The 44,686-nt window shown below is 69.5% G+C and carries 41 protein-coding genes, 3 tRNA genes and 1 pseudogene; 29 read left to right on the forward strand and 16 right to left on the reverse strand.

The features are described 5' to 3' along the window. The first annotated feature begins 51 nt into the window (after positions 1 to 51). Together A5713_RS23230 and A5713_RS23235 are read left to right on the forward strand one after the other, a co-directional pair. Entirely contained in the window at positions 52 to 1,218 is a 1,167-nt protein-coding gene (locus A5713_RS23230; protein WP_255398448.1) for a cation-translocating P-type ATPase, read from the forward strand. Between the two features lie 137 nt (positions 1,219 to 1,355). Beyond that, entirely contained in the window at positions 1,356 to 2,264 is a 909-nt protein-coding gene (locus A5713_RS23235; RefSeq protein ID WP_068098534.1) for an alpha/beta hydrolase, read from the forward strand. Between the two features lie 6 nt (positions 2,265 to 2,270). Here the strand turns inward: A5713_RS23235 and A5713_RS23240 are convergent, their stop codons facing one another. From A5713_RS23240 to A5713_RS23255, 4 genes are all read right to left on the reverse strand, one after another. Further along, the gene (locus tag A5713_RS23240) at positions 2,271 to 3,620 is read right to left on the reverse strand and encodes a hypothetical protein (protein WP_068098535.1); all 1,350 of its coding nucleotides are present in this window, start codon (positions 3,618 to 3,620) and stop codon (positions 2,271 to 2,273) included. A 92-nt stretch (positions 3,621 to 3,712) separates the two neighbouring features. Further along, entirely contained in the window at positions 3,713 to 4,951 is a 1,239-nt protein-coding gene (locus A5713_RS23245; protein WP_068098557.1) for a cytochrome P450, read from the reverse strand. A gap of 157 nt (positions 4,952 to 5,108) precedes the next feature. Beyond that, entirely contained in the window at positions 5,109 to 6,302 is a 1,194-nt protein-coding gene (locus tag A5713_RS23250) for an MFS transporter (RefSeq protein ID WP_068098536.1), read from the reverse strand. Then, complete coding sequence (locus A5713_RS23255; protein ID WP_068098537.1) at positions 6,289 to 7,194, reverse strand: NYN domain-containing protein; 906 nt, start codon at positions 7,192 to 7,194, stop codon at positions 6,289 to 6,291. Before A5713_RS23255 ends, A5713_RS23250 begins: the two co-directional genes overlap by 14 nt. 110 nt (positions 7,195 to 7,304) lie before the next feature. On the opposite strand from A5713_RS23255, the gene A5713_RS23260 reads away from it, so the two are divergent. Both A5713_RS23260 and A5713_RS23265 read left to right on the forward strand, forming a co-directional pair. Then, positions 7,305 to 8,177, forward strand: a complete 873-nt coding sequence (locus tag A5713_RS23260) for an alpha/beta fold hydrolase (RefSeq protein WP_067917652.1) — start codon at positions 7,305 to 7,307, stop codon at positions 8,175 to 8,177. 59 nt (positions 8,178 to 8,236) lie between these two features. Further along, complete coding sequence (locus A5713_RS23265) at positions 8,237 to 9,628, forward strand: cytochrome P450 (protein ID WP_068098538.1); 1,392 nt, start codon at positions 8,237 to 8,239, stop codon at positions 9,626 to 9,628. A gap of 79 nt (positions 9,629 to 9,707) precedes the next feature. Here the strand turns inward: A5713_RS23265 and A5713_RS23270 are convergent, their stop codons facing one another. Next, entirely contained in the window at positions 9,708 to 11,957 is a 2,250-nt protein-coding gene (locus A5713_RS23270) for an FUSC family protein (RefSeq protein ID WP_082973120.1), read from the reverse strand. Between the two features lie 112 nt (positions 11,958 to 12,069). Here A5713_RS23270 and A5713_RS29355 point away from each other — a divergent pair. The 6 genes and pseudogenes from A5713_RS29355 to A5713_RS23295 form a co-directional block, all read left to right on the forward strand. Further along, a pseudogene (locus A5713_RS29355) lies at positions 12,070 to 12,141 on the forward strand (hypothetical protein); the annotation flags it as partial. Beyond that, positions 12,115 to 13,149 carry a galactose-1-phosphate uridylyltransferase gene (gene galT, locus A5713_RS23275; RefSeq protein ID WP_369804515.1) on the forward strand — a complete coding sequence of 345 codons (1,035 nt, stop codon included), beginning with the start codon at positions 12,115 to 12,117 and terminating at the stop codon, positions 13,147 to 13,149. The pseudogene A5713_RS29355 and the gene galT, both read left to right, overlap by 27 nt. After that, complete coding sequence (locus tag A5713_RS23280; protein ID WP_068098540.1) at positions 13,146 to 14,237, forward strand: galactokinase; 1,092 nt, start codon at positions 13,146 to 13,148, stop codon at positions 14,235 to 14,237. Before galT ends, A5713_RS23280 begins: the two co-directional genes overlap by 4 nt. Next, positions 14,234 to 15,028 (forward strand): Mut7-C RNAse domain-containing protein, encoded by a 795-nt coding sequence (locus A5713_RS23285; RefSeq protein ID WP_082973124.1) that lies wholly within the window; start codon positions 14,234 to 14,236, stop codon positions 15,026 to 15,028. The genes A5713_RS23280 and A5713_RS23285 overlap by 4 nt, the downstream gene beginning before the upstream one ends. Before the next feature lie 30 nt (positions 15,029 to 15,058). Next, complete coding sequence (locus A5713_RS23290) at positions 15,059 to 15,424, forward strand: hypothetical protein (RefSeq protein ID WP_156752004.1); 366 nt, start codon at positions 15,059 to 15,061, stop codon at positions 15,422 to 15,424. Next, complete coding sequence (locus A5713_RS23295) at positions 15,409 to 16,089, forward strand: PAS and ANTAR domain-containing protein (protein ID WP_068098543.1); 681 nt, start codon at positions 15,409 to 15,411, stop codon at positions 16,087 to 16,089. The genes A5713_RS23290 and A5713_RS23295 overlap by 16 nt, the downstream gene beginning before the upstream one ends. 6 nt (positions 16,090 to 16,095) lie before the next feature. Here A5713_RS23295 and A5713_RS23300 read toward each other — a convergent pair whose 3' ends face one another. Next, complete coding sequence (locus A5713_RS23300; protein ID WP_068098544.1) at positions 16,096 to 16,581, reverse strand: hypothetical protein; 486 nt, start codon at positions 16,579 to 16,581, stop codon at positions 16,096 to 16,098. Between the two features lie 232 nt (positions 16,582 to 16,813). Between A5713_RS23300 and A5713_RS23305 the strand changes: the two genes are divergently transcribed. Continuing rightward, positions 16,814 to 19,447, forward strand: a complete 2,634-nt coding sequence (locus A5713_RS23305; RefSeq protein ID WP_068098545.1) for a GH92 family glycosyl hydrolase — start codon at positions 16,814 to 16,816, stop codon at positions 19,445 to 19,447. A gap of 14 nt (positions 19,448 to 19,461) precedes the next feature. Here the strand turns inward: A5713_RS23305 and A5713_RS23310 are convergent, their stop codons facing one another. Then, entirely contained in the window at positions 19,462 to 21,840 is a 2,379-nt protein-coding gene (locus A5713_RS23310) for a lysylphosphatidylglycerol synthase transmembrane domain-containing protein (RefSeq protein WP_068098546.1), read from the reverse strand. A gap of 158 nt (positions 21,841 to 21,998) precedes the next feature. Here A5713_RS23310 and A5713_RS23315 point away from each other — a divergent pair, with 158 nt between their 5' ends. Continuing rightward, a complete protein-coding gene (locus tag A5713_RS23315; protein WP_068098558.1) occupies positions 21,999 to 22,946 on the forward strand; it encodes a class I SAM-dependent methyltransferase in 948 nt (315 codons plus the stop codon). Here the strand turns inward: A5713_RS23315 and A5713_RS23320 are convergent. From A5713_RS23320 to recC, 4 genes are read right to left on the reverse strand one after another with little or no spacing between them, the layout of a single operon-like run. Further along, complete coding sequence (locus tag A5713_RS23320; protein ID WP_068098559.1) at positions 22,943 to 23,656, reverse strand: TVP38/TMEM64 family protein; 714 nt, start codon at positions 23,654 to 23,656, stop codon at positions 22,943 to 22,945. The two genes, A5713_RS23315 and A5713_RS23320, sit on opposite strands and share 4 nt — an antisense overlap. Positions 23,657 to 23,694: 38 nt before the next feature. Next, the gene (recD, locus tag A5713_RS23325; protein WP_068098547.1) at positions 23,695 to 25,455 is read right to left on the reverse strand and encodes an exodeoxyribonuclease V subunit alpha; all 1,761 of its coding nucleotides are present in this window, start codon (positions 25,453 to 25,455) and stop codon (positions 23,695 to 23,697) included. Then, positions 25,452 to 28,733, reverse strand: coding sequence for a UvrD-helicase domain-containing protein (locus A5713_RS23330; RefSeq protein ID WP_068098548.1), 3,282 nt, complete (start codon positions 28,731 to 28,733; stop codon positions 25,452 to 25,454). The genes recD and A5713_RS23330 overlap by 4 nt, the downstream gene beginning before the upstream one ends. Continuing rightward, complete coding sequence (gene recC, locus A5713_RS23335) at positions 28,733 to 32,023, reverse strand: exodeoxyribonuclease V subunit gamma (protein WP_068098549.1); 3,291 nt, start codon at positions 32,021 to 32,023, stop codon at positions 28,733 to 28,735. Before recC ends, A5713_RS23330 begins: the two co-directional genes overlap by 1 nt. An 84-nt stretch (positions 32,024 to 32,107) precedes the next feature. Between recC and A5713_RS23340 the strand changes: the two genes are divergently transcribed. Further along, the gene (locus A5713_RS23340; RefSeq protein WP_067919536.1) at positions 32,108 to 32,941 is read left to right on the forward strand and encodes a lysophospholipid acyltransferase family protein; all 834 of its coding nucleotides are present in this window, start codon (positions 32,108 to 32,110) and stop codon (positions 32,939 to 32,941) included. After that, positions 32,941 to 33,384, forward strand: a complete 444-nt coding sequence (locus A5713_RS23345) for an SRPBCC family protein (RefSeq protein ID WP_067919535.1) — start codon at positions 32,941 to 32,943, stop codon at positions 33,382 to 33,384. The genes A5713_RS23340 and A5713_RS23345 overlap by 1 nt, the downstream gene beginning before the upstream one ends. A 9-nt stretch (positions 33,385 to 33,393) precedes the next feature. Here the strand turns inward: A5713_RS23345 and A5713_RS23350 are convergent, their stop codons facing one another. Next, positions 33,394 to 34,260 carry a cyclopropane mycolic acid synthase family methyltransferase gene (locus A5713_RS23350; RefSeq protein WP_067919533.1) on the reverse strand — a complete coding sequence of 289 codons (867 nt, stop codon included), beginning with the start codon at positions 34,258 to 34,260 and terminating at the stop codon, positions 33,394 to 33,396. A gap of 178 nt (positions 34,261 to 34,438) precedes the next feature. On the opposite strand from A5713_RS23350, the gene A5713_RS23355 reads away from it, so the two are divergent. From A5713_RS23355 to A5713_RS23365, 3 genes are read left to right on the forward strand one after another with little or no spacing between them, the layout of a single operon-like run. Next, a complete protein-coding gene (locus A5713_RS23355; RefSeq protein WP_067919531.1) occupies positions 34,439 to 34,954 on the forward strand; it encodes a nitroreductase family protein in 516 nt (171 codons plus the stop codon). A gap of 48 nt (positions 34,955 to 35,002) precedes the next feature. Then, entirely contained in the window at positions 35,003 to 35,458 is a 456-nt protein-coding gene (gene cynS / locus A5713_RS23360; RefSeq protein WP_068098550.1) for a cyanase, read from the forward strand. Between the two features lies 1 nt (position 35,459). After that, positions 35,460 to 36,470: a patatin-like phospholipase family protein gene (locus A5713_RS23365; RefSeq protein ID WP_068098551.1), complete on the forward strand. Its 1,011-nt coding sequence runs from the start codon at positions 35,460 to 35,462 to the stop codon at positions 36,468 to 36,470. A gap of 277 nt (positions 36,471 to 36,747) precedes the next feature. Here A5713_RS23365 and A5713_RS23370 read toward each other — a convergent pair whose 3' ends face one another. The 3 genes from A5713_RS23370 to A5713_RS23380 form a co-directional block, all read right to left on the reverse strand. Further along, the gene (locus A5713_RS23370) at positions 36,748 to 37,443 is read right to left on the reverse strand and encodes a crotonase/enoyl-CoA hydratase family protein (protein ID WP_067919516.1); all 696 of its coding nucleotides are present in this window, start codon (positions 37,441 to 37,443) and stop codon (positions 36,748 to 36,750) included. Further along, entirely contained in the window at positions 37,440 to 38,297 is an 858-nt protein-coding gene (locus A5713_RS23375; RefSeq protein ID WP_068098552.1) for a hypothetical protein, read from the reverse strand. The genes A5713_RS23370 and A5713_RS23375 overlap by 4 nt, the downstream gene beginning before the upstream one ends. A 62-nt stretch (positions 38,298 to 38,359) precedes the next feature. Further along, entirely contained in the window at positions 38,360 to 39,073 is a 714-nt protein-coding gene (locus tag A5713_RS23380; protein WP_068098553.1) for an MBL fold metallo-hydrolase, read from the reverse strand. 111 nt (positions 39,074 to 39,184) lie between these two features. Here A5713_RS23380 and A5713_RS23385 point away from each other — a divergent pair, with 111 nt between their 5' ends. The 12 genes from A5713_RS23385 (at position 39,185) to rplA (ending at position 44,108) form a co-directional block, all read left to right on the forward strand. Continuing rightward, positions 39,185 to 39,397, forward strand: a complete 213-nt coding sequence (locus A5713_RS23385) for a type II toxin-antitoxin system VapB family antitoxin (protein WP_067919510.1) — start codon at positions 39,185 to 39,187, stop codon at positions 39,395 to 39,397. A 77-nt stretch (positions 39,398 to 39,474) separates the two neighbouring features. Then, a tRNA-Thr gene (locus A5713_RS23390) sits at positions 39,475 to 39,547 on the forward strand. 52 nt (positions 39,548 to 39,599) lie between these two features. Next, positions 39,600 to 39,673, forward strand: a tRNA-Met gene (locus A5713_RS23395). 46 nt (positions 39,674 to 39,719) lie between these two features. Further along, complete coding sequence (gene rpmG / locus A5713_RS23400) at positions 39,720 to 39,887, forward strand: 50S ribosomal protein L33 (RefSeq protein WP_007167776.1); 168 nt, start codon at positions 39,720 to 39,722, stop codon at positions 39,885 to 39,887. A gap of 34 nt (positions 39,888 to 39,921) precedes the next feature. Then, on the forward strand, positions 39,922 to 40,401 hold the full coding sequence (gene hadA, locus A5713_RS23405; protein WP_067918516.1) for a (3R)-hydroxyacyl-ACP dehydratase subunit HadA: 480 nt from the start codon (positions 39,922 to 39,924) through the stop codon (positions 40,399 to 40,401). Then, positions 40,388 to 40,816 (forward strand): (3R)-hydroxyacyl-ACP dehydratase subunit HadB, encoded by a 429-nt coding sequence (gene hadB / locus A5713_RS23410; protein WP_067918518.1) that lies wholly within the window; start codon positions 40,388 to 40,390, stop codon positions 40,814 to 40,816. Before hadA ends, hadB begins: the two co-directional genes overlap by 14 nt. Before the next feature lie 3 nt (positions 40,817 to 40,819). Then, complete coding sequence (gene hadC, locus A5713_RS23415) at positions 40,820 to 41,320, forward strand: (3R)-hydroxyacyl-ACP dehydratase subunit HadC (RefSeq protein ID WP_067918520.1); 501 nt, start codon at positions 40,820 to 40,822, stop codon at positions 41,318 to 41,320. A gap of 149 nt (positions 41,321 to 41,469) precedes the next feature. Beyond that, positions 41,470 to 41,542: transfer RNA gene (locus tag A5713_RS23420), tRNA-Trp, on the forward strand. Positions 41,543 to 41,636: 94 nt separating this feature from the next. Beyond that, positions 41,637 to 42,083 carry a preprotein translocase subunit SecE gene (gene secE / locus A5713_RS23425; protein WP_068098554.1) on the forward strand — a complete coding sequence of 149 codons (447 nt, stop codon included), beginning with the start codon at positions 41,637 to 41,639 and terminating at the stop codon, positions 42,081 to 42,083. A 26-nt stretch (positions 42,084 to 42,109) separates the two neighbouring features. After that, positions 42,110 to 42,853 carry a transcription termination/antitermination protein NusG gene (gene nusG, locus A5713_RS23430; protein WP_068098555.1) on the forward strand — a complete coding sequence of 248 codons (744 nt, stop codon included), beginning with the start codon at positions 42,110 to 42,112 and terminating at the stop codon, positions 42,851 to 42,853. 42 nt (positions 42,854 to 42,895) lie between these two features. Next, positions 42,896 to 43,324, forward strand: coding sequence for a 50S ribosomal protein L11 (gene rplK, locus A5713_RS23435; protein ID WP_067211717.1), 429 nt, complete (start codon positions 42,896 to 42,898; stop codon positions 43,322 to 43,324). Positions 43,325 to 43,400: 76 nt separating this feature from the next. After that, entirely contained in the window at positions 43,401 to 44,108 is a 708-nt protein-coding gene (rplA, locus tag A5713_RS23440) for a 50S ribosomal protein L1 (protein WP_068098556.1), read from the forward strand. Positions 44,109 to 44,194: 86 nt separating this feature from the next. On the opposite strand, the gene A5713_RS23445 is transcribed toward rplA, so the two are convergent. Beyond that, positions 44,195 to 44,686: DUF6596 domain-containing protein (locus tag A5713_RS23445; RefSeq protein ID WP_369804514.1), on the reverse strand; the 492-nt coding region annotated here is incomplete at its 5' end.

Consider the following 44,686-nt stretch of genomic DNA (forward strand, 5'->3'; position numbering starts at 1 on the left):
CTCACCGCCGACGTCGAACAGGCCACGGCCGGCGGCCAGCGGGTCCTGGCGGTGGCTTGCGCCCACTTCGATGCCGACACAGCGTTACCGTCCGAACAGCACGACTTCGAGTTCGAATTCCTTGGGCTGGCCGGCCTCAACGACCCTGTGCGGCCCGGCGTGGCAGCTGCGGTCGCCGAATGCCGGCATGCGGGCGTCCGCACCATCATGATCACCGGCGACTACCCCGGCACCGCTCTGGCGATCGCCCGCGACATCGGCTTGGACCATGAAGCCGGCTGCATCACCGGCCGCGACCTCGAGGCGATGCCGGGCGATGAGTTGGCTCGCCACATCCGGTCGGTCAGTGTCTTCGCGCGAATGGTGCCGGAGCAGAAGCTTCAACTCGTCCGCGCCCTGCAGGCCAACGGTGAAGTGGTCGGGATGACGGGTGACGGCGTCAATGACGCCCCGGCCTTGCGCGCGGCCAACATCGGCATCGCAATGGGGGGACGCGGCACCGACGTCGCCCGCGAGTCCGCCGGGCTTGTCATCACCGATGACGACTTCACGTCGATCGTCGGCGGAGTGCGGCAGGGCCGCGGCGTCTTCGACAACTTACGAAAAGCGATGTCCTATGTGATCGCCGTGCACCTGCCGATCGTGGGGATGTCCCTGGTCCCGGTTTTCGTGGTCGGCTGGCCTCTTGTGCTGCTGCCCGTGCAGATCGCCTTCCTCGAACTCATCATTGATCCCGCCTGCTCGGTGGTGTTCGAAGCCGAGGAGATCGACCCGGAGATCATGGATTCGCCGCCGCGCGGGCTGAACGAGCCGATGTTCGGTGCAGGCAAACTGGCGATCGCTGTGCTGCAAGGGGTTTCGATGCTGGTCGTCAGCCTCGGCGTTTACTTGTGGGCAGTGCTTGACCATCGCCCTGACAATGTGGTCCGCTCGGTGACGTTCGCCACGCTCGTCGTCGGCAATCTTGCGTTGATTCTGGTGAATCGGTCATGGCGGCTGCCGATCTGGCGAACGTTCCGGGAGCGGCGCAACCGCGCCCTGAAGTGGATACTGGGCGCGGCGGCTGCGCTGCTCATCGTGGTGCTGACAGTGCCCGGACTGCGCCGGGCCTTCAACTTCGGTCCGATCGCGCCGCGCGACTGGGTCGTCGCCGTGTCAGCCGGGTTCATCGGCGTCGCATGGTTCGAGGTCTATAAAGCGACCACAGCGCGGCGCTGACGGCTTCGAGTTGTACGCGCCCCGTTCAGTAGGGGCCTAGGTCACCGGGAACTGTTGCTCTTGGTCCTGGTCACTGCTCCTCGGGAGGTGCAGATTGAAAGCACGGTGTACCGACTCAGAGCGGAACGAACGTGTCAATGCTGAAGGAAGTGTCCTTCGACTCCGGCGGGGTGCGGTGCGTGGCCGATCTCTACCGGCCCGCGACCGCCGGCGGCGGGCTGGCCTGCGTGGTGATGGGGCACGGCGGCAGCGCCACCAAGCGCCTGGGCCTGCCGGCCTACGCGGAGAAGTTCACCGCGGCGGGCCTGGCGGTGCTGGCGTTCGACTACCGGAATTTCGGCGCCAGCGGCGGCGAGCCCAGGCAAGTCATCGACGTCGCGGCGCAACAAGACGACTACCGGGCGGCGGTGCGATACGCGCGCGCGTGCGACGACATCGATCCGCGTCGGGTCGCGTTGTGGGGAACCTCGCTCAGCGGCGGCCACGTGCTGGCGGTGGCCGCCACCGACCCGGACATCGCCGCGGTCGTGGCGCAGGTACCGCTGATCGACGGCTGGCACCGCGGCCGCAGGCTCGGCGAGCGCCTCAATTGGGATGTCACTTGGCGGACGGTGCAGTTCACCGCCGCCGCGTTGCGCGACGTGGTGGGCGCGACGTTGGGGCAGCAGCCGTATCTGGTCCCCGTGGTCGCCGATCCCGGCGAGGTCGCGGTGTTCACCGAGCCCGAAGCGAAGGCCGCGTTCGAGGCGCTGGGCGGTGAAGCCGTCGGCTGGCGCAACGCGCTGGCTCCCCGCATGCTCTTCGCCCTGCCGCGCTACCGGAAGGGCACGGCGGAAAGGCTGGGGATGCCGGTGCTGATGTGCGTGGGGGATCACGACCTGCAGGCGTCGCCCAGGTTCGCCGTGCGTATCGCGTCGAAGATGAAACACGTTGAACTGCAACGCTATCCGGTTGGGCACTTCGACGTGTACACGGGAACCCTCTTCGAGGAGATCAGCTCGGTGCAGGCGCAGTTTCTGCGCCGCCAACTGATCCCGCAGTCCTGACGAGGCTCACGTCCACGGGCCGGGGAAGTGGCCGTCCTGGTCTTGCACCATCACGATGTCCTTGCAGTCGCCGTTGAGGGCAGCGGCATTCTCGCCGCGGCACACCAGGGTCCAGCCCGATATCCGCGCGAAGGGCCGGACGGACCAGGTGGTCGCGACCGGATCGGTGGCGGGCAACGCGAGGACGGCGAACGTGTTGCCGACGTTGGTGATGTAGAGGTGGTCTTCGAAGAACGCCAATTTGGCGATCGGCATCTTCTTCGCGTCGTCGCGCGTCTTCAGCAAGTCCCACTGCTGGGTCCGCAGGTTCCACACGCCGAAGCCGAATTGCGAATTGTCGGAGTTACGGCCGTCGACGAACAACTTCCCGTCCGACAACGTGGCCGACAAGCCGCCGCCCGAAATCTTCTCGGAATCGCCGACTTTGATGACGGATTTGCCGTTGAGGTCATAGAACATCGTCGAGACCACCGGCGGGTTGTAGGAATCCCAATGCGTCATCTTCACCAATTTGTCCGGGCCGTCGGACAACTCACTGTCGACCGTCCAGATGTCGTTGTCCTGGTAGAGCGCTTCACCGCTCGGACGGCGCAGCTCGGCCCCCGACGCCTTGGTGGCGTCGGTGTTTCGCTGGAAGGAGAGCACGTCCTGCCATGCGTGGCCCGGCTGCGGGTCGTCCCACATCGGCGCGAGATCGGCGCCGGACAGCAGCACGGTCCGCGGCGGCGAGGGGGCGCCGTGCCCGTCGGTGAACGCGTTCACCCACGCCACGCCCGACGCGGTCGCGGCCAGGGTCCAGTCGTTCGATGGGGTGAGCTTCAGGCCGGGGTTCGGCGGCTGCAGCTCTTTGGTCACCAACGGTTGGCTGGTCTTGAGGTCGAACGCGTACGCGGTGGCCTTGGCGACCTCGGGGTTCGGCCCGTGCGCCGGTTTGACGGTCGTCACCAGATAGACGACCTTCATGTCGTCGGCCGTGCCGGTCAACGCGCAGACGGCACCGGTCAAACTCTCTCCGGCGGGCACCGTCGGGGCCCCGGGCGCCACATACTGCCCGGTTTTCGTATCGAATACCTTGGGCCGAATCGCCTCGAGCGCCGACGTCCCCGGGGAGAACTTCTCGGGGCAACCGAAGTACGCCGTCGCGCCGTAGGTTTTCCAGTCCTTCTCCAGCGGACCCGTCACCGGGGGCGGCGCGGGAGCCGGGCGGGTGGCCGCCTTACCGGTCGACGTCGAGGTCCTCGGCGCCGCCGCGGGCGGTGACGCGGTCGCCGAGCAGGACGCCACCGCCAGGCAGGTGACCGACGCGAAGAGGGCACGCCCGAATCTGGGCGCGCTTTGCCCCGCAACTGCCCGCATCGAAAACCCCCGTTAAGTTCGTGTAACCAACGAGCGTAAAGCGGGCCGGGGGCAACCGCGACTTGTGTCGGGCGGTCTTCGTCACACCCCGTTTATCGGTCGAACTCGATGGGCAGGCTCTTCGGGCCGCTCAGGCTGACCATCGGCTTCCACGGGACCGGCCCGGCGGTGCGCGGGTCGAGCAGGCGCCCGGCGATGACGTTCAGTGCCTCGGCGATCTCGCGGCGGGCCAGGTTGGCGCCCAGGCAGTAGTGCACACCGCCGCCGAAGGTCAAGATGGGCGGCGCCCCCGCACGCGTGATGTCGACCCGGTCGGGATCGGCGTACACGGCCGGGTCGCGGTTGGCCGCGGCGGTGTTGACCAGCACCATCGCGCCGGCGGGGAACAGGTAGCCGTCCAGCTCGGCGTCCTCGACCACCAGCCGAAGGGTTCCGCACGCGATGGGCGAATGGCGCATGGTCTCCTCGACGGCGCGCATCGCCAGCTCCGGGTGGGCCTTGAGCAGGCCCCACTGCTCGGGGTGCTCGCACAGCACGTGCACCGAGGCGGCCACCTGGTTTCGGGTGGTGTCCGTCCCGGCCAGCAGCAGGCCGCCCGCGAGCATCCGCAGTTCGGCGGTGCTCAGGCGGTCGCCTGGAAGAGTCGGGTCCTCGGCTCGAATCAGGTCGGAGAGCAGGTCATCGGTCAGGCTGTGCCGCCGCCGCGCCACCATGTCGTCGACGTAGTCGTCGAGCTGCCGCCACGCCGCCATCACGACCGGCTCGACCTCGCGGAGGTCCACGCTGAAGCTGAAGGCTTTGAAGACGTCGTCCGCCCACGACGAGAACCGTTGCCAGTCCTCGCGCGGCGCGCCGAGCAGTGCGCAGATGATCGGAACGGGGTAGGGGCGGGCGAGGTCGGTGACGACGTCGCAGCGGCCCGCGTCGATGACGTCATCGATCAGCTCGTTCATCACCGAGACCATGGTGTCGTGCAACCTCAGGGTCGCGCGGGGCGTGAACGCCTTGGAGGTCAGGCTGCGCAGCCGGTGGTGCGCGTCGCCTTCCAGGCAGAGCAGGCTGTTGACCACCTTGTCCCACAACGGACCCGACGTGACGCCCTGGACGAGCAGGTTGATCCCGGGCGGGATCTGGAAGCGAGGATCGCGCAGCACGGCGCGGACGAGGCGGTAGGACAGGACTTCGGGTCCGTGCGGTCCGAGGGCGACGGGCGCGCGTCGTTGCGCCTCCTGAAGCCGCGGATAGACCTCGGCCGGGGTCTCCTCCGCGCCGTACGCCAGCGTCGGCAGATCGGCATCGAAAACGCTTGTGGGAGCGGTACCGACGGCCATGGCGGTCTCCTCGGGGTTGCGCGAACCAGTCGCGACAACTTTCACACAATGTATGGCCGGGCCCGGGGGCTGTCAACGACTTTGCTGGGCTGCCGCGGGCGTTCTTCGGAAGTCCGCCATACAGCAGGGGATGTGTGTGTGGCCACTCGCGCGGCGGCTACCCGCGTCTCCCGCCGCCGATCAGCCGGCCGCCGATCAACACGACCGCGAACACGCCACCGGTGATTCCCGAAATGAGCAGTGGAAGTTGACCGTTCGTGCCCCACAGCAAGCCCGCCCACAAGCCCGCCACCAGGACGCCCAGCCCGATGGCGCCCTGGAACACGCCCTGCGCGCTGGCCTGATGCGGCTGATCGACGAGGCCGGAGATCCAGGCCTTCCCGACGCCGTCGGTGCAGCCGGTGAACAATCCGTAGGCGCCGATCAGCAGCCAGGCGGTGACGATGTCGGTGGTCAGCCCCAGCCCGATGTAACCGACGGCGAAGAACGTCAGGCCGAGGCCGAACAGCGCCGGCCTGCCGATGCGGTCGGCGAGCGCCCCGGCCGGGTAGCTGGCCAGGGCGTACACCGCGTTGTATCCGACGTACGCGAGGATCACCCCCACCACCGAGAAGCCAATCTCGTTGAGGCGCAACAGCAACAGGGCGTCGGGAAAGTTCGCCATGCTGAAGACCACCAGTAGCGCGGTCACCCGCCAGTACGGTCGCGGCAACGAGCGCACACCGGCCCACATGGACGGCCGCTGCGCTTGCGGGGCGCCGCGGCCCCGCTCGCGCACCAAAAAGACCAGCGCCACGGACAGCACCGCGGGCACGATGGCGACATACAGCAGCGGCGGGATGCGGTGATCCAGCAGCTCGTAGCCGGCCAACCCGAGCAGCGGACCGGCGACGGCGCCCAGGGTGTCCATCGCGCGGTGGAAGCCGAACACCCGGCCGCGCAGGGCGTCGTCCACGTCGTCGACCAGCAGCGCATCCCGGGGTGCGCCGCGCACGCCCTTGCCCAGCCGGTCGACGACGCGGCCCGCCAGCACGCCCGGCCACGCCGCGGCGACCGCGATGATGACCTTCCCCAGTGCCGCCATCCCGTAGCCGGTGGCGATCAGCGGGCGTCGCGCAAACCGGTCCCCTAGCGGGCCCGCGGCGAGTTTGGTCATGGACGCCGCACCTTCGGCCAGGCCCTCGACGGCTCCCACCACCGACGGCGGCGCGCCCAGCACGGCCGTCAGGTAGATCGGCAGCAGCGGATACAGCAGCTCGCTGGCGGTGTCCTGCAGGAAGGAGACCGCGGAGAGCACCCGGACGTTGCGGGTGAGCCAGTGGGGCCCCGAGGGGGCTTCACTCTGGCGCACGAAGCCGGACCATACGCGTCGTCGACGTCTCGTCCAACTCCACCACCTCGGAGCGCGAACGCAGGAAGTCGCTGAACGACCGGAATCCCAAAGACCTTTCACTGAACGACGGGTCCATCCGTTTCATCTGCGCCTTCACCGCGGAGTTGTGCAGCCAGTCGGCGTCGTCCTTGTCCAGGCCGATCTGCAGCGCGCGCGTCAGCAGGGCCGTGGCGGCGGCCTGCGGGTCGGGTGGCTCGGACTCCTCGGGCTGGGCGGCCTTGGCGCGGCCGGCCCGACGCTTCGGTGATTTGGCCGCGTCGCCGGCGTCGGCGTCGGTGGCCGCGGGCTCCGGTTCGAGCGCCGGCACCCCGGGCAGCGAGTCGTAGATGACGAACTCGTCGCAGGCCGCGGCAAGCGCCCGGCTCGACGCGCCGGCCACCCCGATGCCCACCACGTACCGGCCGAGCCGTTTGCAGCGCTGCGCCAGCGGGATGTAGTCGGAGTCACCGGCCACGATCACCACGTGGGTGAGGTCGGGCAGCCGGAACATGTCCTCGACCGCGTCGACGGCCAGGCGGATATCGGCGCCGTTCTTGCCGTAGGCCGCCGCGGGGAACAGTTGCACCAGGTCGACGGCGCGGGCCACCAGCTGCCCGCGGTATCCGGCGTTGATGTCCGCCGACCAATCCGCGTAGGCGCGGGTGAGCACCAGGGTCCCGAACGAGGACGCGAAGTCGAGGATCGCGCCGACGTCGACGGTGGCCCGGTCCAGCCGCTCGGCGTACTGGTCGAGCCCCTTGGCTTTGTCCCGCTGGAAGGAGCTGCGGCCGTGCACCTGGTCGTATCGCGAGATGACGATGTTGTCGAAGTCGAGGTAGACGGCCACGCGGGCCGCGACCGGTTCCGTCATGGACTAAATCATCGCTGAGGCGTCCGGCACTGTGGTGGCCGGAAGCGTTTTCGGTCACGATTTACCCCGCCCGGGTCCCTAAACGGCGCCGGAACGGGTACACCGGGGCCATGAATGAGTTGAAGTTCCTCGAGCTGCACGGCGATCGGGTCGCCTACCGCGACGAGGGTGACGGTGAGGTGCTGCTGCTCATCCACGGCATGGCGGGCAGCTCCGAGACGTGGCGCTCGGTGATACCGCCGCTGTCGAAGAAGTTCCGGGTCATCGCCCCGGACCTGCTCGGCCACGGCGAATCGGCGAAACCCCGCACGGATTATTCGCTGGGCGCCTTCGCGGTGTGGCTGCGCGACCTGCTCGACGAACTCGGCGTCAGCCAGGCCACCCTGGTCGGTCAATCGCTCGGCGGCGGGGTCGCGATGCAGTTCGTCTACCAGCACCCGGACTACGCCAAGCGGCTGATCCTGATCAGCAGCGGCGGCCTGGGGCCCGACGTCGGTTGGGTGCTGCGGCTGCTCTCGGCGCCCGGGGCCGAGCTGGTCCTGCCGATCATCGCGCCGAAGCCCGTCCTGGCCGTCGGCAACCGGCTGAGGACGTGGTTGAAGAGCGCCGGCATCCAGTCGCCGCGGGGGGCCGAGATTTGGAGCGCCTACTCGTCGCTGTCGGATGGCGAGACGCGCCAGTCGTTCCTCAGGACGCTGCGCTCGGTGGTCGACTACCGCGGGCAGGCGGTCAGCGCGCTCAGCCGGCTGGGGCTGCGTGACGACCTCCCGGTCATGGCGATCTGGGGAGAGCGCGACGGGATCATTCCCGTCGAGCACGCGTACGCCGCGCACGAGGCCCGCACCGACGCCCGGCTGGAAATCCTGCCCGACGTCGGCCACTTCGCCCAGGTCGAGGCGCCCAGCCAGGTGGTGGAGCTGATCGAGGACTTCATCGCGACCGGCGACCGCCACGAAACGGGCAGCGCACGGGCGCAGCTGTGACCTGAGGCGCCGAAAATCGTTCTCGCCGCACCGCGCGGGCCGGCCGTAAAATTGGGGCAATGCCCAAGACCGCGGGTGTGGCGCTGCCGCCGGGGCCACGGTTGCCCCGCGCGGTGCAGGCCGCCCTCATGCTGCACCGCGGGTCGCACTTCGTCGCCGCCTGCCGTCGCCGGTACGGGGATGTGTTCACGCTGCGCGTCGCGGGAATGGGCACGCTGGTGTATCTGGCCGACCCCGCCGACATCAAGGCGGTGTTCGCCGGCGACCCGCACGTGTTCCACGCCGGCGAAGCCAATTCCATTCTGAGCGGGCTGCTCGGCGACACCTCTCTTCTGGTGATCGACGAAGACGTCCACCGGGATCGCCGCCGGCTGATGCTGCCGCCATTCCATCGCGACGCCGTCGCACGCCAAGCCGGGCTGATGGCCGAGATCGCCGCGGCGAACATCGCGGGCTGGCCGGTGGGCAAGAGCTTCGCGGTCGCGCCCAAGATGTCGGAGATCACGCTCGAGGTGATCCTGCGGACGGTCATCGGCGCCACCGACCCGGCCCGGCTCGCGGCGTTGCGGGCGATCATGCCGCGGCTGCTCAGCGTGGGGCCGTGGGCGACGCTGGCGCTGGCGAAGCCGGAGCTGCAGCGCCGCCTCCCGTGGCGCGGGCTGCGCCGGCGCATGGCCGAAGCCGACCGCCTGCTCTACGCGGAGATCGCCGAGCGCCGCGCGGACCCCGACCTGGCCGCCCGCACCGACGTGCTGGCCATGCTGGTCCGCGCCGACGACGCCGACCGCACGATGTCCGATAAGGAGCTGCGGGATCAGCTGATGACGCTGCTGGTGGCCGGGCACGACACCACCGCGAACGGTTTGTCCTGGGCGCTCGAGCGGTTGACCCGCCACCCGGCCGTGCTGGCCAAGGCCGTGGCCGCCGCCGAGGCCAGCGCCGCCGGTGATCCGGCCGGTGACGAGTATCTCGACGCGCTGGTGAAGGAGACCCTGCGGATCCGTCCGGTGGTCTTCGACGTCGGCCGGGCGCTCACCCAACCGACCGACGTGGCCGGCTACCGGCTGCCGGCCGGGGTCATGGTGGCGCCCGGAATCGGTTTGGTGCACACCAGCGCCTCGCTCTACCCCGATCCCCACCGATTCGACCCGGACCGGATGCTGGGCGCCGCGCTGAGCCCCACGACCTGGTTCCCGTTCGGCGGCGGCAACCGCCGCTGTCTGGGCGCCGGCTTCGCCTTGGTCGAGATGCGGGTGGTGTTGCGCGAGATCCTGCGCCGCGCCGAGCTGGAAACCACCACCGCGCCCGGCGAACGACAGCAGCTGAAGTTCGTGGTGCTGGTGCCGCATCGCGGCGCCCGCATCCGGCTGCGGGCGATCAGGGACGTCCCCGCCGACGCTGGCGGGGGACCGGCGTTCGCGCGCCCCGGTAATCGACCTGCCAGTGCTTGATGCCGTTGATGAACGACGACCACAGCCGCTCGGGATCGGCCAGCGGGATCAGGTCGGGCACGGGGCTCAATCAGCCGTGTTATTTCCCCGCGTGCCTGCCCGGCCTCTGAAATCCGTCGGTGTGGAATTCGGCGCCGGGGGTTTCGCGCCCGCCGAGGTTGGTGGCCGCGATGACCACGGCCCGTTCGATCTGGCGCAGCGCGTGCACCGCGGTGAGGAATCGCCGGGTATCGGGCGCCGGTTGATGCGCCGACCCGTCGCGCTGGCGGGCCAGGGTCTCGGCGGTGTCGAGGTCGTCGGCCGCCGAGATCATGGTCGGCCCGCGGCCGGTGCCGATGGCCGCGGCCAGCGCGTCGATGTTGCGCCGTGTCTGAGCGGCGGCCGCCGAGAAGGCTTGCGCCAGTTCGACGGCCAGCGGTTGCGACCCCACCCGGTCCTGGTATTGCTCGCTGCTGCGCGCCAGGCGGCGGCCGTACCGGTCGCAGGCGGCGAAGATGCGCAGCGCGCGGCGAATGCTGCGCCGCCCGGCAAGGCCGGCGACGCCCGCGAGCAGCGGCTTGGCGGTGACCCGGAACTGCTGCAGGTCCCGGTCCAGTTGGCGCGCCTGCTCGGACGGGCTCACGCTCTCGCCTTCGCCGAACATCGTCGCGGTGGACACGTCGATCAACATCGACAGGCTGCCCAGGAACGTGCGGGTGTCGTCGCGGATCGCGGCTCTGGTGTTGGTCGGCAACACCACGATCGCCACGGTGGCCCCGATGACCGCGCCGATCGCCGTCTCCTCGATCCGCAACATCAGTACGCCGAAAGAGAATTGGCCAAGCAGGCCGTACAACAACGCCAGCATCGTGGTGATCCAGAACGTCATCAGGCTGTAGGTGACCGTCATGAAATAGAAGGCGCAGAACAGGCACACGAAGATCCCGGCGAGCGCGGCGGTCTTGTCGCCGGCCAGCAGCGTGGCCACCAGCACGCCGCACGGCACACCGAGCAGCGTGCCGAGCAGGCGCTGCCAGCCCTTGGTCAGGGTCTCGCCCCACGAGTTGGTGCCGGCGAAGATGACGAACGCGGCGATCACCGCCCAATACCAGCGAGCCGGCGACACCAGCTCGCCGGCGACGATGGCCAGCGACGCGGCGACGGCGACCTGGATGGCCTGCCGGGTGGTCGGTCGCAGACCCGCGGGCTGCGCTTCTTCGCCGGGTTGGGCGGGTTCGTCGCCGGATGCGGGCGGCCGCTCGCTGTCCATGGTCCCCAGCGGGCCGTCGGTGGCGGCCCGGTCGACGATGGCCCGCACGTCGGCAGTCGCTGTGGCGGCGTTGACTATCGCCAACGCGAGGCGGCGCACGGCGGCCTCACCCGGGTCGTCGTCCGCGGGGGCCGCCGCCGGGCGGCACTGCTCGTCGAGCAGTCGTTGCGCTTGGTCGGCGGCGCGTCGAAGGCCGTCGGGCTCGGGGAGGCGGATGGCCCGAGCCAGCGTGGAGAGCGCATCGACGAGCGCGGCCCGGGTCTGGGCGGGTATGGCGCCGGGGTCCGCCGACGCCAGCGCGGCGGCCCGCCGGCCGGCCGTGGCCACCCACTCGATGGCCAGCTCGGCGTCCAGCAGCCACGGGGCCAGCTGTTCGGCGGTGACACCGGGCCACAGCAGGGCGGGGTCCGCCTTGTCCTCGATCTGGCTCTGCACCATCAGGGCGGTCTCGTTGAGCCGCAGGGTGCGCGCCCGCATGCGGCGCCGGCGGCGTTCGTCGAGGCGGCCGGTGCGCACCGCCTCCGCCGTCGTGTCGACGACGATCGCCATCCTCGCCCGCAACGCCCGGACGGTCGCCCGCAGCACGCGTTCCGGCCGATCGGGCATGACGTAGGCGGTCATCACGAACGTGCACACCGTGCCCACCGCGACCGCCCCGATCATCCACGGCAGCTCCGAAATGCGCGCGCGCAGATACAACGTGAAGAAGTAGGACATGAAGGCGACCATGCCCAGGGCCCGGCCGCGGGCGCCGAAGCGGCGGATGTAGGCGGCGGTGAAGACCACCACCACGAACACCGCGTCGCTGACCACCGGGTGGGGCGCGAGCACCGCGGCGGCGGTGATGGACGCGGCGGCGGGCAGCGGCAGCAACGCCATGGTGATCCGCTGCCGGCGCGGGTCCGGCTCGTTGACGGATCGCGACGCGACCATCGTGATGACGACGCCCAACAGGGCGACGGTCAGGGGCTGTCCGGTCGCCCGGGTCAGGACGGAAAGCGCCAGCAGCGAACAGCCGAGCGCGGCCGTCGTCCGCGTCGCCATCCGCAGCCGGAGCAAACCGGGATCCGAACCGATCACCCAGTTGCCGGCTTGTTCGTAAAGACCGGTTATCGCCCTGCCCCCTTCCCGGCGTCCGACCCATCATGGTTACCCGAACGGCGTCACGGCGGCCAAGCTAGTCTTCGACATCGTGACAGCGCCGACGCGGGCGAAGCTGGCCGACGGCCGTGAGCTGCTGTTCTTCGCGCTGCCCGGCCACCGCCCGGCACCGGTCGAAGATCGCAGGCCGCTGCCGGCGCGCGCCGGGCAGCACTCCGAGTTGCGGTTCGACCAGACGACGGGGCAGTGGGTGATCGTCGCCGCGCTGCGCCAGGACCGGACCTACATGCCCCCGGCCGACCAGTGCCCGCTGTGCCCGGGTCCGACCGGGCTCACCAGCGAGGTGCCCGCCCCCGACTACGACGTCGTGGTGTTCGAGAATCGCTTCCCCAGCCTGTCGGGCGCCGGGCCGGCGCTGGCGCCCCCCGGCGACGGGTTCGTGTCCGCCCCGGGGCACGGCCGCTGCGAGGTGGTCTGCTTTTCCAGCGACCACACGGGCTCCTTCGCGGGATTGGAGCCCGCGCACGCCCGGCTGGTCATCGAGGCGTGGCGGCACCGCACCGCCGAGCTCACGGACACGCCCGGGATCGAGCAGGTGTTCTGCTTCGAGAACCGCGGCGAAGAGATCGGGGTGACGCTGAACCACCCGCACGGTCAGATCTACGCCTATCCCTACCTGACGCCGCGAACCGCCGTGATGCTGGACCAGGCGCGTCGGCACCGAAAGCGTCACGGCACCAACCTCTTCGGTGACCTACTGGCCGGTGAAGTCGCCGACGGCAGCCGAATCCTGGTGCGCGACGGCCTGTTCACCGCCTTCGTGCCGTTCGCCGCGCGCTGGCCGGTTGAGGTGCACATCTACCCGAACAGGTTCGTGCGCAACATCACCGAACTCGACGAGGAAGAACTGGACGCGTTCGCGCGCGTCTACCTCGACGTGTTGGGGCGGTTCGACCGAATGTATTCCTCACCGCTGCCCTATATTTCGGCGTTGCACCAATACACCGACACCGGCTCCCAGGCCGAGGGCTACTTCCACGTCGAGTTGATGTCGGTCCGGCGCAGCGCCACCAGGCTCAAATACCTGGCGGGGTCAGAGTCCGCGATGGAAGCGTTCATCAGCGATGTGACGCCCGAAAGCGTGGCCGAGCGGCTGCGCGAGCTGGGATGACGGTCCGCTATGCCGCGCCAGGACGGATCAACCTGATCGGCGAGCACACCGACTACAACCTGGGGTTCGCGCTGCCCATCGCGCTGCCCCAGCGCACGGTGGCGGCGTTCACGCCCGACCGCGGCGGCGCCGTCACCGTGGCCAGCGACCGCGCGGATGGGTCGGTGCGCATCCCGCTGGACACCGCCCCCGGCGGCGTGTCCGGCTGGGCCGCCTACGTGGCCGGGGTGATCTGGGCGCTGCGACAGGCGGGCCACCCGGTGCCCGGCGGCGCGATGCGGATCACCAGCGACGTCCCGATCGGATCGGGCCTGTCGTCGTCGGCGGCGCTGGAGTGCGCGGCACTGGGCGCGATCGCGTCTGCCGCCGGCGTGCGCATCGACCCCAAGGAACAGGCGCGCCTGGCCCAGCGCGCCGAGAACGACTACGTCGGCGCCCCAACGGGTCTGCTCGACCAGCTGGCCGCGCTGTTCGGCCGGCCGGCGACGGCGCTGCTGATCGACTTTCGCGACCTCACGCTCGCGCCGGTGGCCTTCGACCCGGACTCCGCCGGTGTCGCGCTGCTGCTGATCGACTCCCGGGCCCGCCACAGTCACGCCGGCGGCGACTACGCCGCGCGCCGGGCGTCGTGCGAGCGGGCGGCCGCGGACCTCGGGGCGTCGTCGCTGCGCGAAATCCAGGACCGCGGGCCGTCCGCGGTGGCAGCGGTGCGTGACCCGGTCGACGCCCGACGGGCCCGCCACGTGCTGACCGAGAACCGCAGGGTCATGGATTGCGTTGCGGCACTGAATGATTCGGATTTCGCCGAAGCGGGGCGGATCTTCAGCGAATCGCACGCGTCCATGCGCGACGATTTCGAGATCACCACCGACCACATCGACCTGATCGCCGACACCGCGGTGCGCGCGGGCGCGTTGGGCGCGCGGATGACCGGCGGAGGGTTCGGGGGCTGTGTGATTGCGCTGGTGCCGACCGACCGCGCCGGCGCGGTCGACGAGGAGGTGCGACGTGCGGTGGGCTCCGCCGGTTTCGCGCAGCCGGTCATCACCCGAACCCGCGCCGCCGCCGGCGCGGGACCGTGTGGGTGAACGAGCCGACCGGCCACGTCGAAGTTCGGGTGTACGCCGAACTCAACGACTTCCTGGCGGCCGAGTCGCGGGGGACGACGGTGCGCCGCCCGTTCCGGCCACACCAGACCGTCAAGGACGTCCTGGAGGCGATGGGCATACCCCACACCGAGGTCGACCTCATCCTGGTGAACGGATCCCCGAGGGACTTCGCCTACCGCCCGGGGTTTGGCGACCGCATCGCCGCCTACCCGACCTTCGAGGCGCTCGACGTGGGGGACACCGCCCGGCTGCGGCCGGTTCCGTTGCGCGAGCCGCGGTTCGTCGTCGACGTCAACCTCGGCCGGCTGGCGTGGCTGCTGCGCCTGCTCGGGTTGGACGTCTGGTGGTCGAACGAGGCCGACGACAAGACGCTGGCCGACGTCAGCGTCGCACAGCACCGGATCCTGCTGACCCGCGATCGCGGCCTGCTGAAGCGCCGCGCCGTCACGCATGCCCTGTTCGTCCGCTCCGACGATCCCGAGGAGCAGGCGCTCGACGTGCTGCGCCGGCTGGACCTGGGGCGGCGGCTGGCGCCGCTGACCCGCTGCGTGCGCTGCAACGGCATGTTGGCCCCGGTGAGCAAGGACGAGGTGATCGACCAGCTGGAGCCGCTGACGCGCGAGCACTACGAGGCGTTCAGCCGGTGCGCCGGATGCGGGCGGATTTACTGGCCCGGGTCGCATTACACGAGACTGGTCCGGCTCGTACAAAGGCTGCGCGACCAGCTCGGTGACCGCCCGGCGCCCCGTACTTTCCGGGTCCAGCCGTAACGCGCCGGCGTCAGCTGTAACGTAACGGATGTGCGGGAGATGACATGCGCCGCGTGCGGGGCCGGGTTCTCGGCCCGGTCCGACGCCGTCTACTGCACGTCGGCCTGTCGGCAGCGGGCTCATCGCGCCCGTTCGGCGCGCCGCACCGCCGAGCTGCGGGAGACCGTTCGGCGCAGCACGCGGACGGCCCGCGGCACGCCCTCGGACGTCGCCGGGTCGCTGCAGCGTTCGGTGGCCGATGCCATGCAACGCGCGCGGCGGCAGGTCGACCGATCCCGCGAACTGTGCCGCGTGTCGGCACTGCGGCTGCACGAAAGCGACGCCATCCGGCAGGCGTCGTCCGAGAATTGGGCGTCGGCGTCCCACCCGGAGCGTGTGTCGTGGCGTGGGATCTAGACGGCCAGACGGCGGCGGTTGAGCGGGCGCTCGCGGGAGGCACCCCGCAGCGGGCGGGCTGGTTCCGCTTCTACTTCGAAGATCAACGCTGGGAATGGTCCGACCAGGTGCACCGCATGCACGGCTACGAGCCGGGAACGGTGACCCCGACGACCGAGCTGGTGCTGTCCCACAAGCACCCCGCCGATCGGGCCAGGGTGGCCGAAGGCATCGACGACATGATCAAGCATCGCCGCCCGTTCAGCACCCGGCACCGCATCGTCGACACCCGCGGCAACACCCACGACGTGGTCGTGGTGGGCGACCAATTCTGCGACGACAGCGGTGAAGTCATCGGCACCCACGGCTTCTACGTCGACGTCACGCCGACGTCGAGCCGCAAGCTCGAGGAGGCCATCACCGCACAGGTCGCCGAGATCGCCGACCGTCGCGGCGCGATCGAGCGAACCAAGGGGATGCTGATGCTGGTCTACGGCGTAGACGAGAAGGCGGCGTTCAACCTGCTCAAGTCGTTGTCCCAGGTGCGCAACATGAAGCTGGGCGTGCTCGCCGAACAAATCGCGAAAGACTTCCCCGAGCTGGCCAAGGAGACCATCGGGTCGCGCTCACGATTCGACCAGAGCCTGCTCGCCGCCCACCTGCGCGCCGCCGGCTCTACCGAGTAGCGGTCGCTAGCCGCCGCGAGCCAGGCGGACCGCTCCCAAGTTCATCCGGTCGACCGCCTCGGCGAACTCTTCCCGCGTCGGCATGCGATTGTCGCGGAACTTCAGGCCGATCATGCGTTGGGCGCGCGCGACGCCGTAGGACTCGGCGCAGCGCAGGAAGAGATCGGACACCACAGCGCGGTCCGAGATGAGCTCCCCGCGCATCGCGGTCGTCTCGCCGTCGTAGACCACCCGGGCTGGCGCGCCGCCTCGGAAATTCCGCTTCCACGCGGCCCCCGTCAGCGCGTAGAGCTGACCGTCGATGACGTGGGCGCTCACCGGAATCGTGAACGACCGGCCGGTTTTTCGCCCGGTGAAGCTCAGCACCATCAGCTGCTTGCGGAAGGGGCCGGCCAGCGGCGTGCGCAGCAGCAACCCCAACACCGGGTTGACCAAGCGCAGCAGGATCGACGGCGGGTGCCCGGCGTCGATCGCATATGACTGTTCTGCCATGGGTTTCACCGTAAGCCCGTTCGGTTGCGCGGCGTAGCGTCATCTTCCTCGGTCAGGGTGCGATGGTGGTCCGGTCCCTGGGCCGGAATCACCACCGCTTTCCGCGCGGGGACGCGGGCGGTGCCGTCCTTCTGATGCGTGCTTTGAGCTGCCCGGCCGGATCCGCAAATCGTTATCCAATTCGTTTGAAGAAACAGCCACCCAACACACCGTTGTCCAGTAAGAGACAGGTATGCGGTCACGCAGGGCCCTCGTCGCGCTCCTGGCGGCGTCGGTCGTCTTCATCGCGTTCATCGCTGCGGCGCCGCCGCCCGTTGCCTACGACGGCGAGCCCGGATTCGTGACCGACCCCGTCGACCACGTCGCCACGCTGATCGGCACCGGAACCGGTGGCCATACGGTGGGGGAGATCAACAACTTCCCCGGCGCCACCATGCCGTTCGGAATGGTGCAGTACTCACCGGACACCGTCGGCAATTACGCCGGCTACAACTACGACAACCCGCGCTCGACCGGGTTCAGCATGACCCACGCCTCCGTGGGCTGCGCCGCGTTCGGCGACATCTCAATGTTGCCGACCACCAACGAAATTGGCTCGCAGCCCTGGAAGGCCTGGGAACGGATCGCCCACGACGACACCGAACGGGGCGTGCCGGGCTACTACACGGTGCGATTCCCGGGCACCGGGGTGAAGGCGGAACTGACCGCGACCACGCGCACGGGCGTCGGCCGGTTCAGTTATCCCCGCAACGGCCGCCCCGCGCTGTTGCACGTGCGTTCCGGAGCGTCGCTGGCGGGCAACTCCCGCGCGACCATCCAGATCGGCGAGGACAACACCACCATCACCGGCTGGGCGACCAGCGGCGGGTTCTGCGGCAAGAACAACACCTACACCGTCTATTTCGCCATGAAATTCAGCCAGCCGTTCATTTCTTACGGGGCATGGGACGGCAATGCGGTGTATCCGAATGCCCGCAGCGCGAATTCGCCGTACAGCGGCGGATACGTGGAGTTCCCGGCCGGGGCGGTGCTCGAGGTGCGGACCGCGATCTCCTACGTCGGTATCGACGGGGCGCGGGCCAACCTGGCGGCCGAGGGTGCCGCCGGCTTCAACGACGTGCGCCACGCCGCGTCGAGGACGTGGAACGCCACGTTGTCGCGCATCTCGGTCGCCGGCCGCAACGCCGGTGACGTGGAAACGTTCTACACCTCCCTGTATCGATCGTTGTTGCACCCCAACACCTTCAACGACGCGGACGGACGCTACATCGGGTTCGACGGCGCGGTGCACGCCGTGGCGGCGGGGCACACCCAGTACGCCAATTTCTCCGACTGGGACACCTACCGATGTCTGGCGCCGTTGCAGGCGCTCCTTTTCCCGGACCGGGCCGGCGATATGGCCCAATCGCTGGTGAACGACGCCGAGCAGAGCGGAGCGCTGCCGCGCTGGGCGCTGGCCAACGCCGCGACCGCGGAGATGAGCGGCGACAACGTGGTGCCGCTCATCGTGAACCTGCATGCCTTCGGGGCCGGGGGCTTCGACACCCGCGCGGCCTTGCGCTACATGGTGAACGCGGCGACGAAAGGCGGTGTGGGGCTGGGCGGTTACGTCGAGCGACCGGGCATCGAGACGTACCAGCAATTCGGCTATGCGCCGTTCTCCTTCGAGTTCCGCACCGACGGCTGGATCGCCGCCGCGTCGATCACGCTCGAGTGGTCGGTCGACGACTTCGCCATCTCGCGGTTCGCCGATTCGCTCGGCGACACCGCCACCGCCGCCGAATTCCAGCGGCGGTCGCAGTACTGGCAGAACCTGTTCAACCCGACCACCCGGTACGTCTCGCCGCGCAGCTGGACCAGCTTTTTCCGCGCCGGGCCCGCGTTCGTGGTGTCGCCCTCCGATTTCGGCCAGGTGGGATTCGACGAGGGCAACGCCGCGCAGTACGTCTGGTGGGTGCCGCACAACGTGGCCGGCCTGGTGACCGCGCTCGGCGGGCGCCAGGCGGTGGCCGGGCGGCTCGACGGCTTCACCAGGAAGCTGAACGTCGGCCCCAACGAGCCCTACCTGTGGGCCGGTAACGAACCCGGTTTCGGGGTGCCGTGGCTGTACAACTACATCGGTCAGCCGTGGAAGACGCAGCGCACGGTCGACCGGGTGCGCGGGCTGTTCGGCCCGACGGCCGACGGGGAACCGGGCAACGACGATCTGGGCGCGATGGCCAGCTGGTACGTCTGGGCGGCCCTGGGACTGTATCCGAGCACGCCGGGAACGCCGATCCTCACCGTGGCCGCACCGCTCTTCGATCGCGTCGTGATCGAGCTTCCCGGCGGCAAAACCATTCGGATCTCGGCGCCCGGCGCGTCCGGACCGCGCCACCTCAGATACGTCAGCGGCCTGCGCGTCGACGGGCAGGCCACCGACCACACGTGGCTGCCCGAGTCGTTCATCCGCACCGGCGGGGAACTGAGCTTCACGCTCGCCACCTACCCGGACAAGAGTTGGGGCACAGGCGAATCCTCCGCCCCGCCGTCGTTCGGTGCCGCCAGTTCGGCCGTGACCGTCAACGTCCCGAGCCCGATCGTCACCATCGCCCCGGGCAGCACGGGCACGGTCAGGCTCGACGCACAGCGGATGACCGGCGATGCCGGCGGCTACACCGTCACGGGCACCACCTCGGCCGGCGGCATCACCGTGACGCCCTCGACCGGCCAGTTCTCCCCGGACGGGTCGGCGAGCATCGACGTACCCATCACGGTGGCACGATCGGTTTCCGACGAGTACTACCTGGCGTACCTGACCTCGACCGTCGGCCAAAGCTCCCGCACGTCAACCATTCTCGTGGTGGTGCAGTCGCCGTTCGAGTGATCCCGTACCGGACCTCAGATCATCTCGTTCCGGGTCAACCACCGCATCACCGGCCAGCCGGCGAACACCGGCAGCCAGCAGGTGAGCACCCGGTACAACAGGACCGACGGTAGGCCGACCGCGGGCGGCACGCCGAAGGCGGCCAGCCCACCGATCAGCGCCGCCTCGACCGCCCCGACGCCCCCGGGTGTCGGCGCGGCGGAGGCCAGCGTTCCGCCGACCATGGTGACCACGGTGCAGGTGACGAACGAAGCGCCGCCGCCGAACGCCTCGACGCTGGTCCACAGCGCCAGCGCCGCACCGAGAGTCGTTCCGGCGCAACCGAGTACGATCAGCCCCAACCGCTGTGGCTCTCGGGCCACCTCGACGAGGTCGGTTGCCAACTCCTTGAGTTTGGGGCGCACGTCCGTCGCCAGCCAGCGGCGCAGCTTGGGCACGAACAAAAAGGTGCCGATGATCCCCAGTGCCACACCCGCGATCAGGTACAGGACCGTGGCGGTGGGGACGAAGTGCGAGAGGTTCATCGACGCGCCCGCAACCGTGCTGAACAGGATCAGCAACAGCAGGTGCATGATCACCTGCACGGATTGCTGCAGGGCCACCGCCGTGGTGGCCCGCATGGCGGACAGCCCACCACCCTTTTGCAGGTACCGCGTGCTGAGCGCCAGCCCGCCCACCCCGGCGGGCGTCGTCGTGGCGGCAAACGTGTTGGCCACCTGCGCGACCGACAGCCTCCAGAAGCTCACCTTCTCGTCCGCGGACGCCCACAGCGCGGCGGCCGCCCCGACGTAGGTCAGCGCCGACACCGCCAGACCCAGCAGTGCCCACCACCAGTGCGCGGTCCGCAGCTGCGAGACGAAGGTGGGCGCGGTGCTGATGAAGGGATACGCGACGTAGACGAGCGCGCCGAACAGCACCAGCTGAATGAGCTGACTGCGGGTGAACCGGGTGATGGTCTCGGGCTTGATCTGGTCGGCGCCGGTCTGCCGCTTCACCTCCGCGCGGGCGGCGGAGATGACGGTGCCCGCATCCTGGATCGACCTCCGAATGGTCCGGGGCACAGCCACTTTCGTCAGGCGGCGCGACGCGGTCAGCACGGTTTCCCTGTCGAAGGCGTCGATCGCGGCCGCCACGGCCGACTTGGGGTTGTACAGGGCCGACGTGGTCACCAGCAGCTGGGCGATGTCGGATTGCAGTTGGGCGTCGGTGGCGCCGTACTCGGCGCTGTGGAATCCGCCGAACAGCACGGCGTCGTCGTCGACGGTGATCTCGTTGCCGCGCAGGTCGCCGTGCGCGATCTGCTGGTCGTTGAGGATCCGCAGCGACTGCCACACCCGGTCCACCGGCGTCGAGTGCGCGCACCGGGCCAGCGGCAGGCCGTGGGGAGGCTTGTGCGAATAGAGAATCCAGCCCCGGTCGAGGGTGGCGACGGCGATCGTCGAGGTGTTGGCCAGATTGACATCGCCGATGGCGATCGTCATCAGCGCGCGGTGCTCGACGGCGCGGCGCATCGAGGTCACCAGGGGCCCGGTCTCGGTATCGCGCAGCCGCAGCTTGATCCAGAGCTGGCGCAGCGTGCCGCCGCTGCGTTGGTGCGGGCCGTACAACTCGACGACCGCCGTGCGGTCGGGCTGTTCGCACGCCGCCGACAGGACCAGCGGGCCCCGACCCGCCGGCCGGACCACGGTGAGCCGCGAGACGACGAACCCGCGCCTGGCCATCGCGCGCACGGCCGCCTCCAGCGGCACCTCCAGCGCCGGGGTGCCGACCACGAGAACCACCAGCGAGCCGACCAGCCAGCCGACCGCCAGGCCCAACAGCGCACGGGCGGGCACGATGGCGCTGACCACGAGGTGGATCGGCACGAAGGCCAGCAGCAGCGCCCACCACCAATGCCGCCAGCGCGCGGGGAGCCACGGCCCCGAAACGGTCAGCACCGCCGCCAGCATGCCGATCCAGCGCGGGTCGTCGAGGAACTGGCCCAACACCGTCGGCAGGCGTTCGGAGAGGTCGAAGTGCCAGCGCGGAGCCGAAAACCCGTTGCCGCCCACCGACAGCGGCAGCGCCGCCAGTAGGGCGGCGGCCGCGTAGGCGCCCAGCAGTTTCCATTGCCGGCCGACGATCAGGCCGATCAGGATCATGAACGGCAGCGCCAGGATCGCCACACCGTAGGCGAGGTACACCAGATCGGCCTGGCGCGGGGAGAGCACCCCGACGATCTGCGAGATCGACTTCTCCAGCGCCTCCCACTGCGGCCGGGTGATCAGCGAACTCGTGATCACCACCGCGAGGAAGGTCGCGCTCGCGGCCAGCCGCAGGATGTCGTTGGTGCGCCGGGTCAGTGGCTGCAGCAAGCTGCCGGAAACGCTCACCTCGCGCCCGTCGACTCGCATGTGGTAATGATCCTTCGGATCCGTTCGGCGCCGCTGCTCGACCCGCTCGCCGGCTCGCCGACAACTTAACGCCGATGTCCCGTGCGCGACAGCTCGCACCCGCCCGCCGCGCGTAGGGTCGGTTAGGTAGGCGAGCTAGCGAATCGGAGGGCGTGAGCGTGGGCAGAACCGACAACGACAGCTGGGAGATCACCGAGAGCGTCGGGGCGACCGCACTGGGTGTGGCGTCGGCGCGCGCGGCGGAGACGCGCAGCGAGAATCCCTTGATCCGCGATCCGTTCGCGCAGGTCTTCCTCGATGCCGCCGGCGACGGCGTGTGGAACTGGCACTCGGCGCCGCAGCTGCCGCCCGAACTCGTCGAGGCCGAACCCGAGTTGCCGCTGCAGATGCGGGCGATGGTCGGCTACATGGCCTCGCGGACAGCCTTTTTCGACGATTTCTTCCGCGCCGCGACGGACGCGGGGATCCGCCAGGCGGTGATCTTGGCGGCGGGCCTGGACGCGCGGGCGTGGCGGTTGCCCTGGCCGGACGGCGGATGCGTCTACGAACTGGACCAGCCGCGGGTGCTGGACTTCAAGTTGTCGACGCTGACCGAACACGGGGCTCAGCCGGCATGCCACCGCGTCGCCGTCCCCGTGGACCTGCGCCACGATTGGCCGGCGGCGTTGCGGCAGGCGGGTTTTGACCCATCGGAGCCCAGCGTGTGGTCGGCGGAGGGGCTGATGCCGTATCTGCCGGCCGCCGCCCAGGAGTTGCTCTTCGACCGCGTGCACCAGCTCACCGCGCCCGCCAGCCGGGTCGCCGTGGAGGCGCTGGGGCCGCGGTTCCTCGACCCGGAGCTGCGGGCGAAGCGCCGTGAGCGCATGGACCGGGTCCGCGCGCTGATGGCGCGCGTGGCCCCCGACCGGGAGGTGCCCAGGACCGACGAGCTGTGGTACTTCGAGGAGCGCGAGGACGTCGGCGACTGGTTTCGTCGCCACGGCTGGGATGTGACCGTGACCCCGTCCCCCGAACTGATGGCCGGCTACGACCGCGCGGCGCCCAAAGAGGTCGAGGACTTGGTGCCGGGAAACCTGTTCGTGGCCGCGCAGCGACCGGCGAACTAGCCGTCCTCCGCGTCCGAAGCCGCGCGACGGCCGTGCCCGCGCCACTTCCGGTAGCCCTGCCGCGCGGCGACGGCGCCGACGACGGCGGTCATGCACCACACCGCGATCGCCGAATAGGCCAGCCAGGATGACCGATTCGCGATCGACGCCCCCAGCGCGGTGTAGGCGAACGCTCGCGGCACCGAACCGATGAAGGAGCCAACGGCCATCTGCCACAACGGGACTCCGAACGCACCGAACGCGTAGGAGGCCAGCGCGTCCGATAGGCCGGGGACGAACCGCTGGCCGACAACGGCCCAGAGTCCGCGGCGTTCGATCAACGCGTCGATGCGGTCCGCGCGCGCCGGTCCCAACAGCGCCCGCGCGCTGTTCCGCCCGGCCCGACGGCCCACGAGGCTGGCCACGATCGCCGTGCCGACCGTCGCGCCCAGCGTCACGACGATGCCCAGCACCGGGCCGAACAACAACCCGCTGCCCGCGGCCAGTATCGAGCCCGGCACGAACACCGCGCCCAGCGCGGCCGACAACACGACGTAGGTCACGGGCGCCGCGGAACCGGTCGCCGAGACGGTGCGCCGCACGTCCTCGACGTTGACGATGTGCGCCACGGCCACCAGGAAGAACATGGCGAGCAGGAAAGCGGCGAACACCGCGAGCCGCAGGATGTGCGGCCGGCGGGATGCCGGTGGTGCTTCGTCGACGTCAGTCATCTCGACCACGATTCTTCCGCACCGGAATGGCCGCGGCGTCAGCCGAGGCCCACACCGGATTTGAGGCGCTCTCGCAGGCCGCTCGCGCGCACCGCGCGCCGACCGATGGCCGCGCGTACCGCGCTCTCCGAACCGGCCACGCGCACCTTGGTTTTGGCGCGCGTCACCGCGGTGTAGAACAGCTCACGCGTCAGCAGGTGAGAGTCTTCCGGCGGGAGCAGCACGGTGACCTCATCGGCTTGGCTGCCTTGGCTCTTGTGGATGGTCATCGCATACATCGTCTCGACGTCGGAAAGCCGGCTGGTCGCGAACTCCAGCCGCCCCGCGGCACCGGAGATCACCGCCCGCAGGCCCGCCTGGCGGGCGACGACCACGCCGGTGTCGCCGTTGTACACCCGCAGCCCGTAGTCGTTGGCGGTCACCAGCAGCGGCCGGCCCGCGTACCACTGGGACCACACCGGCAGGCCGCTGTCCTCGGTGAGCCATCGATGGACCTGGCGGTTCCAGTGCTCCACCCCGGACCGTCCGTGCCGGTGCGCGCACAGCAGCCGGTGCCCGTCGAGCGCCTGCAACGCCGCCGCGTCGGCACCCAACACGGCGGCCTGCCGGACGCGGAGCGCGTGCGGCACCAGGATCGCCCGCAGACGATCCGTCGGATCCTCGTCTTCCACCCAGTCGATGTGATCGCTGCCGGCCCGCAATACCGCGATCGCCCGGTCGGCGTCACCGTCGCGGATCGCGTCGGCCAGCGCACCGATCGACTCACCGAACCGGTGCGACGAAAGCAGGGCGGCGACGCGGCTGTCGGCGCGGGCGGACAGGCCGTCGACGAGGTCCGCCAGCACCGCTCCGGCCTCCACCGAGGCCAGTTGGTCGGGGTCGCCGACCAGGATCAGCCGCGCGTCGGCGCGCACCGCCTCGAGCAGCCTCGCCATCATCGTCAGCGACACCATCGACGTCTCGTCGACGACGATCACGTCGTGGGGCAACCGGTTGGCCCGGTGGTGACGAAACCGTACCGACGTGTCGGGCCGGCTACCGAGCAGGCGGTGCAATGTCACCGCCTCCAGCCCGGCCAGGCGCTCGCGGTCGGCGGGCTCGAGCCTGGCCACCTCTGCCGCGACCGCTTCGGTCAGCCGCGCGGCCGCCTTGCCGGTGGGCGCGGCCATCGCGATCCGCAGCCCCGCCCTGCCCGACCGGTCCGCGTGTTCGGTCAACAGCGCGAGAAGGCGGGCGACGGTCGTCGTCTTCCCGGTCCCCGGACCACCGGTGAGCACCGTAACCGCTTGGGACAGCACGATCTGGGCCGCCGCGCGCTGTTCCTCGTAGCCGGCCGGGAAGAGGCGGTCGAGGGCGCGCGCTTCGACGGAAGCCATGGGCGCCGACAGCGCCAGCAGGTCGATGCAGACCTGCGTCTCTTCGCGCCAATACCGGTCGAGGTAGAGCAGGCGATCCTGGTAGAGCCTAAGCACCGGGGGGTCGGCGATCAGGCGGCTCGAACGCACCGACGCCAGCCACGCCCCCGGCTCCGGCCACGGCAATTCCGGCGCGTCGGCGTCGGCGGCGACGCTCGCCAGGTCGACGCACACCGCCCCGCCCCGCAGCGCACGAACCACCAGCGCGAGCGCCAACGCCACCGATTCGTCCGGCTCGTCGGCGAGCGTGGTGATCCGTTGCGCCGCATGCACATCCGCGGCGTCCAGCACGCCGGCCCGGTTGAATTCGCCGAGCAGGCCGGCGGCGGCGAGCGCGAATCGGTGGTCATATCGATCCTGGGGGATTTCCTCGACGGTGCTCATGCGGCGCGTGGCCCCTCGTCGAGCAGATCGGACAGCGCGACCGCCAGCTCGGCCGGAGGCGACCAGCCGAACACGCCGCAGGGCCGGCCGTCCGGCGCTGGTGTGGCGGCGCCGCACATGCCGCGCACGAACAGGTACAGCACCCCGCCCAGGTGCCGCCCTGGATCGTAACCGGGCTGGCGCCATCGCAGGAAACGATGGAGCACAACCAGATACAGCAGCGCCTGTAGCGGATAGTCCGAGTGCAACATCGCCTCGGTCAGCGCGGGGAAACTGTAGTCGGCCGCGGTGCCACCCAGCAGGTTGGTCTTGTAATCCACTACGAGGTAGCGCTGCCCGGGCAGGCGCAGCACCGCGTCGATCGAACCGGACAGGTAACCCCGCAGCGGCTGGCGGCCCAGCCCGTCCGACCTCAGCCGGTCGGCGTAACCGGCCAGGGGATCGTCGGGGGAGAGGTGCCGGCCCAGCAGTCCGCCGACGTCGGAGAGCCGGATGTCGGGCACCTCACCGCGGAGGTCCCCGCCGGCCAGCGGGATCTCGAAGGCCAACTCGCGCAGCCGATCCGGGAGGGCGACCTGCCGCAAGGTGACGCCGGGAGCCAACGGCCCCAGCGCCGTGTCGTGCAGCGGCACCAGCGCCGAGGCCAACACGGCGGCATCGACGTCGACGGGCCACCATGCCGAATGCGTTCGGATCCGCGCCTCCAGCTCGGCCGTCAGGTCGCCGGCGAGCGGGTCGGCGCTCTCCAGCACCGCGTGCACCAACGACCCGAACGTCGCACCCGCCGGCAGATCGGCCATCGGGGACGGCACGTCCGCGCCGGCGGCCGGCGGGACCGCCGCCGGGGTCACCTCCACCTCGTCGTCGCGGGCGCCGGCCTCCGGTTCACTGGCAAGCGCGGGCTCATCGACGTCGCGGATCAACGCCGAGTACGACGTGCGCCGCCAGCCGGTGTCGATGACGCGATGAAAGTGCCGCACTGCCAAGGTGTTCGGCGGCGCCGCCCCGGCAAGCGCGGGCACCCCGGCGACGGCGGTCTCCTCGATCACCGGGCCGCCCGCGGCCTCCCACGCGTCGAAGCGGGCCCGAGCTTCCTCGTCGGTGATCGTCTTCGGATCGCACCGGTCCGGTACGTCGGCCTCGCCGAGGCGCCGGCCTCGCATCAGCCGTGACAGACCGCCGTTGGGTTCGTCCCAGGACGGCGCCCACCACACCACCACCTGGGACTGCGCCCGGGTCAACGCGACATAGGTCAGCCGGATGTCGTTGCGCGCCGCCTCGGCCCGGCTGAACCGCTCGGTCTCGGCGAGGTCCGGGCTCTCGGGGCCGCCGATGTGCAGGCAGCGGACACCGGCGTCGTCGTGGAACATCGGGATGTCGTCGATGAAGACGTGCCGGTTGAACGCGAACGGCAGGTAGACGATCGGGAACTGCAGGCCCTTGGCCCCCCACACCGTCATGACCTGTACCGCGGCGGAGTCGCTGTCGAGGCGACGATTGCGTTCGGGTGCACCGTCTCGCTCGCCGCATTGCCGGCGCAGCCAATCGCGCAGCGCGGGCAGGGCCAACCGCTCCCGGTGCGAAACGTCGTGCAGCAGTTGGGCGATGTGAGCGAGGTCGGTCATGGTGCGCTCGCCGCCCTGTTCCGCGAGCACGCGCCGGCCCATCCCGGCCAACTGCGCCGCCTCGAACACCGCCGCCGGTCCGCGCTCGCGCAGCTGGGCCGACCAGTCCCGCAGCGTGGCGGCCACCTCGTCGGTGAGCATGTCGCCCCCGGCGGCCAACGCGCCGGCCGCCTTGCCGAAGAACACCGTCGCCGCGGCGGCCCGCACCATCCCGCTGCGGTGGGTCTGATCGAACGCGTTGAGCAGGCACAGCCAGTCCTCGGCGGCCAGGGACAGGAACACATCGGCGTCGCCGGTGTAGACGGCGGGAATCCCGGCCTGGATCAGGGCGCTCTGGCACGCCCGGGCATCCTCACCGGTCTCGACTATCACCGCCACATGACCGGGCTCGACCGGGGCACCGTCGAACGTGGCGCCGCCCGCTCGCAGGGCGCCGACGTCGGCGGCCAGGTCGGCGGTGATGTAGCGGCGAAGCTCGGACATGGGAATGGTTTTCGCCTGATCGACACCGAACAGGGAGCGGTTGACCAGGCGCAGTCGAAACGGCGCATTGCGCGGCGCGCCGGCCAGCCGGTGCCCGGCGAGGCGGGTCTCGACCTTGCCCACGACGATGCCCGGATCGCCCAGCGCCGCGCCGCGCAGCACGGTCTGCAGACGTTCGACCAGCGCGGTGTCGCTGCGCCAGTTGACGTCCAGCGTGCACCGCTCGCCGGCGGTGCGGGCGGCCTCGAGGTAGGTGTAGATGTCGCCGCCGCGGAAGCCGTAGATGGCCTGCTTGGGATCGCCGATCAGCACCACGGTGGAGTGGCCGCCGAACGCGCGCCCGATGACCTCCCATTGGATGGGGTCGGTGTCCTGGAACTCGTCGACCATGACGATCGGCCACCGGGCCCGCATCCGGTTGGCGGCGTCGGAATCCTGCGCGCGCAGCGCGGTGGCGAGCCTGCGCAGCAGGTCGTCGTAGCCCAGGATGCCGAGCCGGTGCTTGCGCAGCTCCAGCTCGGCGAGCACATCGTTGGCGAACCGAAGCCGCACCTCCGCAACCGAACCCGCGTCCGGCCGTTGCGGCCGCAGCTCGGCGCACGGGTCGCGGACCACCGCGCGGGCCAGGGCCAGCGCGTCGGCGTGGCTGAGCGCCGCGTCGTCGCGCTCGGATGCGAACCGCGCGAGGTAGAGGTCGTCGACGATCTGGGTGAGGAGATCCTCGAGGCTCTCGACCAGCGTCACGCCGGCGTCGGTGTCGCCGGCGACGCCAAGGGATTTCAGCACCATGCTGCAGAACTCGTGGGTGGTGGCGATGGTGGCGGCGTCGAATCCCGCCAGCGCGTCCCTGAGCCTGCCGCAGCGCTGGTCGCGGTCGGCGGCGGTGCCCCGCATCAGGTGGGCCACCAACTCGTTGGGGGCATCGGACGCCGGATTGCACAGCGCGGCAACGGTTTGCGAGATTTGTGCGCGGACGCGCTCGCGCAGTTCGCGGCTGGCGGCGCGACTGAACGTGATCAGCAGCATCTCGTCGAGGGTGGCCACGCCGTCGGCAAGGTAGCGGGTGACCAGCCCGGCCAGCGCGAACGTCTTTCCGGTGCCGGCGCTGGCCTCGAGGACGGTCGTGCACCCGGGCCCGGGCAGGGGGCCGAGCAGGTCGAACCGTTCCATCAACGCACCTCCGAGCGCAGCAGCGGCAACCACAACCGCACCGCCAACGCGCCCAGACGGGAATCCTCCCCGTCGACCTCCTCGCCGAGATGCGGCGCGCCGAGCAAGACGCTGAGCGGCGCCCGTTTGCCCCAGACCTTTTCGTGCGCGGGCTCGGCGTTCTCGCCGTGAAAGTTGTTCTGTGACTGCCACCGCCAGCCGGCCGCCCGCGCCGGGTCCCTGCCGCCGTGGCGGGCGTCGGCCCAGGCGAACGACGTCCGCACCGGCAGCGGCAGCGGCTCTCGGCGGCCCGCGTCGTAGAGGTGCACCAGGTCGCGGAGCGTCGCACGGGGATCCGCCGGCGGTCCCAGCAGCCGCTGTTCGATGCGGTGATCGGTTCGGGCGCGGCCGATGCACAGGGCCGACCAGCCGCGGCCCGGCATGGCGGCGCTCAAGGCCAGCAGTGGAATCCACGACTCCATCAGGTGTTTGCCACCCAGCCTGGAGTACGTGACCGACACCGTGCGCTCGCCGAAGATGGGTGTCACGGTGCCGGTGAGCCGGCGGCCGCCGCCGAGGTCCACGTCGACGTCGTACGCGTCGGCGTCAACCTGACGGTGCCGTAACGCCGTGCGCGCCAGGTCGGCGGCCTGGTCGCGGATCTCGACGGCTTTGCGCATCCCGAGGCGGCCGGGCGGCAGGGTCCCCCGCCGCCACTCGGCGTTGGCGGCGGTGTCCGGATGCATGCCGCGCAGCATGTCGCGCAGCATGCGATCGCCGACGCTCCACTGGGCCAAATTGTCGATCTGGACCGGCATCTCGTCGTCGAGGTCCTCGACTTCCCAGGGCAGCGCGTAGTCCAGCGCACGGAAGAAACCCTTCACCGGGTCCCGGAAGAAGGTGAGCAGATCGGCCAGGGCGACGTCGTCGCGCGGGGGCGCGGGAAGCGGCTCGGCGAAGAACGGGCGGCCGGCATGCCGGTCGCCGGCGGCGGCCTCGGCGGCCACCAGTGCGGTGGGGTCGAAGGTGAACGGCTGGTCCGGGACCAGCTCGCCGGGGGTCACGTTGCGAATATCGAAGGGCTGCAACGGATGCTGCACCACCACGCGGTCGCGCACGCGTTGGGTTGTCGTCTGGTCCAGCGCGTCGAGCAGTTCGGACAGCGGCACGGCCGGCGGGCGCGGGTGGCCGGTGTGCTCGTCGTTGCCGGTGTACGTGATCACCAGCGTTTCGGTGGCCGCGCACACGGCGTCCAGCAGCAACTGCCGGTCCTCCGAACGGATGTCGCGTTCACCGGTCATCGGCGTCCGGGCCAGCGCGTCGTCGCCGTCGGGCCGGTCGAACCGGGGGAAGACGCCGTCGTCGAGGCCGACCAGGCACACCACCCGATGGGGAACGGACCGCATGGGCACCATGGTGCAGACGGTCAACGTGCCGGTGCGGAAGTTCGCGCGGGTCGGCCGCCCGGCCAGGCGACCGGCCAGCAGCGCGCGCACGTCGGGCAGGCGCATCATGGTCGACTCGCGGGAGCCGGCCTGTTCCAAGACCTTTGCGAACTCGTGGCGCAGCTGCCCGTGCTGCCACGCGTCGCCGGCAGCCACCCGGGTGAGTGCGGCGACCCCGCCGGTGAGCGCGTCGATCCACTCGGTCAGCGGCCGGGTTCCGGTCAGCGAATCGACCACACCCTGCAGCCGGGCGACGTATTCGGCCAATCTTCCGGCCAATTCGACCTTGTTGCTGCCCACGTCGTCGAGCGGTAGCGCGGTGCTCAGCCAGGCCTGCGAGTCGTCGGACATCGCGACGCCGGTGAGGATGCGGTCGAGCCCGAAACGCCAGGTGTTGTGCAGGATGTGGTCCAGTCCGTAGGGCGCCCGCTGTTCCTTGTCGAAGCCCCACCGGATGCCCGATTCCCGCACCCACGCCGTCATCGAGTCGAGGTTGTCGTCGGTGAAACCGAAGCGAGCGCGCACCGGCGGGGCCTGCGCCAGGTTGAGCACCTCGGTGGCGGTGGTGCGGCCCCCCGCGATGCCCAGCAGTTGCCCGGCCACCGCGAGGAGCGGATTGGTCTGGGTGGGGGACCGGTCGGCCAGGCGCATCCGCAGCCGGTGCGCAGGGTGGCCTTCTCCGGGCAGGTCCCCCAGCCCGAAGCCGGCGACGATCAACGGGGCGTAGGTCTCGATATCGGGGCACATCACGACGATGTCGCGGGGCTCCAGCGTCGGGTCGTCCTCGAGCAACCCGAGCAGCACCTCGCGCAGCACGCCGACCTGCCGAGCCGCGCCGTGGCAGCTGTGCACCTGAACCGAGCGGTCGTCAGGCGACGGGGCGCGGCCCGTCCGCCGGACCGCATTGGCGGCGATGTCGGACTGCAGCCAGCCCAGCAGGGTATCGGATCGCGTTGCGCCGCAGATGAACTCATCGGTTGCTCGGCGGATCGGCAGCGCGCGTTGCAGCTCGCGCAGGTCGCGGCCGAGGGTTTCAAGCAGCGGGTGCTGCGCCGCGCGCCTGCTGTCGTCGTCGCGTCGCCGCACCACGCCATGGACACCGCTCAACCCCTGCCACAGCTGGTCGCTGGGGTGCGGCAGCCACAGGTGCAGGTCGTGGTGGGCCGACACCGCCTCGAGGAGTTCCACATCGGTCCGCGACAACCGGGTGTGGCCGAACAGCGACAACCGCGCGGGCAGGTCGGTCGGGCCTTCCCGCAGCCGGGCGATCGTGTCCCGATGGCGGACGTGCGGCGGATCGGCCGGGATGATCGCCGCCACCGCCCGCCACAGTTGCGGCTGCCAGGCCAGGTCGGTGTCGAGGTCGCCCGGGTCGCCGTTCAGCCAGGCGGCCAGCAATTGCGGACGCTGGCTTGCGTACGAGGCGAACAACCCGGCCAGCCTGCGCGCCACCGAATACCGCCTGGCGCGGCGCAGTTCCGCCTCGGGCCCGGTGTCGAAGTGGCCCAAATGCGTTGCCAGCGTTGCGCACCACGGCTCGTCCAGGGAGCAGTCGATCACCTCCAGCAGCGGCCAGGTGATGGCGTCCGGCGACCAGGGATCGGCGTCGGCGGCGCCGGTGATCTCGGCGATCAGCGATCCGGGACTGCGGAACGCCACCCCCGCGCACACCCCGTCGCCGCCCGGGCCGCCCCGGGACCGGCCGAGCACGTGCGACAGCCGTTGGCTGAGCCAGCGCTCCACGCCGCGCGCGGGAACCAGCACCAGCTCCCCGGCGAACGGATCGGCTTGCGGATTGGCCAGCAGGGCCCCGAGGGCGTCGGCAAGGACATCGGTGCGTTCGGCACGGTGGAGATGAAGCGCCATTGCGGTGCAACGATAGACCCCCGCACCGACATCGGGCGACGAAAGTCCCTCCACCGGCGGGCTCCGCTGTGCCAGGCTGACACCATGGCGACAGTCGCGGATGCCATCGGGTGGGCCAGTAGGCAGATCGCCGACCGGGTGCCCAAGGCGGACCTGGATCAGCGCGACCCCGACTTCATCCGGGACCAGCTGCCCGCCACCTGGCTGGTGGCCTCGCTCTATTTCCGGGCCGACGTCCGCGGCCTCGACCGCATCCCACCGCACGGGCCGGTGCTGCTGGTCGGCAACCACAGCGGCGGCAACGTCCCGCCCGACACGTTCGTCTTCACCCTGGCGTTCTGCTCGTACTTCGGTGTGGAGCGCCCGTTCTATCAGCTCGCGCACAACCTGGTCACCCTCTATCCGCCGCTGCGCTGGCTGCGCAAGTTCGGCACGGTCGCGGCCAGCCCCGAAAACGCCCGCCTCGCTTTGGAATCCGGCGCCGCGGTACTGGTGTACCCGGGCGGCGACTACGAGGTCTTCCGCCCGTCATGGCAGCGGCACGTCGTCGACTTCGGTGGCCGCAAGGGCTTCGTGCGGCTCGCGCGCGAGACGGGCGTACCGATCGTTCCGGTGGCCAGCGTCGGCGGCCAGGAGACCGCGTTGTTCCTGGGTCGCGCGCAGTGGCTAGCCAAACTGTTGCTGCTCGACAAGGTGATCCGGCTCAAGAGCGTGCCCATCTCGCTGGCCCTGCCCTGGGGGCTCGACGTCAGCGACCTGTTGGGGCACATTCCGCTGCCCGCCAAGATCGTCATCGAGGTGCAGGAGCCGATCACGGTGGGCGACGACGACCAGGCGGTGTACGACGAGGTGATCGCCAGCCTGCAGGCCGGCGTGGATCGGCTTGCCGCGCAGCGCCGATTCCCGGTGATCGGCTGATGCGCGTCGAACGCCGGATCGTCGTCGACGCGGACCGCGACACCGTGTGGAAGGTGCTCAGCGACCCGGATCGCTACCCGTCGTTCCTCCCGCACCTGGAGCGCTGGGAGACGCTGACCGAGGGCCCGGCCCGGGTGGGCGCCCGCTACACCGTGCTGTGGAAGATCGGCTCGATCCCGGTGGGTGGCGTCGCCGAGGTCGTGGAGTTCGATGCGGCGCGGGACCTGGCGTGGATCAACATCACCGGCGTGACGCAGCGTGGCCGGTTCCGCCTGCGCGACGCCGGCCCCGGCCGGACCCGCGTGACGTTTCGGCTCGCCTACAGCTCGGAGGGCGGCCTGCTGGGCCTGATCGCGGACCGGGTGGCGGCCTTCTGGGTCGGCCGCTCGCTCGACGAGAGCCTGAAGAACCTTCGCCGCCTTGTCGAGCCGACCGGCCGGTGAGAGCCGCGCCTATTTGGCCAGCGTGAACTGGTTGATGTCGATGTAGCCGTCCCGGAACGCCTGGGCGCAACCGGTCAGATACCTCATGTATCGCTGGTAGACCTCTTCGGACTGGATCGCGACGGCCTCGCTGTGGTGCGCCTCGAGCGCGGCGGCCCACAGGTCGAGCGTGCGGGCGTAGTGCAGCTGTAGCGACTGCCTGCGGGCCAGGTTGAAACCCATCTTCGACGCGTGGAACTCCACCATCTCGATCGGCGGCAACTGGCCGCCCGGGAAGATTTCGCGGGCGATGAAGTCGTTGAAGCTGGTCTGCTCCTCGGTCATCGGCAGACCGCGTGCGACGATCTGTTCCGGGGTCAGCATGGTGATGGTGTGCAGCAGCATCACCCCGTCGTCGGGCAGGATGCGGAAAGCCTTCTGGAAGAAGTCGTCGTAGCGGTCGTAGCCGAAGTGCTCGAAGGCGCCGATGGAGACGATCCGGTCCACGGGCTCGTCGAATTCTTCCCAGCCGTGCAGCAGCACCCGCCTGCTGTGCGGGGTGGTCATCGCGTCGAACATCTTCTGCACGTGCGCGCACTGGTGCTTGGACAGTGTCAAACCGATGACGTCTACGTCGTACTTCTCGAGCGCGCGGCGCATGGTTCCGCCCCAGCCGCAGCCGACGTCCAACAGCGTCATCCCGGGCCGCAGGCCCAGCTTTCCGAGCGCCAGGTCCATCTTGCGGAGCTGCGCCTCTTCGAGCGGGATGTCGCGCATGCGGTCGAAGTACGCGCAGCTGTAGGTCATGGTGGGGTCGAGGAACAGCCGGAAGAAGTCGTCGGACAGGTCGTAGTGGGCCTGGACGTCCTCGAAGTGCGGCGTCAGGTTCTCTGTCATGCCGGCTACGCGCCTTCCTCATCCGGGGCCATTCAGCTGGATCACGAGTGGGCGGCACAGCTGGTTCACCGTGGCTTCCCGTAATGGCCGGAATCAAACGTCTGCGCGCGTATGCGGGGAATTCGGACGACGTTACCCCCGTTTACCTGGGGTCGGCTGGAGAATGAGGAGGTCATCCATGGAGGCTTGGGACGCGATCCGGGCCAGGCGCAATGTCCGGCAGTACAAGCCGGACCCGGTTTCCGAAGACGACCTGAACCGCATCGCCGAGGCCGGGTGGCGCGCGCCCTCGGCGAAGAACCGGCAGCCGTGGGATTTCGTGATCGTCACCGACCGGGCGCAGCTGCAGGAGCTGTCGACCGTCTGGCAGGGCGCCGGGCACATCGCCGCCGCGGCCGCGGCGATCGCGATCGTCGTGCCCGTGCCGCCGGACGAGCGCAGGCTGGTCACCGACAACTACGACGTCGGGCAGGCCACGATGGCGATGATGATCGCCGCCACCGACCTCGGAATCGGGACCGGGCATTCATCGGTGGGGGACCAGCAGAAGGCGCGCGCCATCCTCGGCGTCCCCGAGGACCGGCTGGTGGCGTTCCTGCTGGGCGTCGGTTATCCCGCCGACCGTCCGCTCACGCCGATCCGCACGCCGAATCGGCGCCCCTTCGCCGAGGTCGTCCACCACGGCCGGTGGTGAGGCAGGCGGCCGTAAGCCGGCGTGAGGGCCGCCGGGCATGCTTGGGCCATGAACAGACACGAGATCACCGAGCAGATCGTCCTGGCTCGACTGCGGCTTGGCCTGACGTGGCAGGAGCTGGCCAACGCCATCGACAGGCCGGTGCTGTGGACCACCGCCGCGCTGCTCGGCCAGCATCCCATTCCCGCTGAGTCGGCACGGATCCTCGTCGAGAGGCTGGGTCTGAGCGAATCGGTGGTGCCCGTGCTCGCGGCGCCGCCCATGCGCGGCGGGCTGCCCACCGCCGTGCCGACCGATCCCACCATCTATCGCTTCTACGAGGCCCTGCAGGTCTACGGCGGCGCCATCAAGGAGCTGATCCACGAACAGTTCGGCGACGGCATCATGAGCGCGATCAACTTCAGTGTCGACCTACAGAAGAAGCCGCACCCCTCGGGCGATCGGGTCGTGGTGACCCTGGACGGCAAATTCCTTCCCTACCAATGGGTTTCGGCGGACGATTGAGATGGCGGCCGAGAAGAAGCCGGTAGACCTGGTCCTCTCTGGCGGGGGCGTGAAGTTCATCGGCCTGGTCGGCGCAGTCGCCGGGCTCATGGATGCCGGCTACTCGGCCTATCGGGTGTCGGGGGTCTCGGCGGGTTCGGTGGTCGCGGTGATCTCGGCGGCCGCGTCCAAGGGCGATCAACTGACCAGTGGTGAGCTCAGGGAGCTCGCGCTGTCGGTGCCGTTGCGCAAATGGCGCGACGCGGGGCCTCTGCCCGTCGTCGGCTCCGCATGGGGGCTGGTGCGCGACACGGCCATGTACCGCGGCGACTTCGCCCACGACTGGATCCGTAGCGAGCTGAAAAACCTGGGCGTGGTCACGTTCGGCGATCTGGCCATCGACGACGACGACCTCCCACCGGAAGGGCGCTATCAGGTCGCGGTCACCGTCGCCGACGTCACCGCGGCGCAGCTGGTGCGACTGCCCTGGGACTATCGGCGCCTCTACGGGCTCGATCCCGACGAGCAGCCCGTCGCCGACGCGGTCCGTGCCTCGATGGCGATTCCGTTCTTCTACCCGCCGGTCGCGCTGACCAACACCATGGGGCTCAGCTCCTGCCTGGTCGACGGAGGCGTCCTGTCGAATTTCCCGATCGACTCGCTGGACCGCACCGACGGCAAACCGCCGCGCTGGCCCACGTTCGGCGTCACGGTGATGCCCAAGCTCGCCGAGGGCATAGACCAGGTGTTCCCCGCCCTGCGCCCGTTGCGTTTCCTCAAACAATCCGCCCTGCTGCAAAGCCTTTTCACTACCATGATGGTCGGCCACGACCAGGCACAGCTGAGTCTGCCGTGGGTCAAGTGCCGCACCATCGGGGTCGCCTCCACCGACGTGAGCGTGCTCGACTTCGGCATTTCCCGGGGCCGCCTCGAACAGCTCTGCGACAGGGGGTATGCGGCGACGCAGGATTTCTTGTCCACGTGGGACTGGCCGGCGTATCTGGACCGGTTCCGCCGCATCGTCAGGCAGTGAAGTGACGGCATGTCCCGCACGTGCCACACTGGCCGCGAGGAGGCGAGAGAACGCGGTGGCGGCGGGCAGCGGCCACCGCGTTCGCCGTTCAGTTCATCAATACCTGCGGTGACAACTCCGTGAGCATCGCGTTGGCCCAGCGCATCTGGCGCAACGTCTCGGGATGGCAGCGCGACGCCAGGCTCAGCAATTCGGCATCCTTGCCGGCCTGCGCGCGCCGGCCGGCGTACCCGGGCGTCGGTGTCGAAAACGTGCTGACCAGCGCGGGTCGGGCGGGCTACAGCCCGAACTCGGCCTCGATGCCGTCGATCCCGGCCCGGATGGCCTTCAGGGCATCCGCCCGCGCGCGCAATTTGGTTGCGGCGTGGGCGTGTTGGTGCAGGCCGGCGAATTCACGCGCGGCCTCCTCGGCGCGGCTGACCACCATCTCCGGCAGCACGATCTCGTCGACGAAGCCCGCGGCCAGCGCCGTCTCGCCGAAGAACGTCTTGGCGAGCCCGGCGGCCTGCTGGTAGGCCGACTGCGTCAGGCGCAGTTTCATGATCTCCAGGGCCGCGTAGGGGATGACCATGCCGATCGCCACCTCGTTGGCCTGAATGTTGTAGGCGTGCGCGGCCACCCGGTGGTCGCCGGACGACAGCAGGAACGCCCCCATGGCGATGGCGTGGCCGGTGCAGGCCATCACGACCGGCTTGGGGTGGGACAACAGCCGGTACGCCAGCTCGAAGCCGCCCCGCAGCATGTCGATCGCCGGCTGCGCCTCGCCGGAGGTGAGGACCTTCAGGTCGAACCCGCCGCTGAACACCCGCTCGTTGCCGGTGATCACCAACGCCCCGGCGTTGTCGGCGTCGGCCCGGTCGATCGCCTCGCCCAGGGCCTGCTGCATTGTCGGGCCCAGGGCGTTGACCTTGCCGTCGTCCATCCTGATGACGGCGACGGAATCCTTGAGGGTGTAGTGGACCGGGCCGCTCATGGGTTGCTGGCTCCTTGCCGCCCCGCGGGCGCACTGTGGTGTTTGCCCAGCTCGTCCTCGGTCTCACCCCAGCGCAGGCTGACGTCGGTGGGCTCGTCGAGCTGGCGGGTGCGCCACCTGTCCTGCGTCTCCCGCACGGCGGCGTTGATCCGTTCGATCTCGCTGCGGAACACCTCGGGGCGGGTTTCCTTACTCGCGTAGTGGAAGTAGGTCAGCAGCCCGCGCAGCAGCTCCAGCTTCTGCTTCTCCCGCTTCGCCAGGTCATGGGTGGTCATCAACTCGATGCGCTGCACCGGCGGCAACGAGTCCCAGTCCAGCACCACCTGGGTTTCCAGCGGCACGCGTTCGCGTTCCCAGAACCGGCGCCCGTGCGCGTGCTCCGGCCGGTCGTAGTAGCGGATGGTGCCGGTGAAGCGGGACTCGATGCCGCTGCCGATCTCGGCGCGGTCGAGCGCCGAGTCCCACACCATGCGCCATTCCTGGCCGGGAGCCAGCACCGGCAACTCGCGGGGCAGGCGCAGTTCGGCGACGTCGGCGTAGCCGTCGGTGGCGTTCTCGTATTCGGCCACCGTCGGCGGATTCATGAACGAGAACGTGATGTCGTACGCCGCGGTCTGGCCGAAGTTCCTGACCACCAGTTCGATCACGTGCCAGTCCGCGGGATGCGGTTCCATGAACATCGCGACCTGCGGCCGCGTCTGTTCGGCGGCCAGCCGGCGATTGCGGGTGATCTGGCGGTTGGTGAAGATCAGGGTCACGACGGCGAGCGCGATCACCGCCCACGCCGCCCACGCGATCCAGGTGCTGGACCCAGCGTGCGTGATTCCGTTCCAGCTGTCCTGGATCCACCCCATGGAATCCACCCTCCGCTTATATCACAGGCCGGTTGCCGATTCGTCGTGGTCGAGCGAACGCCTCAGCCGCCCATCAGCATGCGCCACTGGCCGAGGTCGGCGGCCCGATACACGTAGTTGGAGCGTTTGACCTCCGACAGCGACGCGCTCGGCTCCGCCGAATACCAGTGCCCGGGAAAAACGATCGGGTCACCGGGCAGGGTCGCGAGTTGCCGCAGGCTGCGGTACATCTCGTCGGAGTCGCCGCCGGGGAAGTCGGTCCGGCCGCAGCCCTCCAGGAACAACGTGTCACCGGCCACCAGTCGGCCGTCGAGTAGGAAGCATTGGCTGCCCGGCGTGTGGCCGGGAGTGTGCAGCAACTCGATCTCGATGCCGCCGATGCTGACCTTGTCGTGGTTCTCATGTGAGGTCAGGTCGCCGAGGCCGATGCCGGTGACCCGCGAAACCCATTGCGCCTCATGAGTGTTGACGTGTACCGGTACGGCCGCCCGCTCCAGCAGCTCGGCCAGGCCCTGCAGCGAGAAGCCCATCATCGATCCGCCCACATGGTCGGGATGGTGGTGGGTGACCAGCACCCCGGACAGGTGCATGCCGTCGGCCTCGAGCGTGTCGAGCAGATCGCCCGCCGCGTACGCGGGGTCGACCACCACGCAGTCGCCCGTCTCGCGGTCACCGATCAGGTAGGCGAAGTTGCGCATCTGGGTCGCGAACGTGTCGCCGGCGGCGAAGTCGCGACCGGAGAGCAGTTGACGAAAGTACAGCCGGTCGTTTGACACGTGACCAGCCTAGGACCTGCCCGTCCGGGGCCCGCAGCGCCGCCGCGGACTTCGCCGCACAACCTCCCGCGAGCAACGATTGGCGGTGTGCCCAGTGGGTATTGTTGGCGCATGATCAGGAAGGTCGAGATCGAGATCGACGTCGATCTGATTGACGAGGCGGTACGCCGCTTCCATCTGGCCGACGCCCGCGAGGCCGTCAATCTCGCGTTGCGCACCCTGCTCACCGAAGCCGAAGCCGATGCCGCAGCGGCCGAGGAGTACGACGAGTTCAGCGACCTCCGCGCGTGGCAGCCGCGGCGAGGCGGCGACAGCGCCCCCTGAGAGCCCGTGGTTTGGTCCGGCTGCGAGCCAGGTTGTACCCTCTTTTAGGCCCACGGCACTGCCGATTCGGGTGAACGGCCCCCTTAGCTCAGTCGGTAGAGCGTTTCCATGGTAAGGAAAAGGTCAACGGTTCGATTCCGTTAGGGGGCTCGGCGGACGCCGAGCAGGCGTGGCGGCCCCGACCCGGATTGGGGCGGGCAGAGGCGATGTAGCTCAGTCGGTTAGAGCGAACGACTCATAATCGTTAGGTCGCCGGTTCGAGTCCGGCCATCGCTACAACACAACACAATGCACACCTTGAGAGATTTGAGAGAGAACCGTCATGGCTTCCAGTACCGACGTGCGGCCGAAGATCACCTTGGCATGCGAGGTGTGCAAGCACCGTAACTACATCACCAAGAAGAACCGCCGCAACGACCCGGACCGCATGGAGCTGAAGAAGTTCTGCCCGAACTGCGGCAAGCACCAGGCGCACCGGGAGACGCGCTAGCCGCGTCACGAGAGCGACTAGGTAGATTTCAGCCGTGCCGTTATCCGAAAGCATCGTCGGGATGCACTACCGCTACCCCGACCATTACGTCGTGGAGCGGGAGAAGATCCGCGAGCACGCCGTCGCCGTGCAGAACGACGACGCCGCGTTCCTCGAGGAGAAGGCCGCGGCCGAGCTGGGCTACGGCGGCCTGCTCGCGCCGCTGACGTTCATCTGCGTTTTCGGGTACAAGGCGCAGACGGCCTTCTTCGAACACGCGAATGTCGCCGTCAAGGACGCGCAGATCGTTCAGGTCGACCAGGTGCTGAAGTTCTATGCCCCGATCGTGGCCGGCGACAAGCTGTACTGCGACGTCTACGTGGATTCGGTGCGGGTGTCGCACGGCACCCAGATCATCGTGACCAAGAACGTCGTCACCAACGAAGCCGGTGACGTCGTGCAGGAGACCTACACGACCTTGGCGGGCCGTGCCGGTGATGATGGAGAAGAGGGATTTTCTGATGCCACTGCGTGAGTTCAGCTCGGTGAAGGTGGGCGACCAGCTCCCCGAGCGGACCTACCCGCTGACCCGTCAGGATCTGGTGAACTACGCGGGCGTCTCGGGCGACCTGAACCCGATCCACTGGGACGACGAGATGGCCAAGGTCGTCGGGCTGGACACCGCGATCGCGCACGGCATGCTGACCATGGGCATCGGCGGCGGGTATGTCACCGCGTGGATCGGTGACCCCGGCGCGGTCACCGAGTACAACGTGCGGTTCACCGCGGTGGTGCCGGTGCCCAACGACGGCAAGGGCGCCGAGCTCGTCTTCAACGGGCGGGTGAAGTCGGTCGACCCGGAGACCAAGTCGATCACCATCGCGTTGACGGCCACCACCGGCGGCAAGAAGATCTTCGGCAGGGCGATCGCGTCCGCAACCCTCGCCTAGGCCATGGCGCTCAAAACAGACATCAGGGGAATGATCTGGCGCTACCCGGACTACTTCGTCGTGGGGCGCGAGCAACTCCGCCAGTTCGCTTTGGCCGTCAAGGACCGCCACCCGGCCCACTACGACGAGGACGCGGCCGCCGAACTCGGCCACGAGGCGATCCTCGCCCCGCTGACGTTCGCGACCATCTTCGCCAAGCTGGTGCAGCTGGATTTCTTCCGGCACGTGGACATCGGCATGGAAACGCTGGTGATCGTCCAGGTCGACCAGCGGTTCGTGTTCGCCAAGCCGATCAAGGCCGGCGACAAGCTGTGGGCCCGGATGGACATCCTGTCGGTCGACGAACGGTTCGGCGCCGACATCGTCGTCACCAAGAACATCTGCACCAACGACGACGGTGAGCTGGTTCTGGAGGCGTACACCACGCTGATGAGCCAGTACGCCGACCAGTCGGAGAACCTGCGATGGGACCCGGAGTCCGGCCAGGTCGTCAGGACGGCGTAATCGGATTTCCTGGGTTTGAGGGGAATCGAGTACACTCGGACGTCGGGGTTTTCCCAGCATCAGCGCGCTTTCCGTGAGTCGAAAGAACGGGGAGCGCGCGTGTCATGTGAGCCCCGGTAGGTAAGCGCAGGTTGGCCTGCCAACCGCGAAGGGGCGTAGCTCAACTGGCAGAGCAGCGGTCTCCAAAACCGCAGGTTGCAGGTTCAAGTCCTGTCGCCCCTGCTGAACACGAAGCCGTGCCATGGTGGACACTGGAAGAATGGCCCACCACGACTGGGGCGGCCCGCGGGACACTAGCAAAACTAAGGAGCATGCGGTGAGCGACGAAGGCGATGCTGCCAACGACGCCACGAGCGACGTCGCTGACAGGGAGGACGACCGCGCGAGTGGCGGCCGGACCGCTGTGGTGACGCGGCCGCAGCGCCCCACCGGCAAACGATCCCGCCAGCGAGCGGCCGAGACCGGCGAGGACGCCGACGTAGAGTCGGCGGACGAGGTCGAGGCCGCCAAGGAGGACAAGGGCGCCAAGGCCAAGAAGGCCAAAAAGCCGAAGAAGCCCGGGGACCGGTCGGCCAACCCGTTCGTCTTCGTCTACAACTACCTCAAGCAGGTGGTTGCGGAGATGCGGAAGGTTATCTGGCCCAACCGCAAGCAGATGCTCACCTACACATCGGTGGTGCTGGCGTTCCTGGCCTTCATGGTGGCGCTGGTCGGCCTCGCGGATTTCGGCCTCACCAAGCTGGTGCTGCTGGTGTTCGGCTGAGCGAGAGATAGAGAGGACTGAAAACCGTGACTACCTTCGACGGTGACACGTCCGCGGGTGAAGCGGTCGACGTAGAAGAGCGCGCCGAGGCTGCTGAAGCCCCGGAAACCTCAGCGGCCGAGGCTCCCGAGGAGTCGGCCGAGGAGGTCGACCCGGCGGCCGCGCTCAAGGCGGAGCTTCGCAGCAAGCCCGGCGACTGGTACGTCATCCACTCCTATGCGGGCTACGAGAACAAGGTCAAAGCCAACCTCGAGACCCGCGTGCAGAACCTGGACGTCGGCGACTACATCTTCCAGGTCGAGGTGCCCACCGAAGAGGTCACCGAGATCAAGAACGGCCAGCGCAAGCAGGTCAATCGCAAGGTGCTGCCCGGCTACATCCTGGTGCGCATGGATCTGACCGACGACTCGTGGGCCGCAGTGCGCAACACGCCGGGCGTCACCGGGTTCGTCGGCGCGACGTCGCGACCGTCGGCGCTGACGCTCGACGACGTGGTCAAGTTCCTGCTTCCGCGGGGGGCCGCGAAGAAGGCCGCCAAGGGCGCGGCCAGCACCGCGGCCGCCGCCGAGGTGGGTGGCCTGGAGCGGCCCGCCGTCGAGGTGGACTACGAGGTCGGCGAATCGGTGACCGTCATGGACGGACCGTTCGCCACGTTGCCGGCGACCATCAGCGAGGTCAACGGTGAACAGCAGAAGCTCAAGGTGCTGGTGTCGATCTTCGGCCGCGAGACGCCGGTGGAGTTGACGTTCAGCCAAGTTTCGAAGATTTAGCTCGGGCGTCCCGCCCAGTTCAGGAAGGAACACCAACATCTCATGGCCCCGAAGAAGAAAGTCGCTGGGCTGATCAAGCTGCAGATCGTGGCGGGGCAGGCCAACCCTGCGCCGCCGGTCGGACCCGCGCTCGGCCAGCACGGCGTCAACATCATGGAGTTCTGCAAGGCCTACAACGCGGCCACGGAAAGCCAGCGCGGCCAGGTCATCCCGGTGGAGATCACCGTCTACGAGGACCGCAGCTTCACCTTCGCCCTCAAGACGCCGCCCGCCGCCAAGCTGCTACTCAAGGCCGCCGGCGTGGGCAAGGGTTCGGCCGAGCCGCACAAGACCAAGGTCGCCAAGGTGACCTGGGACCAGGTTCGTGAAATCGCCGAGACCAAGAAGACCGATCTCAACGCCAACGACATCGACGCGGCGGCCAAGATCATCGCCGGCACCGCCCGGTCGATGGGGATCACCGTCGAATAGGGACGAACACAGCAAGACGTGGGAGGGCCAGCTTCGGCCCGACTAACCACAACCAACCACGAGATTGGATGAATCAATGAGCAAGAACAGCAAGGCATATCGCGCCGCCGCCGAGAAGGTGGACCGCAACAGTCTCTACAGCCCGCTGGAGGCGGCCAAGCTCGCCAAGGAGACCGCGTCGGCCAAGCAGGACGCGACGGTCGAGGTGGCGATCCGGCTCGGCGTGGACCCGCGCAAGGCGGACCAGATGGTCCGCGGCACGGTCAACCTGCCGCACGGCACCGGTAAGACCGCCCGCGTCGCGGTGTTCGCCGTCGGCGACAAGGCCGAGCAGGCGCAGGCCGCAGGCGCGGACGTCGTCGGCAGCGACGACCTGATCGAGAAGATCCAGGGCGGCTTCCTGGACTTCGACGCCGCGATCGCCACGCCCGATCAGATGGCCAAGGTGGGCCGCATCGCCCGCGTGCTCGGTCCGCGCGGCCTGATGCCCAACCCCAAGACGGGCACCGTCACCCCGGACGTCGCCAAGGCCGTGGCCGACATCAAGGGCGGCAAGATCAACTTCCGCATCGACAAGCAGGCCAACCTGCACTTCGTCATCGGCAAGGCGTCCTTCGACGAGAAGGCCCTCGCGGAGAACTACGGCGCGGCGCTCGACGAGGTGCTGCGGCTCAAGCCGTCCGCCTCGAAGGGTCGCTACCTGAAGAAGATCACCGTGTCGACGACCACGGGCCCGGGCATCCCGGTGGACCCGGCCATCACCCGCAACTTCGCGGAGGCGTAGGCCTCGGCACGCCGAACGTCGACTTGTCGGGCGTTTTCGGCAGTAATCGCCGCAACAAGTCGACGTTCGGCGGCAAAGTAGGGTGGTCACCCGCCGCACTCGGCGATGCGGCGCCGCAGGAACTCCCTACCGGGCTCGGAACCGTTGGCGTCCAGGGCTTCTCGATACCAGGTGAGGGCTTCGGCCGGCCTGCCGGCACGCCGGAGCAGGTCGGCGCGCACCGTCGCGACCAGATTCGAACGGCCCAGCCGGGGGTCGTGCGCCACCTCGTCCAAGGCGGCGAGGCCGGCGTCGGGGCCGTCGCGGAAGCCCACCGCCAGCGCGCGGTTGGCCCGCACGACCGGTGAGTCGGTCAGAAGCAGCAGCCGGTCGTAGGCCGCGCAGATGGTGACCCAGTCGGTCTGGTGCCACGACGGCGCCGTCGCGTGCAGCGCGGCGATCACCGCCTGTGGCAGGTAGGGGCCGGTCGAGCCCTCCGCCCGGCGCAGCCGATCCAGCCCCCGGGCGATGCGGCCGCGGTCCCACCGGCGGCGGTCCTGCTCCTCGAGTGGCACCAGCATCCCGGCGTCGTCAACCCG

The sequence above is a fragment of the Mycobacterium sp. E2497 genome, from assembly GCF_001668695.1.
Classification (GTDB): Bacteria; Actinomycetota; Actinomycetes; order Mycobacteriales; family Mycobacteriaceae; genus Mycobacterium.

Excerpts from the sequence above, each read along its gene's own strand:
- A5713_RS23235 (WP_068098534.1), top strand. The coding sequence starts at position 1,356 with ATGCTGAAGGAAGTGTCCTTCGACTCCGGCGGGGTGCGGTGCGTGGCC.
- A5713_RS23240 (WP_068098535.1), bottom strand. The coding sequence starts at position 3,620 with ATGCGGGCAGTTGCGGGGCAAAGCGCGCCCAGATTCGGGCGTGCCCTC.
- A5713_RS23245 (WP_068098557.1), bottom strand. The coding sequence starts at position 4,951 with ATGGCCGTCGGTACCGCTCCCACAAGCGTTTTCGATGCCGATCTGCCG.
- A5713_RS23255 (WP_068098537.1), bottom strand. The coding sequence starts at position 7,194 with ATGACGGAACCGGTCGCGGCCCGCGTGGCCGTCTACCTCGACTTCGAC.
- A5713_RS23260 (WP_067917652.1), top strand. The coding sequence starts at position 7,305 with ATGAATGAGTTGAAGTTCCTCGAGCTGCACGGCGATCGGGTCGCCTAC.
- A5713_RS23265 (WP_068098538.1), top strand. The coding sequence starts at position 8,237 with ATGCCCAAGACCGCGGGTGTGGCGCTGCCGCCGGGGCCACGGTTGCCC.
- A5713_RS23280 (WP_068098540.1), top strand. The coding sequence starts at position 13,146 with ATGACGGTCCGCTATGCCGCGCCAGGACGGATCAACCTGATCGGCGAG.
- A5713_RS23300 (WP_068098544.1), bottom strand. The coding sequence starts at position 16,581 with ATGGCAGAACAGTCATATGCGATCGACGCCGGGCACCCGCCGTCGATC.
- A5713_RS23305 (WP_068098545.1), top strand. The coding sequence starts at position 16,814 with ATGCGGTCACGCAGGGCCCTCGTCGCGCTCCTGGCGGCGTCGGTCGTC.
- A5713_RS23310 (WP_068098546.1), bottom strand. The coding sequence starts at position 21,840 with ATGCGAGTCGACGGGCGCGAGGTGAGCGTTTCCGGCAGCTTGCTGCAG.
- A5713_RS23320 (WP_068098559.1), bottom strand. The coding sequence starts at position 23,656 with ATGACTGACGTCGACGAAGCACCACCGGCATCCCGCCGGCCGCACATC.
- recD (WP_068098547.1), bottom strand. The coding sequence starts at position 25,455 with ATGAGCACCGTCGAGGAAATCCCCCAGGATCGATATGACCACCGATTC.
- A5713_RS23330 (WP_068098548.1), bottom strand. The coding sequence starts at position 28,733 with ATGGAACGGTTCGACCTGCTCGGCCCCCTGCCCGGGCCCGGGTGCACG.
- recC (WP_068098549.1), bottom strand. The coding sequence starts at position 32,023 with ATGGCGCTTCATCTCCACCGTGCCGAACGCACCGATGTCCTTGCCGAC.
- A5713_RS23340 (WP_067919536.1), top strand. The coding sequence starts at position 32,108 with ATGGCGACAGTCGCGGATGCCATCGGGTGGGCCAGTAGGCAGATCGCC.
- A5713_RS23345 (WP_067919535.1), top strand. The coding sequence starts at position 32,941 with ATGCGCGTCGAACGCCGGATCGTCGTCGACGCGGACCGCGACACCGTG.
- A5713_RS23350 (WP_067919533.1), bottom strand. The coding sequence starts at position 34,260 with ATGACAGAGAACCTGACGCCGCACTTCGAGGACGTCCAGGCCCACTAC.
- A5713_RS23355 (WP_067919531.1), top strand. The coding sequence starts at position 34,439 with ATGGAGGCTTGGGACGCGATCCGGGCCAGGCGCAATGTCCGGCAGTAC.
- cynS (WP_068098550.1), top strand. The coding sequence starts at position 35,003 with ATGAACAGACACGAGATCACCGAGCAGATCGTCCTGGCTCGACTGCGG.
- A5713_RS23365 (WP_068098551.1), top strand. The coding sequence starts at position 35,460 with ATGGCGGCCGAGAAGAAGCCGGTAGACCTGGTCCTCTCTGGCGGGGGC.
- A5713_RS23370 (WP_067919516.1), bottom strand. The coding sequence starts at position 37,443 with ATGAGCGGCCCGGTCCACTACACCCTCAAGGATTCCGTCGCCGTCATC.
- A5713_RS23375 (WP_068098552.1), bottom strand. The coding sequence starts at position 38,297 with ATGGGGTGGATCCAGGACAGCTGGAACGGAATCACGCACGCTGGGTCC.
- A5713_RS23385 (WP_067919510.1), top strand. The coding sequence starts at position 39,185 with ATGATCAGGAAGGTCGAGATCGAGATCGACGTCGATCTGATTGACGAG.
- rpmG (WP_007167776.1), top strand. The coding sequence starts at position 39,720 with ATGGCTTCCAGTACCGACGTGCGGCCGAAGATCACCTTGGCATGCGAG.
- hadB (WP_067918518.1), top strand. The coding sequence starts at position 40,388 with ATGCCACTGCGTGAGTTCAGCTCGGTGAAGGTGGGCGACCAGCTCCCC.
- hadC (WP_067918520.1), top strand. The coding sequence starts at position 40,820 with ATGGCGCTCAAAACAGACATCAGGGGAATGATCTGGCGCTACCCGGAC.
- rplK (WP_067211717.1), top strand. The coding sequence starts at position 42,896 with ATGGCCCCGAAGAAGAAAGTCGCTGGGCTGATCAAGCTGCAGATCGTG.
- rplA (WP_068098556.1), top strand. The coding sequence starts at position 43,401 with ATGAGCAAGAACAGCAAGGCATATCGCGCCGCCGCCGAGAAGGTGGAC.